This window comes from Variovorax sp. CCNWLW186 (assembly GCF_037203865.1).
Lineage (GTDB): Bacteria > Pseudomonadota > Gammaproteobacteria > Burkholderiales > Burkholderiaceae_C > Variovorax.
In genome coordinates, this window is sequence record NZ_JBBCBO010000016.1 from 57,117 (window position 1) to 113,730 (window position 56,614).

Here is a 56,614-nt window from a genome sequence, read left to right on the forward strand (position 1 = left end):
CTCGGCATCGAGGGCGCTGGTGATCTCGTCGGCAAAAAGCCATGACGGCTTTTTCAGCAGCACGCGGGCAATGGAAAGGCGCTGCTGCTCGCCGCCCGAAAGCTTCTGGCTCCAGGCGTCGCTGTCGTCGAGGCGGTTGACCAGGTCGGGCAGAAGCGCATCGACCAGGGCCTGCCGCAGCTCGGCATCGCTGTAGTTCTCGGCCGGGTTGGGATAGGCCAGTGCATCGCGCAAGGTGCCGTCGGGCACGTAAGGCCGCTGCGGCATGAACACCGCGCCATCGGGCACTTTCACATGGCCATTTGCAAACGGCCAGATGCCGGCGAACGTGCGAAAGAGAGTCGATTTGCCGCTGCCCGAGGGGCCTTGCAGCAGCACGCTGTCGCCCGGTTGCACCGCCAGCGCCGCACCCGCCAGGAGCGACGTGCCGTTGGGCAGTCCGATGGACAGGTCTTCGGTGCCCAGGCTGACCGCGCTGTCGCGTTCGAGTTGCTCGTTGGGCGTTTCCTGCGCACGCATGGCTTCGTCGAAGCTGGTGAGCCGGTCGGCGGTGGCGCGCCAGATTGCAACCCGGTCATAGTTTTCGACAAACCAGGAGAGCGAGTCCTGTACCGTGTTGAAGGCACGGGCGATCTGCATCATTTCTCCGAACTGGATTGCGCCGCTGAAGAAGCGGGGCGCCGCAAGGAAGTACGGAAACACGATGGCCAGCTGCGCGAACGAGGCGGTGAAAGTGACCAGGTTCTTCTGCTGCTTGATGAGCGCAAGATAGTTGCGCAGCACGCTCGAAAAGCGCATGTCGAGTTGGCCGCGCTCCACGCGCTCGCCATGATCAAGGGCAATGGCCTCGCTGTACTCGCGCACACGCACCAGGTGGTGCCGAAAATCTGCTTCGAGGCGCTGTTGCTGGAAGTTGAGCCCGATCAGCGGCCGGCCGATGAAGTGGGTGATGACCGTGCCCACCGTGCAGTAGATCACCGCGACCCACACCATCAGCCCCGGCACGGTGAATTCATGCCCCCCCAGGGTGAACGCAAACTGCCCTGACAGGCTCCAGAGAATGCCGACGAAGGTCACCAGCGTCACGACCGAGTTCAGGATGCCCATCGACAAAGTCACCGTGTAGTCGGTGAACATTTGCATGTCTTCCTGGATGCGCTGGTCCGGGTTGTCGGTATTGGCGGGCTGGTCGTCCGCTGTGCCGGGCTTCTGAGCGTAGCGGGCGAGTTCCAGCCGGTAGAAGGTGCGGTTGGCCATCCACCGGCTGAGATAGTTGCGCGTCATCCATGCGCGCCAGCGCACCTGGAGCAACTGCGTCAGATAAAACTTGAGCACCGCAACGCCGATGCCAGCCATTGCGATGTAGGTGAAGCGCAGCAGCTGGGTCCAGAAGACTGGCTCGTTCTTGTTCTGCAGGGCATCGAAGAAAACCCGGCTCCAGTCGTTCAGCAGCACCGCAACATAGACGGTGCCCAGGTTCAGCGCGATCACGGCCGCGAACATTCCGCGGGCGCGCCACTTCTCCTCAGACTTGAAATAGGGTGCGGACAGGGCCAGGACGCGGCGCAAGACCTGGGCGAACGTGGCGGCACGCGCCTTGACGGATAAAGACATGCAGTTTCCTCACTAGGGCGCAGGCGCGCCCGACATCGTGAGGAACATAGTAGTCAAATGTTCCTTAAACGGGCCTGAAGCCGAGCCCGAAGCCTGGAAAAGTGCTCAATGCAGCATGACCCGCGCCGCAGTCTGCAAAAAGTGCTTGAGCGGCGGCGTCTGCAGTCCGGCCACCTTGGCCTCTTCATCCCAGAGCCGCAGCCGGATCGCATCACCCGACCAGGGGTGGTCGGCAAAGCGCCGGACGGCTTCGGCGCTCATCGGCCCGCCCTGCAGTGCCAGGCTGCGCACCGAATCGGGCGAAAGCCGCGCGAAGTAGTCGGGGCGCGTCGCGCAAAGATAGCGTTTGGCGTCCACATGCAGGCGAATCGGCTCGCGTACCTCCAGTCCGAAGGCGCCGCGCAGCACCGGCATTGCAATGTACTGGTGGCGGTCGTCGATGCCGAGCTCGGTGGGTGAGCGCGAGAGTGTTTGGTGCTCCGCGATCAGCAGGTGGCCAAGGTCATGCAGCAGCGAGGCCGTGACCAGCGCGTCTTCCGCGCCGGCCTGCTCGGCCAGCCACGCGCATTGCAGCGCATGTTCGAGCTGCGACACCGGCTCGCCTGCATAGGCAACCCCGCCCCGTTCGGCGAACAGGCGGGCGATCTCGGCGAGGTCGAGTGTCATGGCTCTGAAACAAAAGGCGGAAAGCGCAGGCGGCAGGGCGCCAGCTTCGTGCATTGCGGTGACAAGGGCATGACGAAGCCCTGCAAGCACCGTGCCGGCGCGCGCCTTCTGACAAATGCCTGTCACACGCCGCTGCCAGCATCGCCGCGTTCATGGCGCTGGCCGTGGGTACTTTCTTCTTCCGCATTCCTTTCCGCTTCGTCTTCTTTTCCGAGGTATTCCCCATGCTGCGTCGTTCTATCCGCTGGGCCGCCGTGCCGGCCGCTCTGCTCTCGCTGGCCTTTGCCGCTTCGGCCCAGGGCCGCACCGAACTGCTGGTGTACACCGCGCTCGAGGCCGACCAGGTGCAGGCCTACAAGGCCGCCTTCGAAAAGGAGAACCCGGCGATCGAACTGAAGTTCGTGCGCGACTCCACCGGCATCGTCACCGCCAAGCTGCTGGCCGAAAAGGCCAACCCGCAGGCCGACGTGGTGTGGGGCCTGGCCGCCACCTCGCTGATGCTGCTCGACAAGGAAGGCATGCTCCAGCCCTATGCGCCCAAGGGCCTCGACGCCATCAAGCCCACCATGCGCGACCCGGCCAATCCCCCCAAGTGGGTGGGCATGGACGTGTGGTCGTCGGCCATCTGCTTCAACACCGCCGAAGCCACGAAGAAGAGCCTGCCCAAGCCCACCAGCTGGGCCGACCTGACCAACCCGGTCTACAAGGGCCAGATCACCATGCCCAACCCCGCGGCTTCGGGCACCGGCTACCTGATGGTGTCGGGCTGGATCCAGATGATGGGCGAAGAAAAAGCGTGGAAGTACATGGACGCGCTGCACCAGAACATCGGCATCTACAGCCAGTCGGGCAGCAAGCCCTGCCGCCAGGCCGGCGCCGGCGAGTTCGCGCTCGGCATGTCGTTCGAATACCGCGCCAACAAGACCAAGCGCGACGGCGCACCCATCGACATCGTGCTGCCCAAGGAAGGCCTGGGCTGGGATATGGAAGCCACCGGCATCCTGAAGACCAGCAAGAAGCAGGAAGCCGCCAAGGCGCTCGCCGACTGGGCCGTGACCAAGCAGGCCAACGAGCTGTACGCGAAGAACTTTGCGGTGCTCGCACTGCCGGGCATCCAGGAAAAGCTGGAGTTCGTGCCGGGCGACGTGGAGAAGCTGCTTGCCAAGAACGACTTCACCTGGGCTGCCGCCAACCGCGATCGCATCCTGACGGAATGGTCGAAGCGCTACGAATCCAAGTCGGAAAAGAAGCCGATGTGATCGGGCTTGAGAACAGCACCAGCTTCAGCCTCAGCAGATGACCAGCTTTCTTTCTCTTCGCGGCATCGGCAAGTCCTTTGGCGCCACGCGGGTGCTCGACGGCATCGACCTGGACATCGAACCGGGCGAGTTCGTGTGCCTGCTCGGGCCCTCGGGCTGCGGCAAGACCACGCTGCTGCGCATCGTGTGCGGCATCGAGCGCGCCGACAGCGGGCAGATCCTGCTCGGCGGGCAGGACATCGCGGGCCTGCCGCCCGCGGCGCGCGGCTTTGGCGTGGTGTTCCAGTCGTATGCGCTGTTCCCCAATCTCACGGCCGCGCAGAACATTGCCTACGGCCTGCATCCCACGGGCGCACTGGCCCGCGAAATGGCCAAGCGCTCGCGCGAGATGCTCGACCTGGTCGGCCTGGCGGCGCATGCCGACAAGTACCCGGTGCAGCTCTCGGGCGGACAGCAGCAGCGCGTGGCACTGGCCCGCGCGCTGGCACCCAACCCGCGCCTTCTGCTCTTGGACGAACCGTTGTCGGCACTCGATGCGCAGGTGCGCGCAAGCTTGCGCAGTGAAATACGCTCGCTGCAAAAGCGCCTGGGCATCGTCACCATCATGGTCACGCACGACCAGGAAGAAGCGCTTTCGATGGCCGACCGCGTGGTGCTGATGCACAACGGCCGGATCGAGCAGGCCGGCACGCCCGACGAGCTCTACCGCCAGCCGCGCACGCGCTTCGTGGCGGGCTTCGTCGGCCGCATGAACATGCTGCCCGCCACGGTGCTGGCCGATGGCAAGGTGCGTGTGCGCGACAGCGAGTTGTTCTGCGCGCCTGGCAGCCTGAGCGTCGGTGCGCAGGCCACAGTGGGCATCCGGCCCGAGCATGTGGTGGTCAAGCGCTTCGGTTCCGAACTCGGCGCCAACAGCTTTGCGGCGCGGCTGTTGGACACGGAATTTTTCGGCAACCGGACCTCGGCACGGCTGGCTTGCGAGCCGCTGGGTATCGAGATCGAAGCCGAGCTGCCGGCCGATGCGCGGGGCGACGGCGGGGAGCCGCTGGTGCCCAGCAGCATGGTGCATATCCAGTTGCCTTTGAATGCGCTGTCTGTTCTGGCGCATTGAATGAGTGCTCGCTTTCTCATTGCGGCGGGTCGTTCGGGGCGCGCACCCGCCGACGGGGAACCTTTCTCCGCGAATGTCCCCCGGCCTGCGGCCTCCTCCTTTATTTCGCTGCGCAAGGCACCCCGCCAGCGGGTGCGTAGCAAAGAGCGGTCGTTGATCAGCGTTGCGTCAGCAGCGTGCCCCAGTGCACAGGGCATCGGGTGCTCCGCGCAGCGAAATAAAGGAGGAGGGCGAAGCCCGGGGGACATTCGCGGAGGGGAGTACCCGGTGGCCTTTGCACCCGCCCCGAACTCAACCACCGCCAATTCGCCAGCGGGGTCCTGCTGACATGAGCAGCTCTCCCGAAGCCATCGCCACCATTCCAACGGTGACGCCACGCAGCAGCGAATTCGACCGCGAACGCTGGCTGACAGGCGCCGCTGTGTGGCTCGTCGTATTGCTGCTGGTGGTGATCGTCGCGCTGCCCGTTGGCGCACTGGTCGGACAGAGCTTTTTCGACCGCACCGGCGTGTTCGTCGGCCTCGCCAATTTTGCGCGTTACCTCGAGAACCCCGCACTGGTGCAGTCGGCTTTCAACAGCCTGGGGCTTGCGGCGATCAGCGCGGTGATCTGCACGGCCGTTGCCTATGTGTACGCCTACGGCCTCACGCTCTCTTGCATGCCGGCCAAGGGTGTTCTGCGCGCCGTGGCACTCATTCCGCTGCTTGCGCCTTCGCTGTTGCCGGCCATCAGCCTGGTCTATCTGTTCGGCAACCAGGGGATCTTCAAGGGGCTGTTGGGCGATGTGTCGATCTATGGCCCGCTGGGCATTGTGCTGGGGTCGGTGTTCTGGACGCTGCCGCATGCGCTGCTGATTCTTACCACCGCCATGGCCACTTCCGATGGTCGTCTCTACGAAGCGGCGCAAACGCTTGGTGCTTCTCGTTGGCGCATCTTCCGCACCGTCACGCTGCCGTCCTCCCGCTACGGTCTCATCGTGGCCTCGATGGTGGTGTTTGTGCTGGTCATCACCGACTTCGGCGTGCCGAAGGTCGTGGGCGGGCAGACCAGCGTGCTCGCCACCGACATCTACAAGCAGGTGGTCGGGCAGCAGAATTTTCAGATGGGCGCGGTGGTCGGCCTGGTGTTGTTGATTCCGGCGGTGCTGTCGTTCTTGGTCGAGCGGCACGTGCGCAGCAAACAGGCTGCAGCGCTCTCGGCGCGCGCTACGCCCTATCGGCCCGAGCCTGTCAAAACGCGCGACCGCGCGCTGCTGGTGTTCTGCACGATCACGGCCTGCGCCATCCTCGTGATGATCGGCATGGCGGTGTTCGCATCGCTTGCTACCTACTGGCCCTACAAGCTCGCGCCGTCGCTCAAGAACTACGACTTCGGCAACATGGACGGCGGCGGCTGGGGCAGCTACTTCAACTCGCTGCGGCTCGCAGTATGTGCGGCGATGGTTGGGGCGTTCATTACCTTCATCTCGGCCTACCTGGTCGAAAAGCCGCGCCACTTCGGCCTGCCGCGCGAGTTGCTCAACCTGCTGGCCAACCTGCCGCTCGCGGTGCCGGGGCTGGTGCTCGGCGTGGGCTACATCTTCTTCTTCATCTCGCCCTCGAACCCGCTGCGCGCCATCTACGGCAGCATGACCATCCTCGTGGTGTGCACGGTGGCGCATTTCTTCTCGGTGGCGCACCTTACTTCGCTCACTGCACTGCGCCAGCTCGACCGTGAATACGAGTTGGTGTCCGAGTCGATGGGTGTTCCCTTCTGGCGCACGCTCTGGCGCGTGCACCTGCCGGTGTCGTTGCCCACCGTGCTCAATGTGGGCGGCTATTTCTTCGTCAACGCGATGACGACCGTATCGGCCGTCGTGTTTCTCTACTCGCCGCAGACCACGCTGGCCGCCATTGCGGTGCTCAACATGGACGATGCCGGCGACGTGGCGCCCGCGGCCGCCATGGCCTCGCTGATCATGCTCACGGCCGCTGTCGGCCGTGGCGTGTTCGCGCTGGCAGGGCACTGGGCGCTTGCGCGAACCCAAACCTGGAGAAACCGGTAATGCCCGGACCTCGAATCGACAGCAGCAACAAGAGCAAAGACAGCTTCGACGTGATCGTCGTCGGTGCCGGCATCGTGGGCATGGCCCATGCCTACACGGCGGCGCAGCGCGGCCTTAAGGTGTGCGTGGTCGAGCGCGATGCGGCCTGCATCGGCGCGTCGATTCGCAACTTCGGCTTCATCACCATCACCGGCCAGGCGCCCGGCGACACCTGGCGCCGCGCGATGCACGCCCGCGAGGTCTGGCAAGAAATCGCGCCGCAGGCCGGTATCGACATCGTGCATCGCAACCTCTGGCTCGCGGCCTACCGGAGCGAAGCGCACGACGTGCTCGAAGCCTTCATGCGAACCCCGATGGGCGAAGCCTGCGAACTGCTCGATGCGGCCGATGCGCAGGCCAAGGCGCCGGCACTGAGCCTGGCCGATGCGCGTTCGGTGCTGTTCAGCCCGCACGAGCTGCGCGTCGAGTCGCGCACCGCCATCGGCCTGCTTGCGAAATGGCTGGCCGAAGCGCACGGCGTGGTGTTCCGCTTCGGAGAGACCGTGCACGAGGTCGAAACGCCGCGTGTGCGCACCTCGCGCGGCACCTTGCGCGGCGAGCGCGTGGTGGTGTGCACCAACACCGACCTGCACGGTCTGTTTGCCGACCGCATTGCCGCACACGCGCTCACGCTGTGCCGCCTGCAGATGTTGCGCGTCAAGCCCGAGGCGGGATTTCGCCTGCCGGGCTCCGTAATGATGGATCTGAGCCTGGTGCGCTACGAGGGCTACAGCACGCTGCCCGAAGCGGCCGCGCTGCGCGCGCGGCTGCAGGAGGAAGAGGCCGCTTCGCTCGCGCATGGCATTCACCTCATCGTGGTTCAGAGCGCAGATGGCTCCCTGGTGGTCGGCGATTCGCACCACTACGGCGAAGCGCCCGAACCGTTTGCAATGGAAGAAGTCGACCAGCTCATCCTTCGCCATCTGCGCAGCACGCTCAATCTCGAAACAGCGCAGGTCACCGAGCGCTGGACCGGTGTGTATCCGTCGTCGAAGACCGCACCCTGCATGATCGATGCGCCCGACGACGCGACCCGCGTGGTGCTGGTCACCAGCGGCACCGGCGCGAGCACCGGCTTCGGTATTGCGCACGACGTATTCAAGACATGGTGAACACCCCTTTATGAACGCCCACAACCACTCCAAGCTTCAGGCCGTCGTCTTCGACTGGGCTGGCACCATCATCGACTTCGGTTCCTGCGCGCCCATGGGCGCTTTCGTGAAGCTGTTCGAACAGTTCGGAGTGGACATCACCATTGCCGAGGCACGCGGGCCCATGGGCATGGCGAAGTGGGACCACATCAAGGCGCTGGGCACGCTGCCGCGCATCGCGTCGCAATGGGAGGCCAGTCAGGGGCATGCCTTCGACGATGCCGATGTCGACCGCCTCTATGAAGTGTTCACGCCGATGAACGCGGCCAGCGTGCGCGACCATGCCGAGTTCATTCCCGGCGCGCTGGAGGCCGTCAACGCCGCGCGAGAACGCGGGCTCAAGATCGGTTCGACCACGGGCTACAACCGCCCGATCATGGAGGTGGTCGTGCCGATCGCCGCGGCCGGCGGCTATGCGCCCGACAACCTTGTGTGCGCCGGCGACCTTGCCGAGGGCCGCCCGTCGCCGCTCATGATGTACCGCTGCTTTGCCGACTTGGGCGTGTGGCCGCCGCACACGGTGGTCAAGGTCGACGACACCGGCGTGGGCCTGCAGGAAGGCCTCAACGCCGGTACCTGGGCCGTGGGCCTTGCGGTGAGCGGCAACGCGACCGGACTCACGCTCGCCGAATGGCAGACGCTCGATGCTGCACAGCAGCAGGAACATCGCGAGCGCGCCACCGCGCAACTGCAGGCCGCGGGCGCGCACTATGTGATCGACAGCGTGGCCGACCTGCCCAATGTGCTCGAAGACATCGAGCGCCGGCTGCATGGCGGCGAGCGGCCGGCGGCCGCCTGACGGTTCGATGATGCCGCGCGGCACGGCGCGGCGTCCGACTTGACTTGCCTTGCAGCGGGCATAGCATCCGCCGCATGAGAAGCACAGCCTTCGTTCTTCTGTTCTGCATCGGCCTGTTGACGGCCGGCTGCAACGACAAGCCCAAGCCGGGTGGGCCGATGCCCAAGGCTTCGGCGATTGTCGTGGTGCCGGCACTGTCCGCAGGCTGATTCGCCGCAACGGGCGCCAGGTGGCCGCGTGCCGCCGGGGATTGCGCGCTCGCGTCCATGCGTCTTCGCATCCGGGGGTATTCTCGGTGCGGAGAAAAAGCAATGAGAACACCAGAGACAACCATCCACCAGGCCGATTCGCGCTATGCCATGCTGCGGCTCGGCATCACCCTGCTGGTCATGACGGTCGGCAGCAGCGGCATGTACGTGGTGTCGGTGATGCTGCCTGCCGTGCAGGCCGAGTTCGGCGTTGCGCGCGCCGATGCTTCGCTGCCATACACCCTGCTGATGCTCGGCTTCGGCGTGGGTGGGGTACTGATGGGGCGGTTGGCCGATCGCTTCGGTGTGATGTGGCCCTTGCTGATCGGCGCATTGAGCCTCGGTGTCGGCTATGTGGCATGCGGCATGGCCAACAGCATCTTCGCCTTCATCGCGGCGCAGGCGGTGCTGGTCGGGCTGCTGGGCAGCGCCGCGGCTTTTGCGCCGCTGGTGGCGGACACGTCGCTGTGGTTCGTCAAGCGGCGCGGCATTGCGGTGGCGGTGTGCGCAAGCGGCAACTACGTGGCCGGCGCCATCTGGCCGCCCATTGCGCAGCATTTCATCGAGACGGTCGGTTGGCGTCAGACCTATATCGGCATGGGCATTTTCTGCGGCCTGGCGATGGCGGCGCTCGCGCTTTTCTTTCGTGCACGGCCGCCGGCATTGGCCGCCGCGCCGATCGGCGCAACATCCGGCGCGGCGCCGGTGCGCAACATGATGCGGCCCTTCGGCCTCAGCACGGGCACGGCCCAGGGCCTGCTGTGCGTGGCAGGCGTGGCCTGTTGCGTGGCCATGGCCATGCCGCAGGTCCACATCGTCGCCTATTGCGGCGACCTCGGCTACGGCGCCGCGCGGGGTGCGCAGATGCTGTCGCTGATGCTGGGCTTCGGCGTGGTGAGCCGGCTGGTGTCGGGCGCCATCTGCGACCGCATCGGCGGGCTGCGAACGCTGCTGCTGGGCGGCGTGCTGCAGTGCGTGGCGCTGCTTCTGTTCCTGCCGTTCGACGGGCTGGTGCCGCTGTATGTGATCTCGGCGCTGTTCGGCCTGTTCCAGGGCGGCCTCGTGCCGTCTTACGCCATCATCGTGCGCGAGCACTTTCCGCCCGCGGAAGCAGGCGCGCGCGTGGGCACGGTGCTGATGTTCACGCTCTTCGGCATGGCGCTGGGCGGCTGGATGTCGGGCAAGATCTTCGACCTGACGGGCAGCTACCACGCGGCGTTCCTGAACGGCATTGGGTGGAACCTGCTGAACGTCAGCATCGCGGCGCTGCTGACGTTCAGGGTTCGCAAGCTGTGGCTTCGCACCGCGGCGGCGTAGCGCGCAACGCCCGCGCCGCCGCGATGCAAGGCTCGTCAGAGATCTGACAGGCCCATCGCCGGATCGCTCACCGTGTGCTTGCCGGTTTCCACACGGCCTGCAAAGCGGCGCAGGTAGCCGGGGTCGGCATCGCAGGTGACCGCGAAGTCGTACCACTGGCCGCTGGTGGCAAGCTCCCAGTGCTGTTCGGCCGTGGCGCCGCCGTCGACGGTCGAAATCCACGGGCCGTCATTGCGGTAAGCCTTGGCGCTCACAGTGAACTTGCAGCTCTTTGTTCCGCCGTTGCGCATGTCGAGATAGACGTTGCCGTTGGCAATGTCGTAGCACACACGCACTTCAGGGATCGCGCCACTGGTGCGCAGCGCGTCCAGGTTGCCCTTGAAGTGGCGGTGAAAGCCGTTGGGGCCGAGCACCCACAGGTCGTAGAAGCCGCTGTTGTCGACGGCCGCATTCCAGGTGTCGTCGAGTGTCTTGCCGGATTCCACCGTGTAGCGCCGCGGCAGGCGACCGAGGTTGAGCTTGTCGTACACGTGGAACACCGCGCCCGCCTTGCCTGTGTTCGAGAACAGCAATTGCACCGTACCGGCAGCCGCGTCGGCGCGCGCGCTGGCATGCAGCTCGTACGGCAGCGCGCGCGAGGGGCGCGTGCCGGTCGGCTGGCGTGGCAGCTGCGGATCGATCGGCAACGGTACCTGGCCCAGCGCCTCCTGGCTCAGCCGGAGCTGGTCGGCCTGGTCGCGAGTGCTGCGGCCCGCCAGCGTGGGCAGAGGCTCGTCGTTCGGGTTGGCAAAGTTGAAGGCGCTGGTGAGGTCGCCGCACACCGTGCGCCGGAACGCGCCGATGTGGGGCTCCTTCACGCCGAAGCGCGCTTCGATGAAGCGGATCACCGACGTGTGGTCGAAGGCCTGCGAGTTGACCCAGCCGCCGCGGCTCCATGGCGAGATCACGTACATCGGCACGCGCGGGCCGGGGCCGTAGACGCGTCCGTCGGGCGCAGGCTGCTTGGTGCTACCGGGCGGCGCCGCCTGGGTGAAGTACTCAGGAGCCAGGTCCGCAGCGGGCAGCGTGGTCTTGCCGGCAAAGGTGCCGTCGCCGACCGGAGATGGCGCCGAAGGAGAGGGCACGTGGTCGAAGTAGCCGTCGTTCTCGTCGAAGTTGACGAGCAGCACGGTCTTGCTCCAGACCTCGGGCACGGCCGTGAGTGCGTCCAGCACCTCTTGCAGGAACCATGCGCCTTGCACCGGGCTCGACGGGCCCGGGTGCTCGCAGTAGATCGACGGCGCATTCATCCAGCACACCTGGGGCAGCTTGCCTTCGCGGATGTCGCGCCTGAAGGCGTCGAGGTAGTCCTCGGGCCGGGTGCCCGGCAGCGTGTTGGCCACGCCCTTGTAGAGCGGGCTCTTCGCGTCGTCGGTGGCGCGGTCGTAGGCGCGGTAGGGCAGTGGCTGGCCGGTGTCGGCATAGGGCGTGTTCGGCTTGCCGCCGCTGGACACCGGAAAGCCCGAGTCGAGGTTGGCCTGGCGGAACTGCCGGAACGCACCCAGCATGTTGTCGCCCCATTCGTCGGGCATGTTCTGGTAGCTGATCCAGCGCACGCCCGCTTCTTCGAGGCGCTCGGCATAGGTCTTCCATGTGTAGCCGGTGTTCACCGACTCGGGGCGCCCGTCGATCCAGTCCCACTCGTTGGTGACGAAGGCGGTGCCGCTAGCGGTTGCACCGTTGGTGCCGGTGAGGTGGAAGGCCCGGTTCGCATCGGTGCCGGTGTGCATGCTGCAGTGGTACGCATCGCAAAGCGTGAAGGCGTTGGCCAGCGCAAACTGGAACGGGATCTCCGCCTCCTTGTGGTAGCCCATGGCCTTGGTAGTCTTGTAGCGCGGCCACTGGTACATGCGCCCGGCGTCCCAGGCGTTCTGGCTGTCGGCCCAGTCGTGGGGCGTTCCGCCGTCGCGCTGCGCGTTGCCCTTGCGGCTGTCCAGGTGATAGGGCAGCACCAGCTTTCCGCTGGCGTCGGTCTGCTGCCACACGTTCAGGCCCTTGGGCAGCGGAATGGTGAACCGGTCGCCAAAACCGCGCACGCCCATGAGCGTGCCGAAGTAGTGGTCGAACGAACGGTTCTCCTGCATCAGGATGACGATGTGCTCGACGTCCTGGATGGTGCCGGTCTTGTTGTTGGCGGGAATGGCCAGCGCGCGCCGGATGCTCGGCGGAAAGGCCGAGACCGCGAGCGCCGCGGCGCCCGTGGTGGCGGCGCCTGTGAGAAATCTGCGGCGTGAGTTCATTGCGCGTGCAGCCTCACAAGTCGGCCAGGCCCATGGCGGGGTCGCTCACCGAGTGCTTGCCGGTTTCGACGCGGCCCGCAAAGCGGCGCACGAAGCTCGTGTCCGCATCGCAGGTCACGGCAAAGTCGTACCACGCGCCGCTGCTTGCCAGGTCCCAATGCAGTTCGGCCTTGGCGCCACCCGCTACCGTTGCGGTCCACGGACCGTCGGTGCGATAGGCCTTGGCGCGCACGGTGAACTTGCAGGCATTCTTGCCGCCGTTGAGCATTTCCAGGTACACGTTGCCGTTGGCAATGTCGTAGCACACGCGCACTTCAGGCGCGGCCGCGTCGCCGCTGCGAAGCGCGTTCAGGTCGCCCTTGAAGTGGCGATGGAAGCCGTTCGGCCCGAGCACCCACAGGTCGTAGAAGCCGCTGTTGTCGCTCAGCGAGTTCCAGGCGTCGTCCAGCGTCTTGCCGGGCTCGACCATGTAGCGGCGCGGCAGGCGGTCGAGGTTGAGCTTGTCGTACACATGGAACACCGCGGCGGCCGTGCCGGTGTTGGCAAACAGCAGCTGGGCTTTTCCGCCGGTGGCGTCGATGCGGGCGCTCGTGTGCAGTTCGTACGGCAACGCGCGCGAAGGGCGTGTGCCTTTGGCTTGAAGCGGCAGTTGCGGCAGCGCCGGAAACGGCACTTGCGAAAGTGCCTGTTGATCCGTGCGCAGCTGGTCGGCCTGCGCCTTGGTCTTTCGGCCTGCGAGTGTGGGCAGCGCTTCGTTGTTGGGCGACACGAAGTTGAAGGCGCTGGTGAGATCGCCGCACACCGCGCGGCGGAAACCGCTGATGTTGGTTTCCTTCACGCCGAAGCGCGCCTCGATGAAGCGGATCACCGAGGTGTGGTCGAAGGCCTGCGAGTTGACCCAGCCGCCACGGCTCCAGGGTGACACCACATACATCGGCACGCGCACGCCGGGGCCGTAGACGCGGCCGTCGGGTGCAGGCTGTTTGGCGGTGCCGGGCGGGCTCGGATGGTTGAAGTATTCGGGCGAGAGCGCTTCGAGCGGCAGCGTGGTCTTGCCTGCCGGCGTTCCGTCGACGTTGATTGACGGTGCGGCCGGTGAAGGCACGTGGTCGAAGTAGCCGTCGTTCTCGTCGAAGTTGATGAACAGCACGGTCTTGCTCCACACCTCGGGCACCGCGGTGAGCGCGTCCAGCACTTCCTGGGTGTACCAGCCGCCCTGCACCGGGCTCGAAGGGCCGGGGTGCTCGGAATAGGCCGCGGGCGCGACGATCCACGACACCTGGGGCAGCTTGCCGTTCTTGATGTCCTGGCGGAACTGTTCGAGAAAGCCGCCGTCGGGCATGGTGTTGGCAATGCCCTTGTAGAGCGGATTGCCGGCGTCGTCGCTGGCCGGGTCGTACGCCGGGGAGATCGCGCTGTTGCTCACCGGCTTGCCCGAGGCTTCGTTCGCCAGCCGATACTGCTTGAAGCCGGCCAGCGAGTTGTCGGTGAAGTTGTCGGGCATGTACTGGTAGACGATCCAGCTGACCTTGGCTTCCTGCAGGCGCTCGGGGTAGGTCTTCCAGCTGTAGCCGTTGGCGGAGCTGCCGATGTCGTCCCACTCGTTGTTGACCGTGGCCACGTTCGCGCCCGTGGGGCCGTTGGTGCCGGTCCAGAGGAACATGCGGTTCGAATTGGTGCCGGTGTGCATGCTGCAGTGGTACGCGTCGCAGAGCGTGAACGCGTTGGCGAGCGCGAACTGAAATGGCAGTTCCGCCTCTTGCAGGTAGCCCATCGACTGGGTGAAAGGCGCCTCGTCCGTTTTCTTGTATTTCACCCATTCATGCATGCGCCCTCCAGCCCATGCATCCTGCCCGTCGCTCCAGCTGTGCGGCGTGCCAGTCATGCGTTGCGCATTGCCCTTCGAGCCGTCGAGGTGGTAGGGCAGCACTTCCTTGCCGGTGTCGTCCAGTTGCTGCCACACGCTGCGGCCATTGGGCAGCGGAATGGTGAAGCGGTCGCCGAACCCTCGCACGCCCATGAGCGTGCCGAAGTACTGGTCGAACGAACGGTTCTCCTGCATCAGGATGACGATGTGCTCGACGTCTTGAATGGTGCCGGTCTTGTTGTTGGCGGGAATGGCGAGCGCGCGGCGGATGCTGGGTGGAAAGGCGGCGAGTGCGAGCGCGGCGGCGCCGGTGGTGGCCGTGCCCTGCAGGAATTTGCGGCGTGAGTTCATGGTCTTCTTGTGTTTGGTCATGAGGAGATGCGGTGGCGTTGCGTGGGTGCGCTCAAGGCGCGCAGCGCATCTCGGGTTTCACGCCCGTGTCGGGTGCGGGCGGGTTCGGATTGGCGGGCACTTCGGGGTTGGTGGGCGTGGTGGGTGCGCCGGTGCCGGGCGGGAAACCGGAGAAGCCGCCGCCTCCATCGCCGCCACCGCAGGCGGAAAGGGCGCAAGCCAGGGCCAGTGCGGAAAAGAGCCGCACGGAGGGGAATGGGAGTCGCATGGTGGGTTCCTTGGTGTTGTCGTGTACGGACGGTTCGGATGCGACAAAAAAAAGGCGCCATGAAGGCACCGCGCACCGGACAGACCGCAAGACTAGGGAAAACCCGTTACACCGCCATGAAGAAGCGATGACAACGCTCAAGCGCTGGGCGCGCCAGGGGAGCGGAGCGCCGCGAAAGCGCCCGCCCAGCGAGAGGCTCAGCCCTCGTTGCTGATGCCGCTGGAGACGTGGCCGGCGGGCACGTGGCGTGCCGCGGCGTCGACGTGGCCGGTCTGGTCGTCGAAGAAGAAGTCGGGCTCGAACTCGCGCAGGAATTCACCCTTGGGCAGGCCGCCGAGGAACATCGCCTCGTCGACGCGGATGTTCCACTTCATCAGCGTGCGGATCGCGCGTTCGTGCGCGGGCGCGCTGCGTGCGGTGACCAGTGCGGTGCGGATGCGCATCTGCGCATTGCCCGCCAGCTGCAGCCGATGCAGCGCGGACAGCAGCGGCTTGAACGGGCCTTCGGGCAGCGGCAGGTCGGCCTTGCTGAGCTCGTGCGCCTGGAAGGCGTCCAGGCCCTCGGCCTGGAACACCCTCTCGGCCTCGTCGGAGAACAGCACCGCGTCGCCGTCGAAGGCAATGCGCACTTCGTTGGGCCAGGCATCGCTGGCCTTGACCGATTCGACCAGCACCCGCGCGGCCGGAAAGCCGGCGTTGAGCGCCTCGCGCACGTCTTGCGCATTGACCGACAGGAACAGATGCGCGCGCAGCGGCCGCAGGTAGCCGAAGGGCGGGCGGCCTTGCGTGAACACGCCGCGCTGCAGCTTGATGTCGGCGGCCGCGCTGGAGCGGAAGATGCGCATGCCAGAGACGGGATCGTTGCGCGAAAGAATGACCACCTCGACACGCTGCACGCCGTCGTCGTTGAAGCGCAGCAGCTTGCGGATCAGCGAATACGCGATGCCGGGTGCGGCCGGCACGTCGATGCGGTCGAGCTGCAGCTTCATGTAGCCCTCGTTGTCGCCGGCCTCGAAGATCTTGTTTTCTTCTTCGAGGTTGAACAGCGCGCGCGACGATATCGCGACCACGAGCTTGTCTTCGAGCGTGACGGGCATGAGGTTTTTCGGGTTCCCTGGCGGGCGTTACTTGACGAACTGGTTCAGCTGGATGATAGGCAGCATCACCGCCAGCACAATGAGCATCACCACGCCGCCCATGGCCACGATCAGCAGCGGCTCTAGGATGGTGGCCAGGTGCATCGCGCGGCGCTGCACTTCGGCGCCGAGTTGGTTGGCCGCACGCTGCAGCATCAGCGGCAGCGTGCCGGTCTGTTCGCCCAGGCGGGCGAACATCGACACCAGCCCCGGAAAGCGCTTTTTCTGCGCCAGCGCCGAGGCGAGCGGCGCGCCTTCGCGCACCAGCACCAGCGCATCGAGCGCATCCGCGCGCATTGCGCGGTTGCCGAGCGTTTCGGAAGCGGCCTGCAGCGCGCGCAGGATGGGTACGCCGGCGGTCGCGAGCATGGCCAGCGTGCTTGCGAAGCGCGCCGCGTTGTAGCCGCGCGCGAGCTTGCCGACCAGCGGCAGCTTGAGCCAGGCGGCATCGAACTTCAGGCGAAACGCTTCTTGCGCCAACGCCAGGCGGGCGGCAATGGCGGCGAACACCACGCCGCCCAGCATCCACCAGCCGTAGTTGCGCACCGCCGCACTCAGCGACAGCATCACCGTGGTGAGAAAAGGCAGCGAGCGCTTGGTGCCCGCGAACACCTGCGCCACCTGCGGCACCACATAGCTCACGAGAAAGATCACGATCACGATGGCGACCAAGGTGACGATAGCGGGGTACAGCGCCGCGCCGACGAGCTTCTGCTGCAGCGCCTGCCGCTCTTCGAGGTCATCGGCGAGCCGGTCGAGCACGAGGCCGAGGTTGCCGCTCTGCTCGCCCGCTCCGATCACGGCCGTATAGATGGCCGAGAACTCGCGCGGATGGGCCGCGAGTGCACGCGCGAAGGGCGAGCCTGCGTTGACTTCGGCGCGCAGCGACGCGACGAGATTGCGCTGCGGCTCGGTCTCGGCTTCATCGGTGAGTGCGGTCAGCGCGCGCTCGAGCGGCAGGCCCGACGACACCAGGCCCGCGAGCTGGCGCGTCCACACCGCGAGGCCGGTGGAGCTGAAGATTCTTGCGCCGCCGCCCAGCCACCGCCGCAGGCCGCCGCTGCCCGTGCCATTGATGTGGCTGCTGCCGACCGGCGTGACCGACAGCGGAATGAGCGCCTGCGCGCGCAGCAGGCTGCGGGCGCTGCGGGCTGTGTCGGCCTCGAGCACGCCTTCGCGGGACTGGCCGCTGGCATCGATGGCTTCGAAGGAGTAGGCGGGCATGGCAGAGCGAAGAGATTATTCGCGCGTGACCCGCAACAGCTCGGCACGCGACGTGATGCCGGCCTGAACCAGCCGCTCGCCGTCCTCGCGCATGGAGCGCAAGCCGCCGCGCGCACCGGCTTCGAAGAGTTGGCTCTCCGCGGCCTTGCCGTGGATGAGCGCCTGTACTTCGTCGTCGGCCACCAGCAGCTCGAAGATGCCGGTGCGGCCCTGGTAGCCGGTCTGGCCGCAGACTTCGCAGCCCGCGCCGCCGCATGCCGTGCACACCTTGCGCACCAGGCGCTGGGCCAGCACGCCCAGCAGCGATGAACTCAGCAGGAAAGGCTCCACGCCCATGTCGGTCAGGCGCGTGACGGCGCTGACCGAGTCGTTGGTGTGCAGCGTGGCGAGCACGAGGTGGCCGGTGAGCGAGGCCTGGATGGCGATCTGCGCGGTTTCGAAATCGCGGATTTCGCCGATCATGATCACGTCCGGGTCCTGCCGCAGGATGGCGCGCAGCGCCTTCGCAAACGTGAGCTCGATCTTGGCGTTGATCTGCGTCTGGCCCACGCCCGGCAGCTCGTACTCGATGGGGTCTTCCACCGTCATGATGTTGCTGCGGCTCGCGTCGAGCCGGGCCAGCGCGGCGTACAGCGTGGTGGTCTTGCCCGAGCCCGTCGGCCCGGTCACCAGGATAATGCCGTGCGGCTGTGCGATGAGGCGCTCGAAGCGCTCCAGCGTGTCGCCCTGCATGCCGACCGATTCGAGCGTGAGCTTCGATTCGGTCTTGTCCAGCAGGCGCAGCACCGCGCGCTCGCCGTGGGCGCTTGGCAGCGTGGAAACGCGCACGTCGACCGCGCGCGTGCCGATGCGAAGGCTGATGCGTCCGTCCTGCGGCAGCCGCTTCTCGGAGATGTCGAGGTCGGCCATGATCTTCAGTCGCGAGATCAGCGCGGCGTGCAGCGCGCGGTTGGGCTGCACCACCTCGCGCAGCGTGCCGTCGATGCGAAAGCGCACGGACGAGGTGCGCTCGTAAGGCTCGATGTGAATGTCGCTTGCGCCGTCGCGTGCGGCCTGCGTGAGCAGCGCGTTGAGCATGCGGATGATGGGCGCATCGCCCGCGCTTTCCAGCAGGTCTTCGACCGCCGGCAGCTCCTGCATCATGCGCGAGAGGTCGGCATCGCTCTGCACCTCGCTCACCACCGCGGCGGCGCTCGATTCGCCTTGCGCATAGGCCGCGCTGATGCGCTGCGCGAGCGGGCCATCGGCCAGCACTTCGAAAGCCTGCACGCCGTATTTGCGCGTGACTTCGCCGAGCGCGCTGCGCGAGGGATGGCTCGACATCCACAGCGTGTAGCGGCCGTCGTCGGCCTCTTCGAGCAGCAGCTGCTGGCTGCGTGCGAACGCATAGGGCAGGGGGTGGCGCATGGGCAGGATCAGCGGTGCGTTTTCGTAAAGGCGGCGGGCCGGGGCTTCAGGGCAGTTCGCGCGAACTGGTCGGGTCGGCCGTGGGCGGCAAGGCACCGCGCAGTGGGCTCGGGCGCAGGCTGCGCGTGTCGGCCGGCGGACGCGGCGGCGGAATGAGCTGCGTGCCCTGGATGCGCTCGCTGCTGTTGCTGCTGCTTGTGCGGTCGGGGCGCGGCGCGGGTGCTTCGGGCAGCACGGGCGCGGAATCGACGCCGCGCAGCATGATGTTGTCGGTGTTCGGCTGCGCGCGCTGCTGCATGCCGCGGATCTCGTCGTAGCGGTCGTACGCAAAAGCCTCGCTCGAGGCGCCGTCGCGCATGACCGCCGGGCGCAGGAACATCATCAGGTTGCTCTTGGTGCGCGAGCGGATCTCGTTCTTGAACAGGTTGCCCAGCACCGGGATGTCGCCGGCCAGCGGCACCTTCTCGATCGTGTTGTTGTAGTCGTCCGAGAGCAAGCCGCCGAGCATGATGAGGCCGCCGTCTTCCACCAGCACGCTCGATTCGATCGAGCGCTTGTTGGTGGTCGGGCCATTGGGGTTGCTGACCGTGTTCTGGTCGACCGTCGAGGTCTCCTGGAAGATGGTCATCTTCACGGTGCCGTTCTCGTTGATGGTCGGTCGCACGCGCAGCGTCAGGCCCACGTCCTTGCGCTCCACCGTGGTGAACGGGTTGATGCCCACCGAACCCGAGGTGCTTGCGTACTGGCCCGTGACGAAGGGCACGTTCTGACCGATGACGATCTTGGCCTCTTCGTTGTCCAGCGTCAGCAGGTTGGGGGTCGAGAGCACATTGGCGTCGCCGTCGCTGGTGAAGAAGTTCGCAATCGCGCCCAGGATGTACTGGCCGCCGATCTTGCCGGCGATGGCGAGGTTCAGCCCCGACGAGGGCCGCACGTTGGCCACGTCGCGCGTGGCCAGGGCCTGCGTCAGCGCCAGGATGTTGGCGCTCGCCAGGCTCGAATTGGTGCCGATGACCGCGTTGTTGCCCAGTGCGCTTTGCCACTGCACGCCGAAGTTGGCGGCCTTCTTGGCGCTGACCTCGACGATCAGCGCCTCGATCATCACTTGCGCGCGCCGGCCGTCGAGCTTGTCGATCACCGCGCGCATCTGCCGGTATTGCGGCTCGGGCGCGGTGATGATCAGCGAGTTGGTCGAGGGGTCGGCCTGGATCTGCCCGCCGGTCGAGGGCTGGTTGGCGTTGTTCAGCGGCGCATTGGCGGCCGCCGAGCCGCCCTGGCCGCTGAGGCTCGTCTGCTGCATGGCCTGCGGAATGTTGGCTTGCGGCTGCGGCTGGCCGCCACCGCCCGCGGCGCCGGGCGAGCCTGGCGTGCCGGGCAGTTGGTTGGCGGCCATGGCGGCGCGCAGCGTGGCCGCAAGGCGCACGGCATCGGCGTTCTTGAGGTACACCACATAGATGTTGCCGGCGGCGCCGTTGCTGCTTTCGGCCGGCGCGCGGTCGAGCTTCTCGACCAGCGTACGCACCAGCGCCGCACGGGCCGGATTGGCCGCGCGCAGGATCAGCGCATTGCTGCGCGGGTCGGCCAAGAGGGTGGTGCGGAACGAAGCGTCGGCCGTGCCCGGCGCGGCGGCGCCCGGTGCGCCCGAGCCGCTGCCGTCGACCAGCCGCGTGATCAGCGGCAGCATGTCGGTGGCGATCGAGTGCTTGAGCGGAATCACCTCGATGTCCGACGCATTGGGCACGTCGAGCGCCGCGATGATGCGGCTGAGCCGCCGCATGTTGTCCGCATAGTCGGTGATCACGAGCGAGTTGTTGCCCGGGTTCACGTTGATGGTGTTGTTGGGCGGAATGAGCGGGCGCAGCACCGGCAGCAGGCTATTGGCGGACTCGTAGTTGAGCCTGAAGATCTGCGTGACGATCTGGTTGCCGGCCACGGAGCCTGCGCTGGGCGTGGCGGTATTGACCGTTTGTGTCTGCAGCTTGGCGTCGGCCTCGGGCACCACCTTGTAGAGCCCTTCGGACTCCACCACGGCGAAGCCCTGCAGGCGCAGCGCGGAAGCGAACTGGTTGAATGCGGCGGCCGGTGCAATGGCGCGGTCCGTCACGAGGTTCATCGTGCCCTTGACGCGCGGGTCGACCACCACGTCGCGGCCGGTGACCACCGCCATGGTGCGGGCCACGGCCTCGATGTCGGCGTTGGCGAAGTTGAGCGTGATGGGTTCGCCCCGGCGCGGCGCATCGGGGTTGGTGGCTTGCGCGAACGCGGGCGGCACGGCCTGCAGGAAGGTGGCGGCGATCAGCATCTGCGCTGCAAGTGCAACGATGCCGAGGCGGCTGCCGTGCGAAGTCAATGGCTTCATCATGATCAACCCAGGGTGATGATCGAACGCGTGTTGTCACGCCGTCCGATGATGTTCAACAAATTGGAAAGTGCGTCTTCGCGGCCGGGTGCGGCACTGGCTTCGCCGTTGAAGCGAAAGGCCGTGCCGTTCCAGCTGCCGCTGCCGTTCAGCTGCAGGCTGCCTTCGCGCGTGCTCAGCAGCAGGCTCGGCCGGTTGCCGCCTTCGAGCGTGAGCCGATAGCTGCCCATCGGCTTCAGCGTCGAAAGGCTCGACGACACATCGGTGGCGTCGAGCGTGGCCTGGCCCGCGATGCGCAGCACGGGCCCGTCCCACTGCATCGACAGGGCCCTGGTGGAAAGATCGAGCGTGCCCTCGAGCTTGAGCGTGTTCCAGGGGGCGCCCAGGCCCGTCAGCAAGGTGGCGGGCCAGCGCGAAGTGCCGTCGCCCCACTGCAGCTGCATGCCGTCCGCGCGCGGACTGGCCTTGAGCTGGAGCGGCCGGGCCGCGCAGCAGGGCAGGTCGAGCACGGCGAACATGCCGCTCCAGGTCGGCCGCATGCGCCAGTTGAGAGAGCCGGGCAGCGACACCGCCTCGGCGCCGCCCGCACCGCTTGCAAGCACCACAGCCGCCGCACCGTTCCAGACCGTGCCGCGCGGGTTGACAAGCAGCAGCCGGCCCTGGCTCCAGTTGGAAAGTGCCGAGGCCAGCCACCGGGCCGGTGCGAACAGAACGAGCGCGAGCAGTGCGCCGATCACGATGCCCAACAAGGCCCAGCGCCAGCCGCGGCGCGGCGTGGGTTCGGAAAGGGAAGAGCGCGTCACCATGCGGCGGTGCTCGTGCTCAACGGGCCGCGGGCAGCGCCATCACCAGCGTGCCCTCCCAGCGCACCTTCGGGGGTTGCGGGTCTTTGCTGCCCGCCGCCGGCGGCGTCGCGGCGGCCCGGGCCAGGTGGGCTTCGCGCGGCACGGCGTGGGCGTTGCCGCGTGCCTGCGAGAGCCACTGGGCCAGTTCGTCCGGCGTGGCGCGCAGCGTGACGGTGGCGGCACCGTCGCCGCTGGTCGTGATGAGCTGGGCATTGGTGCCCAGGCTCTGGCGCACGGAAGTTTCGAGGGCGCGCAGCGCATCGTCCCGGGTCAGGCGGGGCTGGGCCTGCAGCGCCTTTGCGCGATTCTGCAAGGTGGCCATCTGCTGCAGTTGCGCGTCGAGCCGCGCGTGTTCGGCCGGCGCCGCAGCGAGCGTGCGCAACGCGGGGGCGAGCGCAATCCACCACAGCAGGGCGAGCACCACGAGCGTGAGCGCAATGGCCACCATGCGCCGTTCGCGCATCTCGAGCGCAGCCCAGCGGGTACGGAGTTGTTCGCTGAGGTTCATCGCGAAGCCTCGGCTTGCACCAGCAGCAGATCGCCTTCGGAGCGCACGCTGTAGCCGCGCGGGCCCATGGCACCGGAGAGCCGCGTGAGCTCGGAAGGCTGCAGGCCCAATCCGCGCAGGCGCAGCTGGCCAGCGCTGTAATCGACGGCGGTGGGTACGCGGCCCGGCGGGAGATTGGCGGCGAGCGCGCCGATCATCGGTTCGAAGTCGCTGCCGGCCACGTCGCCCACGGCCTGCTGCAGCGCCGCGACTTCGCGGGCCATTTGCACGGGCGCATCGACCACCAGCTTCACGGAGGGAAAGGTCTCGGTCAGCATGGTCTTGACGGCCTGGCGTTTGGCGTCGAGGGCATTGCGTTCCTTCCAGGCCCAGGCGTTGAGGCCGACCAGTTGGGTGAGCAGCAGGGCGATGACGCCCCAGCGCGCGGCGCGCCATTCGGGCGCGAAGCGAAGTGTCTGGACCACCGATGCAAATTTCTTGCCGGCGCGCGCGCGGCCCGTGACGGCGAGGTCGAACTGCGCAAGCTCCCAGGGCGAGCGCGTGGCCTGCAGCCAGCGCTGGGGCGCCTGCACGATGGGCAGGCGGCGCTCGAGCAGTTGCTCGGCAGCTTCGGCGACGGCGGGTTCGGCGGTGATGACCGCGGTGTCGAGCGGCAGGCTGCCGGACAGCGCCAGCCCGGCACCCGCGAGCGGCAGCGAGACCACGCCGTCGGCATCGCACACCGTGAGCTGCGGCGCCTCGGCTTCGCCGGTGATCTGCAAGAGCGGCGGACCGTCGGCCGGCTGGGGTGCGAATTCAGGAACGATGCGCACCACGCGCCGCCCCGCCGACTCGAGCCCCTGCACCACGCTGCGCAGCCAGATGCGGTTGCAGGCCGCCACCCACACCGGCGCGCCGGCCTTGGCATCGGGCTCGAGCGCAAAGTGCAATGCCTCGGGTTCGTCGAGCAGGTGCTCCTCGAGCAGGCCGTCGAGCACGGCGCGCAGCTTGGAAGTGCTGCCCATGCTGCCCTTGGGCAGGGTGACGCGGTGCCATGAGAGCGCGGCGGCGGGAATGCCGAGGGTGACTTCCGCGCTGGCCGGCAGCAGCGCGAGCAGCGCGCGGCCATGGTTGCGCAAAGCGATGCCGTCGTCGCCTGCCTGGGCCCAGTCGTACTCGCCCGCGGCGTCCGCCGGAGGGAGGGGGGCAATGAGCAACAGCGGTGTCATTTCGATTTCGGAAGGGCGGGTGATTGTAGGGGCGCGGTTATTGCGCGGGCGCTACTTTATTTGTAGCGTGTGACGTAGATGCGACGGGCACTGGGCGATGCTTTTGGGGTAAAAAAACTGGTGGAAGAAGCCGCACTCAGGGTTTAGCCGGAGGGGCCGTCATGCCGGCCCCGCGATTGCGCCAGATCGTCTTCACGGTGACTCCGTCGCGCTGCAGCAGCGAGCGCTCTTCGACCCAGGTGCGGTCGAGCCGCAGCCGGCCGTAGACCTCGAAGAACTGGGTGCTCACGCTGTGCTGGGCGGCGTTGAACTGTGCGCCGCCGTTCGGAAGGGCTGTGTTGGCGTCGGCAATCTGCTTGAAGAACGAGCGGGTGCGCTTCTCGACCAGCTGGCGCGCATCGCTGATGGTGAGGGAAGGCAAGCTGGCGCTGATGGCCTCGGCGCTTGCGGTGTTGATGTTCAGGGGGGTGCGAATCGGCAGGATCGTCACGTAGGGCTCGAGGGCGGCCGCGGTCGAGGGCGAAAGGCCGAGCCACACCAGCTGCGACACCTCTTGCGGCATGAGCGGCGCGGTGCCGGCATCCCCGCCGCCGGCCGGGTCGGTACTTGTTGCCAGGGCGCGCACGAGCGAGCTTGTCATCACGCTGAGCTCCGAGGCCGGCAGGCCCAGGATGTTGAACAGCTTGGTGAAGGTGGCAACGCTCGCCGGCACCGGCTTGTTGCCGTCCACCAGCGACAGCACGTTGAGCTTCGATTGCGCATCGACGACGCGGCCCGACAGGAACGCGTCCGGCAGCCCTTCGAGGTTGTCGCTCGCCACGTTTTTCTCGGCCGACAGAAAGCTGGTGAGCCGCGCCTCCGCGAGCGGCACGGCCCAAGGCTCGGCCAGGTGGTCGGGCCCACCGGTGAGGGCGTCTTCGCGCAGGATGAGGCGCGACCAGTCGAGCGCGCCGATCAGCACCCATGCCGCCTGCACGCGCCCGCGCTCGGCGGCTTCGACTTCGGACGAACGCCATTGCTGCCACATCGCCGCGGCGGAGAAGGTTGCGACCAGCATCACGGTGAGCATTGCCGCGAGCAATGCGGCGCCGCGTTGGCGATGCGAGCATCGGCGGCTTGTAAAGAAGGGCGCGGTCATGATCGCGGAGCCCCCACCGTGGGCTTGACCCAGTCGCGCGTGAGCGTGCCAGCCAGCCCTTCGCCGGGAGCGAGGCCCAGCACCAGGCGAATGCCGTCGGGCATGTTCACGATGGCGCCTGTGGGGTTGGACGGGTTCGCCGGATTGGGCGCACCGGTCGGCAACTCGCCAGCGGGCGTCCAGGTGTTTTCGCGAAAGTAGTAGAGCTGCCAGCTGTCGACCGGCATCAGCGCGACGTCTCCGGCGCCGCCTTCCTGCGCCCAAGAGGCGGCCATGTTCCAGGCCTGCTGCCATTCACCGCGCGTGGTGAAGGGCGGCGATTGCCAGCGCCGCCAGCGGGTGCCGTCGGCGCCGGAGCGCAGCGTCCATGCCACCACATGCATGGCGGGCGCCGCCGCATCGCTGCCGCGCCGGGTGAGCCGAAGCACGCGGCCGTTCCAGTCGATGGGGCGGGTTTGCGCGAGCGCGGTCACGGCGTCGAGATCGGCGCTCCATTGCGCCAGCGTGGTCTGTAGCGTCAGCACCGCGTCGGCGCGTTGCTGGTTCTGGGTGGTGGCGCGCGACATGCCGTCGAGCCCACGCCAGCTCACGAGCGCCAGCAGCGCCATCACGGCGATGGCCACCAGCAACTCGATGAGAGTGAAGCCCTGGCGGCTTCGCTGGCCTGCGATGCGGCGCATCAGAAGCGGCCCACCACGGTCGAGATGCGCAGCACCGGCGCGTTGGTTTCATCGCGCACCTGCACGTCCACCCGTCGGAAGTTCGGGTTCAGCGTGGCGATGGTGGAGGTGGTCACGTTGAACGAGACGCCGGCCTGCACACAGATCGAACCCGAATCGCCCACGGCCGGCATTTGCCGCGCGAGCCGCGCCTTGGCGAGTTCGTTTTCCGCGCACAGGTCGGCCAGCAGCAGGTCCGACTGGCGCTGCGCATTTCGCGTGAGCGACATGGTGGCCTGCGAGCCCGCCGCGAGCGCCAGCGCGACGATGCCGAGCGCAATCAGCACTTCGATCAGCGTGAATCCGCCGCATGCCGAACGCTGCCGGATGCTCATGGCGTGGTGACGGTGAAGGGCCGCAAGCCGTCGGTTGCGATGCGCAGCGAACGCGCGGGCGGGCCTTCGGAATACAGCACGATCTGCTGCGCGGCAATGATCGGATCGGGGCCCAGCTGCACGGCGGCGATGGGTGCGCCGTTGGCCAGCGCCGCCTGGGCGCTGATGCCGTTCGCGGCCCATCCACTGGGCAGTGCATCGGGAGGCAATCCGTCGAACACGAAGCTGCCGCCTTCCACGAGGCGCCACCGCACCGCCACGCCGCTTGCGCGCGACTGGGCACGGGCCGATTCGAGCAGCGCGGCCAGCCGGTCGGCCTCGCGGTCGAGCGTGGCGGCGCTGCTGTCGCGCAGCGCAAAGCTCACGCCGGCAGTGGCCATCGCGATGATCGCGATCACCACGATCAGCTCGAGCAGCGTGAAGCCGCGGGTGCGGTGGCTACTGCCAGCTGCCGATGTCGGCATTCTTGCCCTCGCCGCCGGCCTGGCCATCGGCGCCGAGCGAGAGCACGTCGATTTCGCCCTTGATACCCGGATTCATGTATTGGTACGGATGGCCCCACGGATCGTTCGGCAGCTTCTCGACATAGGGCTTCCAGTTGGGGGCGGCCGGGCCGGCGGTCGGACGCGTGAGCAGCGCCTGCAGGCCTTGCTCGGCGGTGGGGTAGCGCTGGTTGTCCAGGCGGTAGAGCTTGAGCGCCTGCATCAGGTTGTTGATGTCGGTCTTGGCGGCGGTCACGCGGGCGTCGTCGGCGCGCTCGATCACGTTCGGCACGATCAGCGCGGCGAGCACGCCGATGATGACCAGCACCACCATCAATTCGATCAGCGTGAAGCCGCGCTGGGCGGTGCGGGCTGCGTCGCGAAGGATTTTTTTCATAGCTTGGATGACATGTTTCGGAAAGCGCGCTGCATGATAATCCGCGGCCATGACAAGTCCCTATTCCGCCGCCCGCTGGCACGCCCCCGTTGCAACCACGGGGCTCTGGGCGCTGGCGGCCGGCGCCGCGGTGTTCTGGGGACTGCGGCTCGCGAGCCCGGCCGAGCCCGTGGCCGCGGCGGCAACAATGCCGCGCGCGGCGGTTTCGGCCGATGCGGAGGCGGTCGCGCGGCTGCTCGGCGCAGTTTCGGCATCGGACGCGGCACCCGCGACGCCCGAGGCGGCCAGCCGCTTTGCGCTCTCGGGCGTGGTGGCGGACCCGTTCAACCAGGGAGCCGCGCTGATTTCGATCGATGGCAAGCCTCCGCGGCCGTTCCGGGTCGGTTCGCGCGTTGGCGACAACTACGTGCTGCAGTCGGTGGGGGTGCGCGCGGCGACGCTCGGCACCAGTGCGCAGGGCCCGGCGGCATTCACGCTGCAGTTGCCGGTGCGGGCGCCGATCAGTGTCGGCAGCCCGGGCTTGCCGACGATGCCGGCTGCGCCTTCCCCGGCGGCCCGGCCCAGCGGACTTTTTCCGGCCACGGTTCCCCCGGTGATGGCGCCGCCGCCCGCCGATCCGGCTGCGCAGCAAATGCAGCAAATGCAGCAACCGCAGCAATCGCAACAGATGCCACCGCCGGCACCTGCGCAACTCGCGCAATAAGCGAGGGCTCGGTCAGGCCTGCAGGAACAGGCGATACGCCGGATTCGCGGTTTCCTCGACGTAGGGATAGCCCAGCGTTTCGAGGAAAGCGTCGAAGGCGGCCGCATCGCTGGCCGGCACCTGCAAGCCCACCAGGATGCGGCCATAGTCCGCGCCCTGGTTGCGGTAGTGGAAGAGGCTGATGTTCCAGTTCGGCCGCATCAGGTTCAAAAACTTGAGCAGCGCGCCCGGCCGTTCAGGGAAAACGAATCGCAGCAGCCGCTCGTCATGTGCCAGGCCCGTACGCCCGCCCACCAGATGCCGCAGATGTTCCTTGGCGAGCTCGTCGTGCGTGAGGTCGAGCGCATCGAAGCCGTGGGCGTTGAAGGTCTGTGCGATCAGGGTCGATTCGCCGCGCGTCGACGTGGTCAGGCCCACGAACACATGCGCCTTGGCCGCGTCGCTGATGCGGTAGTTGAACTCCGTCACGTTGCGCAGCGCACCGCCGGTGGAGCCCGCCTCTTGCGATTCGCTGGCCGGCATTTCGCCGACCAGTTCGCAAAAACGGCGGAAGCTGCCGCGCTCTTCGGGAATGGTCACAGCGAACAGCGCCTCGCGCTCTTCACCGACCTCGGCGCGCTCGGCCACGAAGCGCAGCCGGTCGAAGTTCATGTTGGCGCCGCACAAGATGGCTGCGTAGGTTTCGCCATGGCGGCCGTGCCCGGCCACGTATTGTTTGATGGCGGCCACCGCGAGTGCGCCCGCCGGTTCGACGATGCTGCGGGTGTCGACGAAGACGTCCTTGATGGCTGCGCAGACGGCGTCGGTATCGACCGCGATGTATTCATCGACCAGGTTGCTGGCGATGCGAAATGTCTCCTCGCCCACAAGCTTGACGGCGGTGCCGTCTGAAAACAGCCCGACGTCGGGCAGGCTCACGCGTTGGCGCGCCGCCACCGATTGCATCATTGCGTCGGAATCGTTCATCTGCACGCCGATCACCTTGATCTCCGGACGCACCGCCTTGATGTAGTTGGCCACGCCCGAGATGAGTCCACCGCCGCCGATGGCAACGAAGACTGCATCGAGCCGGCCTTGATGCTGGCGCAGGATTTCCATCGCGATGGTGCCTTGGCCCGCAATCACGTCGGGGTCATCGAACGGATGCACGAAGGTCAGGCCTTGCTGCGCCTGCAACTCGAGTGCATGCAGATAGGCATCGGAATAGCTGTCGCCATGCAGCACGACTTCGCCGCCGAAACCGCGCACCGCATCGATCTTGAGCCGGGGTGTCGTCACCGGCATGACCACCACCGCGCGCGTACCCAGCTTGCGTGCGCCCAGTGCCACGCCTTGCGCGTGATTGCCGGCCGATGCGCAGATGACCCCACTCGCCAGCTGCTCGGGCGTGAGGTGCGCCATCTTGTTGTATGCGCCGCGCAGCTTGAAGCTGAAGACCGGTTGCTGATCTTCGCGCTTGAGCAGCACCGTGTTGCCGAGCCGCTGGCTCAGCGCATTGGCCTTCTCGAGCGCGGATTCGACCGCCACGTCGTAAACGCGGGCGTTCAGAATTTTTCTGAGATAGTCGGCAGGCGTCAGCGCCGGAACAGGGGCATCGCGCACGATTTTTTCCAAGGGAGTTTTCATTTGATAACTGACGATGATAAGAGGCATCGGGATTGCTTGCGGATATGACATGGACACAAATGTCATAAACCTCAGTCAAAGAGCCCCAGCTGCGAACGATTCGGGATTTTTTGCGCGTGCTTATCCCGCGATTCATGCGCCCGCAAATCAGTTAACAAATGAGCAAAATTTGTTATCAGTTTCTGTCAGCGACCTTTCCAAAGGATTGATGCAGGCAGAGGCTGCGCGCGTGCAACGCGGCGAGATTGGACGGCCCACCTGGCAGGTGATGGGCAACCGGTTGCGGGCCCACATCGTTCCGCTGCTGGGTGCCGTGCAGGCGCAGGCATTTGCTACGCCTGACGCGCAACGCCTGATCGACCATCTGGGAGAACAGGGCTTCACCAGCACGACCATTGCGCAGTACCTGGTGCTGCTGCGCAAGGTGATCACGCATGGCGTGAACATCGGTGTGCTTCGCAGCGCACCTGCGTTTCCGAAGGTCAAGGTGCGCAGTCAGCCGCGCGGCAGCTTCAGCGTTGCGGAGTACCGTGCCGTTGTGGCGGCTGCACGCAGGTTGCGCGGGCAACCGCATCCGGTGCTCGATGAGCTCAACTCTGGCGAGCGCTTCTGGATTGCGCGCGAGTTGCTCGTCATGCCGGAGGAGCTTCCCTGGTTGATTCGCTGGATGGTGAACACCTTCGTTCGTCCGAGCGACATCAAGCTCATGAAGCACAAGCACATAGAGACCGTGCGCGGAAAGCACGTCTATTTGCGAATGAATTTGCCCGAAACCAAGCGGCACAGCCAGCCCATCGTGAGCTTGCGTCCGGCTGTGCGGGTTTATGAATGCCTGCTTGCTCATCGTCGCGAGCAAGGCTGTGGCGGTGCGGAAGACTACATCTTCATGCCGCAATTGAAGAATCGTGAACACGCGCTCGCGGTGCTCAACTTTCTTTTCCATTGGGCTCTCGAGGTGACGGCGCTGGAGAAAGGTCCGCTCGGCCAATCGAGAACGCTCTATTGCCTGCGCCACACCGCGATCACGTTGCGGCTGTTGTACGGGCAAGGCATCGACATGCTGACCTTGGCGCGCAACGCGCGCACCAGCGTGAACATGGTCGAACGGTTCTACGCTTCGGTGCTGAACGGAGAAATGAATGTGGGGCTGCTGCAAAGCAGGCGCGGTCGCGTGAGCTGAGCAACGACAACGCCAAAAAGCCGCCCGGCTTGCGCTGGGCGGCTTGACACTGAATCGACTCGAACTGGCTGGAGCCAGCATCGGATCAGACGGTGATCAGAAAGCGTGGCGGATGCCGAAGTCGTAGCCGGTCGAGGTCCTAGGCGCGAAGATCCCATTGCCGATGAACATGGGGCCGCCAACGGTCAGGCCTGCCCCATCCTTGTTGCGGATGCGAGCGACTGTTGCATATAGGGCTGTACGCTTGGAAAGGTTGTGTACATAGCCGAGTGCGAGCTTTGCGGCTCTCGGATCGTCGATAAGTGAGTTTTCAAAGCTCGATTTGTATTTCACACCCGAATACGATGCTCGGATCAAACCGGCGCCCACGGGAACCGTCACGCCGAGCAGCCAACCGTTGAGCTTGGCCGACGTGAAGGACATCGGATTGTTCGAGATGTTGTTGTCAATCTCGGTCTTAAGCTTGGACCGTGAGTATTCGCCGAAGAGCTTCGCGGGGCCGAAGTCATAAGACGCACCAAGATTGAGGATGTCAAGCTTGTCAGTCGTGCCAGCGTAGTAGTCGTCGCCTATAGTTGCGCTGCCATAAGCCAGCGCAACGTCCAAAGGACCGTTGGCATAACCGAAGCGGCCGCCAACGTAGCGCCCAGTGCGCGAGTTGTTTTCCACGTCGGGCGTAGCGATGCCAGGGCTGTACTTAGTTTGCTCGTGGAAGCCGTACTGCAGTTGACCGTAGAAGCCACCCAGATTCGGAGGCAGGAAATAGCCGACAGTGTTGCTAGCCCGGGTGGGGTGGCCGAACGAAGCGGCGGCCGTTTGAACCAAGCTAGTACCAACGCCGTTGGTGCCGAACGGATCGAACACGGTGTTGTTCCAGAACGTTGGAGTGTAGTCGCGGCCAAGGCGAACTTCGCCGAAACCACCCGAAAGGCTCACGGTGGAACGACGGGCGAACGTCGAAACACCGGTGACGCCGTCGTCGTTGGTAATTGGGGCCTCGAGCCAGAAGCTCGCTGCCAGGCCCCCGCCGAGATCTTCGGTGCCGCGGAAGCCAAGTCGACTGGAGTTGTAGCCCGAGTTGGAAAGGCCACGGCTGCTGGTCTTGACCGTGGCGCCGTTGTACATGTCACGCGAGGTGGACGAGTAGCCGCTGATCGACGCGTCGACCACACCGAAAAGCGTGACGGACGACTGAGCCGAGGCAACACCGGCAACAGCCAGGGCAGCCAGAGCAACTGCCCTTTCGGCGCCAAAACTAGAGTGGGTGTCGACGCGCGAAGTAACCGCAAAGAAAAAAGCCCCGAGCTTTGCAGCTCGGGGCTAAATCCACCAATTGGAAGGGTGGAGGAGACAACCGGTGCGCACGGCTTCGTGCGCGATGAAATAAAGTATATCGGTTGTTTGCTGCGTTGCAACAAGCGAGTGACGCTTTTCCCACACACAAATTGATGTCTCAGCGAACTTTTTTCACTGGATGTCTGGATTGGAACTGACAAGATGGAATGCACAGTAAGTTGGACCGGCGATGCCGGCACCCGCTCCGCCATGGGATTCGTGGCCGAGACAGGCAGCGGCCATGTATTGACGATGGATGGCGCGCCGGATGCATCAAAGCCCGAAAACGGTGGGCAAAACCTCGCCCCCAGGCCCATGGAGACCGTGCTCGCGGGCACAGGCGGCTGCACGGCCTACGACGTGGTGCTGATCCTGAAGCGGGGCCGCCACCGCGTGGAGCGCTGCAGCGTCAAGCTGACGAGCGAACGGGCGGAAAAAGATCCGAAGGTCTTCACGAAGATCCACATGCACTTCACAGTCGCGGGCAAGGGCATTCCCGCCGCTGCCGTCGAGCGCGCCATTGCAATGAGCCACGACACCTACTGCTCGGCAAGCATCATGCTTGCAAAGACAGCCGAGATCACCACCAGCTTCGATCTGATCGAAACCTGAGGCGGCAAGCTTCAGATTCGATGTGCCACCGTGGTCATGACGCGGGAGGCGAACCGCATCAGGGTCTTGGCCGGCGCTGGCAGTTCCGCGGCTCCGGCGTCAATGGCTTGAGCGGCGTGGCGGGCTTCATCGACTTTCATCTGCTCGACCACAGCCCGTGAGGCGCTGTCGGCGGGCGGAAGGCGCCCCAGATGGCTCTCCAGATGGGCTTCAACCTGGCGTTCGGTTTCTGCAACGAACCCCAGGCTCAGCGGATCCCCCAGGCGACCGGCCAATAGTCCCAAGCCGAATGCGCCCGCATACCAAAGCGGGTTCAGAACCGAAGGCCGGGCGCCGAGCTCGTCAAGGCGCTGCCGCGTCCACGCCAGATGATCGGTTTCTTCATGGGAGGCTTCAAGCAATCGGGTGCGGAGGACGGGATCGAGTGCCGCCGCGGCCTGGGCGGTGTAAAGCGCCTGTGCGCACACTTCTCCCACGTGGTTCACTCGCATCAGCGCGCCGGCTTCGCGGCGTTCCGAATCAGTCAGTTCACCTGGCACTTGAGCGGGCTGGGGCATGGCCCGGGTGGGGTGAGGCCGGGCAAAAAGAGTACGTAAGGCCGCATCCGCTGCGGCCAGGGCGGGATCGAGCGAAAAGATCATGCGTCTATTTGAACCCAAGCAAAAATGGGCTGGGCGGAACCTTGTTTCATTTCACATTGTGGTTCGGGAGGGCGCTCAAGCCCTTTGTTGCACTACTGCAACGAAACGCATGGGCCACCTGAGTTTTCGGGCGAATTGTTTTGCCCTGCCGCAGCGGCTCTGGTGCAATAGCATCAACTTCCCAAAAGGAGGTTGGCCCGGGGTCCGGTGGGAGCACAAAGTGCCAGTCACGGTGAGCCCTTCGCACCGGAGCCCTATGTTTAACCTTGGAGAAACTTGCAATGAAAAAATCTCTAGTTGCTCTGGCTGCCCTGGCTGTTGCCGGTGTTGCCTCGGCTCAGTCGTCCGTCACGCTGTTCGGTGTGGTCGACGCGTCGATCAGCGGCTACTCGTCCACCTCGCGTGACCAGAACCCGACGGTTTTCCCCAATGCTTTCGGCATTCCGACCTACCTGAACCAAGGCAGCGTCAAGGTCAGCCAACGCGCTCTGGCTAACTCGGGCTACAACTCCAGCCGTCTGGGCTTCCGTGGTACGGAAGACCTCGGTGGTGGCCTGGCAGCCAGCTTCTGGCTCGAAGCCCCGATCAAGAACGACGACGGCTCGGAAGGTGTTGCAACCTTTGCTCGCCGCTCGACCGTGAGCCTGTCGGGTGGTTTCGGTGAAGTCCGCCTCGGCCGCGACTACACCCCGACCTTCTGGAACGACACCGTGTTCGATCCGTTCGGCACCAACGGCGTTGGTACCAACATCATCTCGACGGCCAACAGCGCCTTCGGTGCCTTCGGCTCGCCCACGGCTAGCGTCGGTTCGTTCTCGAACGTCGGTGTTAACAACTACACCCGCGCCAGCAACACCATCGGCTACTTCCTGCCGCCGAACCTGGGTGGTTTCTACGGTCAAGTGCAGTACGGCTTCAGCGAGAAGACCAAGTACAGCCCTGGCCTGGCCACGCCTGATGCAGCGAACAACTCGCGTCAAGGCCGTTACGTTGGTGGCCGCTTCGGCTACGCCAACGGCCCGCTGGACGTCGCAATTGCTTACGGCAGCAGCACGGTTGGCGATCAGTTCTACATCGGCACGACCACCAAGGTCAACACGCTGAACCTCGGCGCTTCGTATGACTTCGGTCCCGTGAAGCTCTTCGGTGAAGTGTCGCGCGCCAAGAACAAGGTTGACTACGAAGTGACCCCGCTGTTCACCGGCGGCCGTCCTGACGTGGACCTGACCGGCTACCTGCTCGGCGTGACCGTGCCGGTTGGCGCTGGCCTGATCCGCGCTTCGTACTCGCGCGTCAAGTACGACTTCAACGAAGTCCAAAGCCCGTTCGAACCGGCAGTGGCTGACCCGAAGGCTAGCAAGCTGGCTCTCGGCTACGTGCACAACCTGTCGAAGCGCACGGCTCTGTACGCTACCGTTGCTCGCATCAGCAACAAGAACGGCGCAGCTCTGACCGTTGGCGGCCCGGCTTTCGTGACCGGTGGCGGTGTCTTCACCCCCCGCAACTCGACCGGCTACGACTTCGGTATCCGTCACGCTTTCTAATTTGAGGCTGGCTTAGGCCAGCTTTGAATCGAAAGAAAAAAGCCACTCGACGAAAGTCGAGTGGCTTTTTTTATTGGGATTTTGCTGGTGCGCTGGCCCACGTAAACGCACCATCGGCGTGCACCCCCGGGGAATCACCGTGCGGGCACGCACCTTGCACTGCTAGCATGCCTGCTCACTCTGTTTGCTGAATGATTGCCTTCGTCTTGCGCCGCCTGATCCAGGCCGTGATCGTCATGATCGCGGTTGCGTTCATTGCCTTTCTTCTCTTTCAATACGTGGGCGACCCCGTCGTCTTTCTGCTGGGCCAGGATGCGAAGCCCGAGCAGATTCGCGAGCTGCGCGCCGCATTGGGGCTCGACCAACCCTTCTTCGTGCAGTTCTGGCACTTTCTCGTCAATGCCGCGCAGGGCGAGTTCGGCCTGAGCCTGCGCCAGGGTGCAAAAGTGTCGCGCCTCATCGGCGAGCGCTTTCCTGCCACGCTCGAGTTGGCGCTTGTTGCTGCCGTCCTGGCGTTGTTCATCGGCATTCCGATGGGCGTGTACACGGCGCTGCGCCGCGGCACTTTCCTGAGCCAGGTCTTCATGACCGTGTCGCTGCTCGGCGTGTCGCTGCCTACCTTCCTGATCGGGATCTTGCTGATCCTCGTCTTTGCCGTCACGCTGGGTTGGTTCCCGAGCTTTGGGCGCGGTGAAACCGTGCAGTTCGGCTGGTGGAGCACCGGCCTCCTGCGTGCCGACGGCTGGCATCACATCGTGCTGCCGGCCGTAACGCTCGCCATCTTCCAGCTCACGCTGATCATGCGGTTGGTCCGCGCCGAAATGCTCGAGGTCTTGCGCACCGACTACATCAAGTTTGCGCGGGCTCGCGGCCTGACGAACCGCGCCATTCACTTCGGCCATGCGCTCAAGAACACGCTGGTGCCGGTCATGACCATCACAGGCCTGCAGCTCGGCGGCCTGATTGCCTTTGCCATCATCACCGAGTCGGTGTTCCAGTGGCCCGGCATGGGGCTGCTGTTCATCCAGGCCGTGACGTTTGCCGACGTCCCGGTGATGGCGGCGTACCTGTGCCTCATTGCGCTGATCTTCGTGGTGATCAACCTGGTGGTCGACCTGCTGTATTTCGTGGTCGATCCGCGGCTGCGCGTTGGCAAGGCGGGAGGACATTGAGATGACGGCTGTCGCAGCACCGCGACTGCAGGCCTCCGGACGGGCGTTTGCGCACATCGCGAGCTTCTATCCGGAGATCACGGCCTTTCGCCGCGATCTGCATGCGCACCCTGAACTCGGCTTCGAAGAGGTCTACACGGCCGGCCGCGTGCGCGAAGCGCTGCGTGCCTGCGGCGTGGACGAGATCCACGAGGGCATCGGCAAGACCGGCGTGGTGGGCGTCATCCGCGGCAAGTCCACGGCCAGCAGGCGAATGATCGGCCTGCGCGCCGACATGGACGCGCTTCCCATGCGCGAAGACAACGACTTCGGCTGGCGCTCGGCCAACGACGGCCTGATGCACGGCTGCGGGCATGACGGGCACACGGCCATGCTGGTCGGCGCGGCGCGCTACCTGGCCGAGACCCGCAACTTCGACGGCACCGCGGTGCTGATCTTCCAGCCCGGCGAAGAGGGCTTTGCGGGCGCGCGCGTGATGATCGAAGACGGCCTGTTCGACCGCTTTCCGGTGCAGTCGGTCTATGCGATGCACAACTGGCCCGGCATGCCGGCCGGCACCGTGGGCATCAACCGCGGCGCCATGATGGCCGCGGCCGACCGCATCACCATCGAGATCAAGGGCAAGGGCGGGCACGGTGCCCATGCGTACCAGACCATCGATCCGGTGGTGGTTGCCGCGCACATCATCACGGCCGCGCAAACCATCGTCTCGCGCAACGTGCGTCCCATCGATGCGGCGGTCGTCAGCATCTGCGCCGTGCAGGCGGGCGACCTGGGCGCGATGAGCGTCATTCCGGGCGAGGCCACGCTCGTCGGCACTGTGCGCACCTTCAGCGCGCGTGTGCAGGCGCAGGTCGAGCAGCGGCTGACCGAGCTCTGCACGGCAGTGGCCGCGGGCTTTGGCGCCACCGCCACCATCAAGTACGAGCGCATCTATCCGGCCACCATCAACACCGCGCCCGAGGCGATGTTTGCCGCCGACGTGGCCGAGTCGCTGGTGGGGGCCTCCAATGTCGACCGCAGCATGGAGCCCAGCATGGGCGCCGAAGACTTCTCTTTCATGCTGCAGAAAAAAGCAGGCGCCTATTTGCGCATTGGCCAGGACGCGAAGAACGGCGCCTTCCTGCACAACAGCCGCTATGACTTCAACGACGAGATCCTGCCGCTCGGCGCCGCATTGCATGCGGGGTTGATCGAGCAGGGCATGCCGCTGGCTGCTACCCGCAGCGGGCAGCCCGTGAAAGACGCCGCTACCGCGACGCCTTGATGTATTTCCGATTCCAACCCGAGGAGTGTTCCCAATGAGTTTCAAGAAGAAAGTGGCCGCGGCCACCGTTCTGTGCGCCCTGGGCGCCATCAGCCTGGTCGCGAGCGCGCAGACCATCCGCATCGCCAATCAGGGCGACGCGCTGTCGCTCGATCCGCACTCGCTCAACGAGTCGCTGCAGTTGAGCGTGACCGCCAACGTCTATGAAACCCTGGTGGGGCGCAACAAGGACCTGAGCCTCGCGCCGCTCCTCGCTACCAGCTGGAAGCAGACCTCGCCGAACATCTGGCGCTTCGAACTGCGCAAGGGTGTGGTGTTCCACGACGGCACGCCGTTCACCGCCGATGACGTGGTGTTCAGCTTTGCGCGTGCGCAGGGCGACGGTTCCGACCTTCGCGCCACGCTGAGCGACATCAAGGCCGTGCGCAAGGTCGGCGATCTCGCGGTCGAAATCGAAACCAACGGCCCGTTTCCCATCTTGCCCGACGTGATCTCGCTCACCATGATCATGAGCAAGAAGTGGTGCGAGGAAAACCAGGCCACCAAGCCTGTCGACCGCCGCAAGGGCATCGAGAACACCGCTTCGTTCAAGGCCAACGGCACAGGCCCGTTCCGCGTGCGCGAGCGCCAGCCCAACGTGCGCACCGTGTTCTCGCGCAACGGCACCTACTGGGGCAAGATCGACGGCAACGCGCAAGAAATCGTCTTCACCCCCATCGCCAACCCGGCCACGCGCGTGGCAGCACTGGTCTCGGGCGAAGTCGACGTGATGGAGCCGGTGCCCGTGCAAGACATTGCGCGCATCAATGCGGCGCCCAACGCACGCGTCATTACCGGCCCTGAACTGCGCACCATCTTCCTGGGCATGGACCAGAAGCGCGACGAGCTGCTGTATTCCAACATCAAGGGCAAGAATCCGTTCAAGGACAAGCGCGTGCGACAGGCCGTCTACCAGGCCATCGACATTGCCGGCATCCAGCGCACCGTGATGCGCGGCGCTTCCCGTCCGACCGGCCTCCTGGTGGGCCCCGGCATCAACGGCTGGACCGCCGAGCAGGACAAACGCCTGCCCTTCGACGTCGAGGCCGCCAAGAAGCTCATGACCGAAGCCGGCTATCCGAACGGCTTTGAAGTGACGATGAACTGCCCGAACGACCGCTACGTGAACGACGGCCAGATCTGCCAGAGCGTGGCCGCCAACCTCGCGAAGATCAACGTCAAGATCAACCTGGCTGCCGAGACCAAGGGCACCTACTTCCCCAAGATCCTGCGCCGCGACACCAGCTTCTACATGCTGGGCTGGACCCCGACCACCTACGACTCGCACAACGCGCTGAGCTCGCTCACCGCCTGTCCGGACGACAAGGGCACGGGCCAGTTCAACCTGGGTGCGTACTGCAATCCCAAGCTCGACGAACTGACGAAGAAGATCCAGTCCGAAAGCGACAAGACCAAGCGCAACGAGCTGATCAAGGAAGCCTTCAAGATCCATGCGGACGATATCGGCACCCTGCCGCTGCACCAGCAGTCGCTGGCGTGGGGCGTGAGCAAGAAGGTCGAGCTGGTGCAGCTGGCCGACAACTTCATGTACTTCAAGTGGATGAGCATCAAGCCGTGATTCCACTGGCCGCCCACTGGGCGGCCTGACCATGGGCCCGCTTCTTGCGGGCCCATTCCTTTTGCTTCACGATGAAAAAAACTCTTGCCCGCTGGCTCGACAGCGACGTCGGCTACAGCTTTCGCACTTCGCCCGTGGCAATCGGTGCGGCACTCATCGCGCTGGCCTGCGTGTTCTGTGCGGTCTTTGCCGGATGGGTCTCTCCGCACAATCCTTTCGACCTCGCGACGCTCGAACTGGGCGATGCGCGCGTGCCGCCGGCGTGGAGCGCCGAAGGCTCTTCCAAATACCTGCTCGGCACCGATGACCAGGGCCGCGACATCCTCTCGGCCGTGATCTACGGCGCGCGCATTTCGTTGATAGTCGGCATTGTGTCGGTGTTGCTTTCGATCACGGTCGGCGTCGTGTTCGGCCTGCTCGCCGGCTTTCTCGGCGGCTGGCTCGATTCCTTCCTGATGCGCGTTTGCGACGTGATGCTGTCGTTCCCGCCGATTCTGGTGGCGCTGCTCATTGCAGGCGTCGGCCGTGCGCTGTTCCCGGGCGCCCATGAGTCACTCGCCTTCGGCGTGCTCATCATCTCCATCTCACTGACCGGCTGGGTGCAGTACGCGCGCACCGTTCGCGGCTCCACGCTGGTGGAGCGCAACAAGGAATACGTGCAGGCCGCCCGCGTGACCGGCGTGGCGCCGCTGCGCATCATGCTGCGCCACGTGCTGCCCAACGTGATGGGACCGGTGATGGTGCTGGCCACCATTCAGGTGGCCACCGCCATCATCACCGAGGCGACCCTGTCGTTCCTCGGCGTCGGCGTGCCGCCGACATCTCCTTCACTCGGAACGTTGATCAGCATCGGCAACCAGTACCTGTTCTCGGGCGAATGGTGGATCACCGTGTTCCCCGGCCTGATGCTGGTGCTGATTGCGCTCAGCGTGAATTTGCTCGGCGACTGGCTGCGGGACGCGCTCAACCCGCGCCTGCGCTGAAACCAAAAAGGACAACGCCATCATGACGCTGCTCCAGGTCAAAAATCTCGTCGTCGAGTTTCCGCACCGCCGCGGCACGCTGCGTGCGCTCGACGGCATTTCTTTCGATATTGCGCCCGGTGAAATCCTGGGCGTGGTGGGTGAGTCGGGTGCCGGCAAGTCGCTCACGGGCGCTGCCATCATCGGGCTGCTCGAGCCGCCGGGCCGCGTGGCCAGCGGTGAAATCGTGCTCGAAGGCCAGCGCATCGACAACCTTGGTTTCGATGCGATGCGTCCCATTCGCGGCCGCAAGATCGGCGCGATCTTCCAGGACCCGCTCACATCGCTCAACCCGCTCTACACCGTGGGCCGCCAGCTGGTGGAAACCATCCGCGCCCATCTGCCGGTGACCGAAGCCGAAGCGCGGCGCCGCGCCATCGGCCTGCTGCAGGACACCGGCATTCCGGCCGCCGAGCAACGCATCGATCATTTTCCGCACCAGTTCTCGGGCGGCATGCGCCAGCGCGTGGTGATTGCACTCGCGCTTGCGGCCGAGCCCAAGCTCATCGTGGCCGACGAGCCGACCACCGCGCTCGACGTGTCGATCCAGGCGCAGATCATCCAGTTGCTCAAGCGCGTCTGCAAGGAACGCGGCGCCGCCGTGATGCTGATCACGCACGACATGGGCGTGATCGCCGAAACCTGCGACCGCGTGGCCGTGATGTACGCGGGCCGCGTCGCCGAGATCGGCCCGGTGCACGAAGTGATCCACCAGCCGGCGCACCCCTACACCTCCGGCCTGATGGCCTCGATTCCCGACATGGCCAGCGACCGCGAGCGGTTGAACCAGATCGACGGCGCCATGCCCCGGCTCAACGCCATTCCGAAGGGCTGCGCCTACAACCCGCGGTGCCCGCGCACATTTGCACGCTGCCTGACGGAGCGGCCCGAGCTCATGCACGCGGGCGCCACGCGCGCCGCCTGCTGGCTGCACGATGCTGCCGATCCGCACAAGGGCCAGGCCGAACTTGCGGCCCGGCACCACGATGCGCAGCTTGCCGGCGAGCGCGCCGTCCCCGATGCGGCCGCGCCGATTGAAGAGGTCACCCGATGAGCGCAGTACTCGAACCTCGCAGCACGCAAGGCGGCGAGCCGCTGGTCGTCGCCCATGACCTGGCCCGCACTTTCGACGTGTCGCCGCCCTGGCTCAACCGCGTGCTCGAACGCAAGCCGCGCGTGCTGCTGCATGCGGTCGACGGCGTGAGCTTTTCCATCGAACGCGGCAAGACGCTGGCGCTGGTCGGCGAATCGGGCTGCGGCAAGAGCACCGTGGCCCGCCTGCTGGTCGGCTTGTATGCACCGACCCGCGGCGGCTTGCAGTTCGACGGCCAGGATGCGCACGCCGCGTTCAAGACGCCCGAAGGCCGCAAGCTGCGCCGCCGCATCCAGATGATCTTCCAGGACCCGTACGCGAGCCTGAACCCGCGCTGGATCGTCGAAGACATCATCGGCGAGCCGCTGCGTGAGCACGGCATCCTGAGCGGCAAGGCCGAGCTGCGCGAACGCGTGGGCGAACTGCTCAAGTCCGTCGGCCTCTCGCCGCTGGACATGAGCAAGTACCCGCACCAGTTCTCGGGCGGCCAGCGCCAACGCATCTCGATTGCGCGCGCGCTCGCCACGCAGCCCGAGTTCCTGGTGTGCGACGAGCCCACCTCGGCGCTCGACGTGAGCGTGCAGGCGCAGGTGCTCAACATCATGAAGGACCTGCAGCGCCAGCAGGGGCTCACCTATCTCTTCATCTCGCACAACCTTGCGGTGGTGCGGCATGTGGCCGACCAGGTCGGGGTGATGTACCTGGGCCGGCTGGTCGAGGTGGCCGACAAGCAGAAGCTCTTCGCCGAGCCGCAGCATCCGTACACGCGCATGCTGCTCGATGCGATTCCGCAGATGAAGCACACCGGCCGCGCACGCACGCCGGTCAGGGGCGAAGTGCCGAACCCGCTCAATCCGCCGGCGGGCTGTGCGTTTCATCCGCGCTGCCCGCATGCGAATGAGCGTTGCTCGGCCGAGCGGCCGAAGCTCTTGAGCATCAAGGGCGTGCAGGTGGCTTGCCATGCGGCGGAAGAGGGTCGCATCTAGGCAAGGGTGTGCGTAAACGCACTGACCTGTCCGGCAATCCGGCGCAGAGTGCGGCCATGACAATGATGAAGAAGCACCCGAGCGAAGACAGCAGCCCAGCAATGCAAACGGAGCTCGGCCGCCGCGGCTTTCTCATGAGCTCCGCGCTCGGTGCGACAGCGACGCTCGCATCCCTTTGTTCGCTGTCACATGCCGCAGCAGGTGCGCCCGGGCGCCGCCTGCCGGTCATCTTCATCGGCCACGGTTCGCCCATGAACGCGCTGGCCGACAACGCCTTCACGCGCCGCCTGGCCGCATGGGGCAAGGAGCTCCCGCGGCCTTCGGCCATTCTGAGCGTTTCGGCCCACTGGCTGAGCCGCGGCGCTACCGGTGTCGGAATGCAGGAGCGGCCAAAGACGATTCACGACTTCGGCGGCTTTCCCCAAGCGCTGTTCGACATCGACTACCCGGCGCCGGGCCACCCGGCGCTGGCACGCGAAGCCATCGGCGCAGTCAGGCAAACCCCGGTGGTGGGCACCCAGCAATGGGGTCTGGACCACGGAACGTGGACGGTGCTGAAGCACCTGTACCCCAAGGCCGACATTCCTGTGTTCCAGCTCAGCATCGACTACGACAAGCCGGCGGCGTTTCACCACGCCGTCGGCCGCGACCTTGCGGCCCTTCGCGACAAGGGCGTGCTCGTGATGGGAAGCGGCAACGTGGTGCACAACCTGCGCGCCACCGACCGCGGCACGCCCGACGGTCCCGTGGCCAGCCGGCCGTGGGCGCAAGGCTTCGACGACGCGGTGAAGGCCGCGCTGGCAGGGCGGGACGACCGCGCATTGGTCGCCTACGAAAAGCTGGAGGGCGCCGCGACCGCTGTCGCAACGCCGGACCACTACTTTCCTTTTCTCTACGCCCTCGGCGCCGCAGGCTCTAACGAGCGCGCGAAGACGATCTACGAAGGGTTCCAGTCAGGCACGCTGAGCATGCGCTGCATCCAGTTCGGCTGACTGCGGTCTACTGTTCCTCGCCCCACGAGAAGCCGTCGCGCGCAATCATCGCGCTCGAGGCGCTCGGGCCCCAGGTGCCGGCCGCGTACGGGCGAGGTCCGCCGTCCGATGCCCAACTGTCGATCAGCGGCTCGACCCAGCGCCATGCTTCTTCCTGCTCGTCGCTGCGCACGAACAGGTTCAGGCGCCCGTCGATCACGTCGAGCAGCAGCCGTTCGTAGGCACCCACCCGCTCGGCGCCAAAGCGCTTGTCGAAGTCCAGGTCGAGCTGCACCGGTGCCAGCTGCGCGGCGCTCTGGTGGCCGTTGCTGCGGCGGTTGTCCTGCGCCTGCGCAAGCATGTGCAGTTCCAGGCCGTCCTTGGGCTGCAGGTTGATCACCAGCTTGTTGACGGCGCCCGAAGGCGCGCGGTAGATCGCGTGCGGCGTCGGCCTGAAGTTGACCTCGATGCGCGCATCGCGCGAGGCCAGCCGCTTGCCGGTGCGAATGTAGAGCGGCACGCCGGCCCAGCGCCAGTTGGCGATTTCGGTGCGCAGCGCCACGAAGGTCTCGGTGCGGCTGTCGGGATCGACGCCGGGTTCTTCCCGGTAGCCCGGCACGCGTTCGCCGTAGGCCGTGCCGGCGGTGTACTGGCCCCGAATGGCATGCAGGCCCAGCGTTTCGGGCGTCCAGGGCTTGAGCGCGCGCAGCACTTTGAGCTTTTCGTCGCGGATCGCATCGGCATGCGAGTTGATGGGCGGCTCCATGCCAATCGCGCAGACCAGCTGCAGCGCGTGGTTCTGCACCATGTCGCGCAAGGCGCCGGTCTGGTCGTAGAAGGCGCCGCGCTTCTCGACGCCCAGGTCTTCGGCAATGGTGATCTGGATGTTGGCAATGTGCTCGCGACGCCAGATCGGCTCGAACAGCGCATTGCCGAAGCGCATGGCAAACAGGTTCTGCACCGAAGGCTTGCCCAGGTAGTGGTCGATGCGGAAGACCTGCTTCTCCTCGAATACCTTGCACACCGCGGCATTGATCGCGCGATTCGATGCCAGGTCATGGCCCAGCGGTTTTTCGAGCACGATGCGCGTCGTCGGCCCGTTCAGGCCCGCCGCGGCGACCTGTTCCACCACCTGCGTGAAGAGCGCCGGTGCCGTCGCCACGTACATCACCACGGTGTCGGCATTGCGCTGCTTCAGCAGCTCGGCAAGCCGCGTGTAGTCGGCCGGCTTCGACAAGTCCATGCGCAGGTAGTGCAGCAGCGAGGCGAACTTCTCGAACTCTTCGGCCGAGGGGCGCTTGGCGCCTTCGACGGCATTGAAGCGCGACTGGATCAGCTCGCGGTACTGGTCGTCCGAGAGGTCGTCCCGCGCCACGCCGACGATGCGTCCGTCTTTCGGCAGGCTGCCGTGCCTGAAGGCCTGGAACAGCGCCGGCATCAGCTTGCGCCATGCAAGATCGCCAGTACCGCCGAACAGAACGAGATCGAAGCTCATGTGTCGAATTTCCTTTTGTCTTGGTGCCGAGTGGGCTGTTTCAACCGAATGGTACTTGTACCAATTCATGAAACCTGTACGAAAGCTACGCTCAACCCCGGCCGGGAGGCCTATTTTTGTTTTCGAGGCGGGGTTTTCACATGAAGAAGCTTTTTACTGCAGCGGCCTTGGTGGGTTTGTCGGCCGCCGCGTCGGCGCAGGGCACGGTCAACGTGATCTGCTCGGTCCAGGCGGAATGGTGCAACGTGATTGCCACCGTGTACGCACGCACCACCGGTACCCGCATCAACATGTCGCTCAAGGGCTCGGGCGAGGCGCTGGCCCAGCTCATCGCCGAGAAGGACAACCCCAAGACCGACGTATGGTTCGGCGGCACCGGTGACCCGCACCTGCAGGCGGCCGAACAGGGCCTCACGCTCGAATACAAGTCGCCCACGCTGGCGCAGCTTCACCCCTGGGCGCAGCAGCAGGCCAAACAGTCGGGCTACAAGACGGTCGGCATCTATTCGGGCCCGCTGGGCTTCGGCTACAACCCCGAGCTGCTGGCCAAGAAGAAGCTGCCCGTGCCCAAGACCTGGGCCGACCTGCTCAAGCCCGAGTACAAGGGCGACATCCAGGTGGCCAACCCGGCCTCGAGCGGCACGGCCTACACCATGATCGCCACGCTGGTGCAGCTCATGGGCGAAGACAAGGCCTTCGATTACCTCAAGGCGCTGCACAAGAACGTGGGCCAGTACACCCGTTCCGGCACCGGCCCCATCAAGGCCGTGGCGCGCGGCGAAACGGCGGTGTCCATCAGCTTCGTGCATGACGGCCCGGGTGAGAAGATGCAGGGCTTCCCGGTCGAGACCATCACGCCCAGCGACGGCACGGGCGCCGAGATCGGCTCCATGAGCATCATCAAGGGCGCGCGCAACCTCGAGGCCGCGAAGAAGTTCTACGAGTGGGCGCTGACGCCCAGTGCGCAGGAGCTCGGCGCCGCCAACAAGCAGTTCCAGCTGCCGAGCAACAGCGCTGCCAAGCTCGACCCGCGCATTCCGGACTTCAAGAAGATCAAGTTCATCAACTACGACTACGCGAAGTACGGCGCCAGCGCCGAGCGCCGGCGCCTGATTGCGCGCTGGGAAAAAGACGTCAATTCGCTGCCGCGCTAAGTGGGCACCGTCGCCGCCGGCGCCGCGCCGGTCAATCCGGCGGCCGCCGCTTCGGCCCGGCGCTCGCAGCGCTGGATCTGGGCCTGGGTGGCACTGGGCCTTGCGGCTTACCTCGTTCTGCCCTGGTATGCGATTCAGGACTCGACCTGGTACGAGGCCGTTCCGCAGGTGTTCGGCCAGGCCGAGGGTGCCAACGGCCTGATGCAGGCCGTCACGCAAGGCCGCAGCTGGCTTTTTATCGGGATCTTCGGACTGGCGATGTGCGCCATAGGTGCCTGGCTGCCGGCCGGACGGGCGCAGGGGCGCTGGCTGCTGGCGGGCGGCGCCATCGGCGCCCTGGGTCTTGCCATTGCAGGCTTCACCATCGGTGCGCGCGGCTGGAGCATTGCGGCGCTCAATACTCAGTTCGGCGAACTGGCAGTCAATCAGTTTGGCATTGGCGCGGGCGGCTTCGTGGCGCTCACCGCGCTCACGCTGCTGGCGGCGTTCGGCATTGCGCGGCTGGGGCTTTTCAAGGGCGACCTGTTCGTCGCGGCGGCAGTCATCGGCTGCGGTGTGCTGATGGCGCTGTTCATTGCCTATCCGGTCAGCAAGGCGCTGGCCGGTGCGTTCTTCAATGAAGAGGGGCAGTGGTCGATCACCGCGTTCATCGCGCGCGTGTTCACCGAACGCATCTGGGGATTGGGCTGCGTAGCAGGCGGCGTGCGCTGCGGCGTCGCCTGGAACACCCTGGTGTTGGCCCTGCTCACTGCTGCCGGAACCACTTTTCTCGGTACATTGATGGCGCTTATGGCCGAGCGCGGCAGCAAGCGTGGGCAGGGTGCGCTTCGGGTGCTGGCCCTGCTGCCGATCATCACGCCGCCCTTCGTGGTGGGTCTGGGGCTCATCCTGCTCTTCGGCCGCGCGGGCATCGTCAACCAGCTGCTTGAAAACGTCTTCGGCATCGAGCCGACGCGCTGGTTCTACGGCATGCCGGGCGTTCTGGTGGCGCAGCTCTTCGCCTTCACGCCCATCGCCTTCATGATCATGCGCGGCGTGGTGCAGGGTATTGCGCCCAGCCTGGAAGAGGCCGCGCAGATGCTGCGCGCCGACCGGCGCCGCACCTTCTTCACCATCACGCTGCCGCTGTTGAAGCCCGGGCTGGCCAACGCCTTCCTGGTCGGCTTCATTGAAAGCATTGCGGACTTCGGCAACCCGGTCGTCGTGGGCGGTCAGTTCTCGGTGCTCTCGACCGACATCTTCTTTGCCATTGTCGGCGCGCAGTACGACCAGGGCCGCGCGGCCTCGCTCGCCTGGGTGCTCACGCTCTTCGCATTGGGCGTGTTCGCGCTGCAGCGCGGCCTGCTCGGCAAGCAGAACTACACCACCGTGAGCGGCAAAGGCGATGCGGGCATTGCCATGGCGTTGCCCGACGGCGTTCGTCGCACCATCTACTGCATCGCGCTGCCGTGGATCGCGTTTACGGCCGTGGTCTACCTGTTCGCCTTTGCGGGCGGCTTCGTGCAGACCTGGGGCCGTGACTACAGCTTCACGCTCAATCACTTCAGGAGTGCGTTCGCGCTCGAATGGGGCCAATTTGGCTTGGTCTGGGCCGGCACGGCATGGAACTCGCTGATCACCACGCTCAAGCTCGCGGGCATCTCGGCACCCATTACTGCGGCACTGGGTTTGCTGATTGCGTGGCTGCTCGCGCGCAACGAGTTCAAGGGGCAGGGCGTGTTCGAGTTCGGCGCGCTGCTGGCCTTTGCCATTCCGGGCACGGTGCTCGGCGTGAGCTACATCCTGGCCTTCAACGTGCCGCCGTTCGAGCTCACGGGCACGGGGCTCATCATTGTGCTGTGCTTCATGTTCCGGAACCTGCCGGTTGGGGTGCGAGCGGGAACGGCGGCCTTCAAGCAGCTGGACCGCTCGCTCGACGAGGCTTCGCTGATGTTGCGCGCCTCCACTTCGCAGACGCTCTTCAAGGTGGTGCTGCCGCTACTCAAGCCAGCGCTCGTAGCCGCGCTGGTCTACAGCTTCGTGCGCGCCATGACGACCGTGAGCGCGGTGATCTTCCTGGTCACGGCCGAGAACGAGCTTGCCACCACCTACATCATCGGCCGCGTGGGCAACGGCGACTACGGCATTGCGCTGGCCTACTGCACGGTGCTCATGGTGCTGATGTCTCTGGCCATTGCACTGGTGCAGTGGGTGGTTGGAGAGCGCAAGCTGGGGCGCCGCAAGGCAGGCGTGCCGATAGTGGCCGCCCCTGTGGTGCATTGACGGGGAGAAGAACACATGAGCAACGGCATCGAATTTCGCAACGTCACCAAGCGCTACGGCACTGACAAAGACGGCCCGCTCGCGGTCAAGGGCATCAGCTTCGAGGTGCCGGTCGGCACGCTCACCACCATCCTCGGCCCTTCCGGCTGCGGCAAGACGACCACGCTGCGCATGATCGCGGGGCTCGAATCGCCGACTTCGGGCTCGATCCTGATGGGCGGGCGCGACGTCACCACGCTCGGCCCGGCCGAGCGCAACGTGAGCATGATGTTCCAGAGCTACGCGCTGTTCCCGCACATGAACGTGATCGAGAACGTGGGCTACGGCCTGCGCATGAGCGGCGTGAAGAAGGAAGAGGCCACCTCGCGGGCACGCGATGCGCTCAAGGGCGTGGGGCTGGTCGGCTTCGACGAGCGCCTGCCCAGCGAACTCTCGGGCGGCCAGCAGCAGCGCGTGGCCCTGGCACGCGCCCTGGTGCTGGAGCCCGCGGTGCTGCTGTTCGACGAACCGCTGTCCAACCTCGACGCCCGCCTGCGGCGCGAAATGCGCGAGGAAATCCGCGCACTGCAGCAGCGCCTCAAGCTCACGGTGGCCTATGTGACGCACGACCAGAGCGAGGCGCTGGCCGTGAGCGACCAGATCATCGTGATGGACCACGGCCTCATCGCCCAGCGCGGCACGCCCGAGCAGCTCTATGGCCGGCCCGAGAGCGAATTTGTCGCGGGCTTCATGGGCGAGGCGATGGTTTTTCCGGCCATGGCGCAAGCCGACGGCAGCGTCACCTTCGGCCCGCTGCGCCTGCAGCCGCGCCATGCGGTGGCGCCCGGCGCCGTGAAGGTCGCGGTGCGCCCCGAGGCCTGGAACATCGGCGGCGCCGAGGCGGGCCAGGGGCTGCCTGCCACATTACGAAAGGCGGCCTACCTGGGCAGCTTCTACGAATACGGCTTCGACACCCCGATTGGGCCCGTCTTCGTGGTGTCGACCGATCTTTCGCGCCCCCTGGCCGCGGGCGCGCAGGCCACGCTGTCGCTGGCGGCGCACGGCGTCAGCGTGGTGCCCGGCGCATGAAACAATGGCGCCATGAACGTGGTTTTCGATCTTGGCGCCGTGCTGCTGGCATGGGAGCCCACCCGGCTGGTGCAAACCCATCTTCCCGAACACGCCTCCACTGAGCTTGCCGCCGCGGCGCTCGGCCGGGCGCTGTTCCACCATGACGACTGGCTGTGCTTCGACTGCGGCACGCGCTCGCTCGAAGACGCCATTGCGCGCATGGCCCAGCGCCTGTCGCTTCCCGCCGCACGGCTCGACGAGATGCTCGGCACGCTGGGCGAGCGCCTGGAGCCGACCCCGGTCACGGTCGAGCTGCTCGAAGGGCTGTTCGCTCGCCGCGACGCCGGCGAGGCACTGCGCCTTTACTACCTCTCGAACATGCCTGCGCCCTATGCGCGCGCCATTGAGCGCCGGCACGGCTTCATCCGGCGTTTCGACGGCGGGGTCTTTTCTGGCGACGTGAAGTTCATCAAGCCGAATCGCGAAATCTACGAGCTGCTGGCGGTGCGCCACGGGCTCGATCCGCAGCAGACGGTGTTCATCGACGATTCGGCCGCCAATGTGGAAGCGGCGCGCGCCTTCGGCTGGCACGCCATTCACTGCACCCACCCCGCCGCGCTGGCGGCGCAGCTCGGGCGCTACCTGCCGTCCGCCTCGACTACCGGGCGGTAAGCACCACCTTGGTGGTGTCGAAGCCCAGGCTGGCAGCGTAGTCCAGCTCGGCCTGCAACGCGTCGTCTTCCAGCCGGGGAGCGCGCGACAGCACCCAGAGGTACTCGCGGTCGGGTGTACCCACTAGCGCCACCTGGTAGTCGCGGTCCAGCTTCAGGATCCAGTAGTCGCCCCACACCATCGGCAGCCAGCTCAGCCAGGAAGGTGCAAAGCGCACTTCGAGCCGGCCCGCGCCGGGCTGGCCCGCCACCGGCACCACGCGCGCCGTGCCCACCGCCTCGTCGAAATTGCCGTCGGGCCGTACGCAGCGGTTGATGACCTGCAGCGTTCCGTCGGGCTGGGGTGTGTACTCGGCGGTCACCGGGCCGGCGCACTGCTTCTGGAAGCGGTTCGGCAGTCGGGCCTGTTCGTGCCAGACGCCGGCATAGCGCTGGATATCGACCGGCGCCACCACCTGCAGTGGAGCGCGCATGAGTGGTGCGCCGTCGGCGGGGCCGGGCACTTGCGCCCGCGCGGTGCGGCCGGCGCCAAGGGCGAGCCAGGTGGCCACGCCGCCCACCACGAAGGCGGTGGCCAGGGTGCCGATGGCCGAACTGGTGCGGCGGTCGTCGAAAGGAGCGCGGTTCGCCGCTGCGGAAGCTGCGGTGCGATGGCGGAAGGACATGGGGGGCACTCCTCTGTAGTCGAAAGCATCAAGGCGGGAAGCCGCAGGCTAGCCCCTGAACGCACCCGCTGCCGTCAGCGGCGGACCACAGCCCATGTAGGGCAGGGCAGCCGGCGTACAACCCTGTCGGCCGAAGGCCGATGCGGCGCGGTGAAAAGCCGTGCTACGGTGCGCATGAAAACATCGGCCCCAGCGCAATAGCGTGCAGGACTTGTCATCACCCGCACAGGATAATCTTCGACATGAATCAACTCGATGCTCTCCGTCAATGGACCACCGTGGTCGCCGACACCGGCGACTTCAAGCAACTCAGCATTTCCAAGCCGCAGGACGCGACCACCAATCCGTCGCTCATCCTCAAGGCGGTGCAAAAGCCCGAGTACCGGCCGCTGCTCGACGAAGCCGTCAAGAGCCACGCAGGCAAGCCGCTCGACGAAGTGATCGACCGCCTGCTGGTGCGCTTCGGCGCCGAGATTCTCTCGATCATTCCCGGACGCGTATCGACTGAAGTCGACGCCCGCCTGTCGTTCGATACGGCCGCCACCATTGCGCGCGGCGAGCGCATCGTGGCGCTCTACAAGGCCGAAGGCATCGACACCGAGAAGCGCCTGCTGATCAAGGTGGCCTCCACGTGGGAGGGCATCCAGGCGGCGCGCGCGCTCGAGCAGAAGGGCATTCGAACCAACCTCACACTGCTGTTCTCGTTCGCGCAGGCCGTGGCCTGCGCAGAGGCCGGCGTGCAGCTCATTTCGCCGTTTGTGGGCCGCATCTACGACTGGTACAAGAAGTCGGCAGGCGCCAAATGGGATGAGGCGGCGAGCGCGGGAGCCAACGATCCGGGCGTCAAGTCGGTGCGCGAAATCTACAACTACTACAAGCAGCACGGCATCAAGACCGAGGTGATGGGTGCGAGCTTTCGCAATGTGGGGCAGATCCAGGCCCTGGCCGGCTGCGACCTGCTGACCATCAGCCCTGAGCTGCTGGCCGAGTTGGCCGCCAGCAACGAGCCGCTCGAGCACGCGCTCGACGCCAAGAAGGCGGCCGCAACGGCCAGCGTGGAGAAGCTGAGCTACGACGAGCCGAGCTTCCGCTTTGCGTTGAACGAAGACGCCATGGCCACCGAGAAGCTCGCCGAGGGCATCCGCGCCTTTGCGGCCGACGCCGTGAAGCTGGAGAAACTCATGCAGGAAAGCGGCAAGTAAACATGGCCATGACCCTTCGCTGCGACCGCGCGCCCGCCTGGGCGCAACTGCAAAGCTACTTCGAGACCGCGGGCCGCCAGTTCGACGTGCGCCACGCCTTCGTCGACGACGCGGGCCGCTTCGAGCGCTTCAGCCAGGAAGCGCCTTACGTTTTTGCCGACCTGTCGAAGAACCTGATCGACGCGCGCATCGAGGAGATGCTGCTTTCGCTGGCCCGCGAATGCGGCCTCGAGGCGCATCGCGATGCGATGTTTGCCGGCGAGCACATCAACAACACCGAAGACCGCGCGGTGCTGCACACGCTGTTGCGCGCGCCGGCCAATGCCGCGGTGGGCAACAAGACCGCGGCCGAACTGCGCGAAGTGCACGCCACGCTGGACGCGATGCTGGCCTATGCCGAGAAGGTGCGCGGCGACCACACGATCACCGACGTGGTCAACATCGGCATTGGCGGCTCCGACCTCGGCCCGCAAATGGCAGTGCTGGCGCTCGCCGAATTCGCTGCGCCGGGCAAGCGCTTTCATTTCGTTTCGAACGTCGATGGCCACGAGCTCGACGGCGTGCTGCGCGACCTGGCACCCGAACACACGCTGTTCCTGATTGCGTCCAAGACCTTCACCACGACCGAGACGATGACCAACGCGCTCTCGGCCAAGCGCTGGTACGAGCAGTCGGGCGGTACGGACATCGCCGGCCACTTTGCCGCGCTCACCACCAACGTGGAGGCCGCGAAGCAATTCGGCATCGACATCACCTTCGGCTTCTGGGACTGGGTAGGCGGCCGCTATTCGCTGTGGTCGGCCATCGGGCTGCCGATTGCATTGGCCATCGGCGCCGACGGATTCCGCCGGCTGCTGGCGGGCGCGCATGCAATGGACGAGCACTTCCGCACCGCGCCGCTCGAAAAGAACCTGCCGGTGCGCCTGGGCCTGCTCGACGTCTGGTACCGCAACTTCCACAAGTTCACGAGCCGCGGCATCGCGCCGTATCACAGCGCCCTGAAGCGCTTGCCGGCCTACCTGCAGCAGCTCGAGATGGAAAGCAACGGAAAGCAGGTCGATGCAAGCGGCGAGCCGCTGCCGAATGGCTTGGGCACTTCGCCCGTGCTCTGGGGCGAGCCCGGCACCAATGGCCAGCATGCCTACTTCCAGATGCTGCACCAGGGCACGGATGTGATTCCACTCGAATTCGTGGCGGTGCGCGACGCAGCGCACACGCTCGAAGGCCACCACGCCAAGTTGCTGGCCAATGCGCTCGCGCAGGCGCAGGCATTGATGGTCGGAAAGCTCGACGCCGGTGGCCACAAGAACTTTCCAGGCAACCGGCCGAGCACCTTCTTCGTGTTCGAGAAGCTCACGCCCGAATCGCTGGGTGCGTTCCTTGCGCTGTACGAACACCGCGTGTTCACCAGCGGTGCGCTGTGGGGCATCAACAGCTTCGACCAGTGGGGTGTGGAGCTCGGCAAGGTGCTTGCGAAGGACATCGAGCCGCGTCTTGCCTCGGGCGACATCATGGGGCTTGATGCCTCGACGGCTGGATTGTTGAAGCGGCTCGGGTCCTGAGCTTCTTTGGTCTTTCGAAGGCTGGGTAGGGTACGTTCAGGGCGGCGCACCCGCCGACGGGGTACCTTTCTCCGCGAATGTCCCCCGGCCTGCGGCCTCCTCCTTTATTTCGCTGCGCAAGGCACCCCATCGACGGGAGCGTTGTTCAGAGCGGTGGTTGATCGCACGGAACAAGCGCAGCGCCCGGTGTGCACAGGGCATCGGGTGCTCCCCGCAGCGAAATAAAGGAGGAGCCGAAGGCGGGGGACATTCGCGGAGGAGTACCCGGTGACCTTTGCACGCGCCCTGAACAGCGGTGCCTCGGACAACAGCGCCGCCAAGCACCCCCTCAAACCGTAGCCGCCTCCAAAGGCGCCCGCACCGGCCCACCACTGGCCATCCGAACACACAAGTCGAAGGCCTGCTGCAGCCCTTCGATCTGCGCAACGCCCTTGCCCGCAATGTCGAAAGCGCTGCCGCTCGCAGAGGTGGCCACCGGCACAGGCAAGCCACCGTGCAGCGTCACACCTTGCTCGAAGCCCATAAGCTTCATCGCGATCTGCCCCTGGTCGTGATACATCGACACCACCGCATCCACATCGCCCCGACGTGCACCGATGAACACCGTGTCGGGCGAGAACGGGCCGCGGGCGTCGAAGCCCTCGGCGCGCAGCTGTTCGATGGCCGGCGCGATGATCTCGATTTCTTCCATGCCGATGGAGCCACCGTCCCCCGCGTGCGGGTTGAGCCCCGTCACCGCAATACGAGGTTGCGCCACACCTGCGCGGCGCAGGGCCGATGCAATGATCTTCACCGCATCGCTCACACCCTCCATCGTGATGTGGGCCGCCACGTCCTTCAGCGGAATGTGCGAGGTCACGCGTGAGGTCCACAACGAACCCGTGAGGTTGAACTCGCAGACGAAGCCCTTCACGGCAAAGCGCTCCTGCATGTAGCGCAGCTCGTCTTCATGCACCAGGCCGCCCAGGCGAAGCGAATGCTTGTTGAGCGGCGCAAAGAGAATGCCATCCGCTTGCCCGCGCCGCACCGCCGCGGTGGCGAGTTCCAGTGCCTCGAAGGATGCGCGGCCCGAGGCCTCGTTCGATTCGCCGAGCACCGGCTCCCGGCCCTCCATCCAGTCGCGCAGGAGCAGGGTGGGGCGGCCATCCTCGAAGCGCAAGTCGTCCAACCGGTCGATCTGCAGTGGGTCGAGCTTCACGCCCGCCACGCGCTCGCCCGCGGCCAGCACCACGGGGTCGGCGATCAGCAGCACGCGCGCGGCCTCCAGGTTGCGCTGGCGCGCGAGCAGCTTCACGGCCATCTCGGGGCCGATGCCGCTCGGGTCGCCGAGCAGCACGGCGATGCGGGGCTTCGCGGAAATGACGGTCGGGGTCTTCGATGGGGTGGACATGGAATCAGGAATGAAATGGAGAAGAAGAAGGAAAGAAGGAAGGCCTCATTCGGCCTTGATGTTGGCGTCCCGCACGAGCTGGCCGTAGTGGTCGAACTCCTGCTTGTTCATTGCCGCGAAAGCTTCGCCGGTGATCACGCCGGGCTCGCCACCCAGGCCCTTGATGCGCGCCTGCACATCGGGCAGCTTCAGCGTGCGCGTGAGCTCCGTGCCGAGCCGCTCCACCACGGGCCGCGGTGTGCCAGCCGTCACATAGAGCCCGTACCAGGTGGACACGTCCGCGCCCTTGATGCCCTGCTCGGCCAGCGTGGGCACATCGGGCAGTTCGGGCGAGCGCTGCGGTGCGCTCACGGCCAGCGCGCGGAACTTGCCGGCCTTGATCTGGCCCATGGCGGAAGAGGTGCTGTCGAACATCATGTCGACCTCGCCGCCGATGATGTCGATGTGCGCCTGCGAGCTGCCCTTGTAGGGCACATGGATCGACTTCATGCCCGTGGCCAGGTTGAAGGCCTCGCCGCCCACGTGCTGCGTGCTGCCGATGCCGGACGACGCGTATTTCAAGCCGCCTGGCTTGGCCGTCATGGCCGCCACCAGGTCTTTCACCGACTTGTAGGGTGAACTGGCCGAAACCACCAGCACGTTGGGCATCACCGCCACCAGGCCGATCGGCTGCAGGTCTTTCAGCGGGTCGTACTTGAGCTTGAGGATGTGAGGCGCCACCGCCTGCGCGGTGTTGGTGGCCAGCAGCAGCGTAGTGCCGTCGGCCGCGGCGCGCGCGGTGAGTTCGCCGGCGATGGTGTTGGATGCGCCGGGCCGGTTCTCCACCGTCACGGGCTGCTTGAGCACCGGCGCGAACTTGTCGGCCAGCACGCGCGCGAGGATGTCGGTACCGCCGCCGGGTGAGGCGCCGACCATGATGCGCAGCGGCTTGTCGGGGTACGCCGGCTGCGCACCGGCCATGGCGGTTGCCAGCGCCAGCGTGGCCGCGCTCGCCGTGCGGGCAAGAAAAGAAAGCTTCATCGGGTGTATCTCCTGCTTGTTTGGCACCAGCTTAGGGAGCTTCGTGTTGCCAATCCAATCGAAAAAGCCCGAAGCTCCATATACTTTTGTGCATGACTTCTGGTTCAGGCCTGACCGACGCATCGCTGATGCTTCATGTGCGGCCGCGCCAGTTGCTGCTGCTGGCACGGCTCGATGCCCACCGCCATCTGGGCCGCGCAGCCGAGGCCATGAACATCAGCCAGCCGGCTGCCACCAAGCTGCTGCAGCAGCTGGAAGATTCGCTGGGCGAGAAGCTCTTCGAGCGCCTTGCGCGGGGCATGGAGCCCACGCCTTACGGCGAGATCCTGATCCGCTATGCCCGCCGCGTGCTCAGCGACTTCGGCAGCGCCCGCGAGGAAATGCTCGCGCTGCGCTCGGGCCTGAGCGGTTCGCTGCGCGTGGGCAGCGTGCCGGGCGCGGTGCCCGAGCTGCTGGCGCCGGCGCTGGTCGAGTACCACCGGCGTCATCCGCAGGTGGCGGTGTCGGTAATCGTCGAGACCAGCGATGTGATGCAGGCGCAGCTCGAGCAGGGCGACGTCGACCTGGTGCTGGGCCGGCTCACGGACAGCCACGACGAGGCCAAGTACGCGAGCGTGCCGCTGCTGGGCGAGTCGCAGGTGGTCGTGGTGCGCGCCGCGCACCCTGTCTTCGAGCAGCCCACCGTCACGCTGGCCGAAATGGCGAACCGGTCATGGGTGTTGCAGCCCCCGGGCTCGCCGCAGCGCGGGCGCTTCGAGGCGGCGATGCGGGAGGCGGGTATCCAGGCGCGGCTCGACATCATCGAAACGGCATCGCCCATTGCCATTACCGCCTTGCTCGAGAACTCCGACATGGCCGCCGTGATGCCGGCTTCGCAGGCCGGCCACTACGCGCGGCTGGGCGTGCTGCGCACCGTGCCGGTGGAGCTGCCGGTGCGCGTGCCGCCGATCTGCCTCATCACCCGGCAGGACCGCCCGCTTTCACCGGCCGCGGCGCAGTTCCGGCGCCAACTGCTGGGCGGTGCCTGAGGTCTTTGGATTGAGCTTTTCCATGCTGTATTGCGTTGACTAGGGAATCTCCTAGCTGATTGGTGCATGAAAGTACCAGCAAGGACGGATGAAGTACCAAACCCGCAAGCGCGTTTCTCCAGAATCCCGCCACGGCGACCCGAACACAGGGCGTCGCTCACCTCTAGGAGACAACATGAAGCGTTTTCTGAAAGCGGGCCTCGTCCTCGCACTCGCCGGCACGGGGCTCGCCTCCCAAGCCGCCACCGAACTCGTGATTGCCACCGTCAACAACGGCCACATGATCGAGATGCAGAAGCTCACGCCCTTCTTCGAAAAAGCCAACCCCGACATCAAGCTCAAGTGGGTCACGCTCGAAGAAGGCACGCTGCGCCAGCGCGTGACCACCGACATTGCCACCAAGGGCGGCCAGTTCGACGTGATGACCATCGGCCTGTACGAAGCGCCGATCTGGTCGAAGAAGGGTTGGCTCCAGCCCATTGCCACCGACGCCGCCTACGACGCCGATGACCTGCTGCCCGCGATTCGCGCCGGCCTGTCGTACGACGGCAAACTCTACGCCGCGCCGTTCTAC

50 protein-coding genes (2 of these 50 only partly in view) are annotated in these 56,614 nt (G+C 66.0%); 26 read left to right on the top strand and 24 right to left on the bottom strand.

Annotated features, from left to right (window positions below; all coding sequences use genetic code 11):
• Together V9K97_RS18805 and V9K97_RS18810 are read right to left on the bottom strand one after the other, a co-directional pair.
• Nucleotides 1–1,614, bottom strand: partial view of an ABC transporter ATP-binding protein/permease gene (locus tag V9K97_RS18805; protein WP_337319943.1) — the 5' portion only. The gene continues 192 nt to the left of window position 1, outside the view; only the first 1,614 of its 1,806 coding nucleotides appear in the window; the start codon lies at nt 1,612–1,614; its stop codon lies beyond the left edge, outside the window.
• A gap of 105 nt (nt 1,615–1,719) precedes the next feature.
• A complete protein-coding gene (locus V9K97_RS18810; RefSeq protein ID WP_337319945.1) occupies nt 1,720–2,280 on the bottom strand; it encodes a phosphonate degradation HD-domain oxygenase in 561 nt (186 codons plus the stop codon).
• Between the two features lie 224 nt (nt 2,281–2,504).
• Between V9K97_RS18810 and V9K97_RS18815 the strand changes: the two genes are divergently transcribed.
• From V9K97_RS18815 to V9K97_RS18845, 7 genes are all read left to right on the top strand, one after another.
• Nucleotides 2,505–3,539, top strand: a complete 1,035-nt coding sequence (locus tag V9K97_RS18815) for a putative 2-aminoethylphosphonate ABC transporter substrate-binding protein (RefSeq protein WP_337319947.1) — start codon at nt 2,505–2,507, stop codon at nt 3,537–3,539.
• 37 nt (nt 3,540–3,576) lie between these two features.
• Nucleotides 3,577–4,650, top strand: a complete 1,074-nt coding sequence (locus tag V9K97_RS18820) for an ABC transporter ATP-binding protein (RefSeq protein WP_337298086.1) — start codon at nt 3,577–3,579, stop codon at nt 4,648–4,650.
• 328 nt (nt 4,651–4,978) lie between these two features.
• Entirely contained in the window at nt 4,979–6,694 is a 1,716-nt protein-coding gene (locus V9K97_RS18825; protein ID WP_337319949.1) for a putative 2-aminoethylphosphonate ABC transporter permease subunit, read from the top strand.
• Nucleotides 6,694–7,845, top strand: coding sequence for a TIGR03364 family FAD-dependent oxidoreductase (locus V9K97_RS18830; protein WP_337319950.1), 1,152 nt, complete (start codon nt 6,694–6,696; stop codon nt 7,843–7,845). Before V9K97_RS18825 ends, V9K97_RS18830 begins: the two co-directional genes overlap by 1 nt.
• Nucleotides 7,846–7,855: 10 nt before the next feature.
• The gene (phnX, locus tag V9K97_RS18835; protein WP_337298089.1) at nt 7,856–8,683 is read left to right on the top strand and encodes a phosphonoacetaldehyde hydrolase; all 828 of its coding nucleotides are present in this window, start codon (nt 7,856–7,858) and stop codon (nt 8,681–8,683) included.
• 74 nt (nt 8,684–8,757) lie between these two features.
• Nucleotides 8,758–8,892, top strand: coding sequence for a hypothetical protein (locus V9K97_RS18840; protein ID WP_258504300.1), 135 nt, complete (start codon nt 8,758–8,760; stop codon nt 8,890–8,892).
• A 102-nt stretch (nt 8,893–8,994) separates the two neighbouring features.
• On the top strand, nt 8,995–10,248 hold the full coding sequence (locus V9K97_RS18845; RefSeq protein WP_337298090.1) for an MFS transporter: 1,254 nt from the start codon (nt 8,995–8,997) through the stop codon (nt 10,246–10,248).
• 35 nt (nt 10,249–10,283) lie between these two features.
• Here V9K97_RS18845 and V9K97_RS18850 read toward each other — a convergent pair whose 3' ends face one another.
• The 15 genes from V9K97_RS18850 to gspG all read right to left on the bottom strand — a co-directional run bounded on the left by V9K97_RS18850 (nt 10,284) and on the right by gspG (nt 26,771).
• Nucleotides 10,284–12,527, bottom strand: coding sequence for a phosphocholine-specific phospholipase C (locus V9K97_RS18850; RefSeq protein WP_337319952.1), 2,244 nt, complete (start codon nt 12,525–12,527; stop codon nt 10,284–10,286).
• Nucleotides 12,528–12,540: 13 nt separating this feature from the next.
• Nucleotides 12,541–14,745, bottom strand: a complete 2,205-nt coding sequence (locus tag V9K97_RS18855; protein WP_337319999.1) for a phosphocholine-specific phospholipase C — start codon at nt 14,743–14,745, stop codon at nt 12,541–12,543.
• A 52-nt stretch (nt 14,746–14,797) separates the two neighbouring features.
• On the bottom strand, nt 14,798–15,013 hold the full coding sequence (locus V9K97_RS18860; protein ID WP_337298092.1) for a hypothetical protein: 216 nt from the start codon (nt 15,011–15,013) through the stop codon (nt 14,798–14,800).
• Between the two features lie 197 nt (nt 15,014–15,210).
• Nucleotides 15,211–16,110, bottom strand: a complete 900-nt coding sequence (locus V9K97_RS18865) for a 5'-nucleotidase (RefSeq protein WP_337298093.1) — start codon at nt 16,108–16,110, stop codon at nt 15,211–15,213.
• A 27-nt stretch (nt 16,111–16,137) separates the two neighbouring features.
• Nucleotides 16,138–17,373, bottom strand: a complete 1,236-nt coding sequence (gene gspF / locus V9K97_RS18870; protein ID WP_337298094.1) for a type II secretion system inner membrane protein GspF — start codon at nt 17,371–17,373, stop codon at nt 16,138–16,140.
• 15 nt (nt 17,374–17,388) lie between these two features.
• A complete protein-coding gene (locus tag V9K97_RS18875) occupies nt 17,389–18,780 on the bottom strand; it encodes a GspE/PulE family protein (protein WP_337319954.1) in 1,392 nt (463 codons plus the stop codon).
• A gap of 46 nt (nt 18,781–18,826) precedes the next feature.
• A complete protein-coding gene (gene gspD, locus V9K97_RS18880; RefSeq protein WP_337319955.1) occupies nt 18,827–21,142 on the bottom strand; it encodes a type II secretion system secretin GspD in 2,316 nt (771 codons plus the stop codon).
• Nucleotides 21,143–21,144: 2 nt separating this feature from the next.
• Nucleotides 21,145–21,945, bottom strand: a complete 801-nt coding sequence (gene gspN / locus V9K97_RS18885; protein WP_337319957.1) for a type II secretion system protein N — start codon at nt 21,943–21,945, stop codon at nt 21,145–21,147.
• Nucleotides 21,946–21,961: 16 nt separating this feature from the next.
• The gene (gene gspM / locus V9K97_RS18890) at nt 21,962–22,492 is read right to left on the bottom strand and encodes a type II secretion system protein GspM (RefSeq protein ID WP_337298098.1); all 531 of its coding nucleotides are present in this window, start codon (nt 22,490–22,492) and stop codon (nt 21,962–21,964) included.
• Nucleotides 22,489–23,700 (bottom strand): type II secretion system protein GspL, encoded by a 1,212-nt coding sequence (gene gspL, locus V9K97_RS18895; RefSeq protein WP_337319958.1) that lies wholly within the window; start codon nt 23,698–23,700, stop codon nt 22,489–22,491. The genes gspM and gspL overlap by 4 nt, the downstream gene beginning before the upstream one ends.
• 136 nt (nt 23,701–23,836) lie before the next feature.
• Nucleotides 23,837–24,838, bottom strand: a complete 1,002-nt coding sequence (gene gspK / locus V9K97_RS18900) for a type II secretion system minor pseudopilin GspK (RefSeq protein WP_337319960.1) — start codon at nt 24,836–24,838, stop codon at nt 23,837–23,839.
• Nucleotides 24,835–25,518, bottom strand: a complete 684-nt coding sequence (locus V9K97_RS18905; protein WP_337319961.1) for a PulJ/GspJ family protein — start codon at nt 25,516–25,518, stop codon at nt 24,835–24,837. Before V9K97_RS18905 ends, gspK begins: the two co-directional genes overlap by 4 nt.
• Nucleotides 25,518–25,892 carry a type II secretion system minor pseudopilin GspI gene (gene gspI / locus V9K97_RS18910; protein WP_258504313.1) on the bottom strand — a complete coding sequence of 125 codons (375 nt, stop codon included), beginning with the start codon at nt 25,890–25,892 and terminating at the stop codon, nt 25,518–25,520. Before gspI ends, V9K97_RS18905 begins: the two co-directional genes overlap by 1 nt.
• Nucleotides 25,889–26,356, bottom strand: a complete 468-nt coding sequence (locus V9K97_RS18915; RefSeq protein WP_337319963.1) for a GspH/FimT family pseudopilin — start codon at nt 26,354–26,356, stop codon at nt 25,889–25,891. Before V9K97_RS18915 ends, gspI begins: the two co-directional genes overlap by 4 nt.
• Entirely contained in the window at nt 26,331–26,771 is a 441-nt protein-coding gene (gene gspG, locus V9K97_RS18920; protein ID WP_258504315.1) for a type II secretion system major pseudopilin GspG, read from the bottom strand. Before gspG ends, V9K97_RS18915 begins: the two co-directional genes overlap by 26 nt.
• A 49-nt stretch (nt 26,772–26,820) precedes the next feature.
• On the opposite strand from gspG, the gene V9K97_RS18925 reads away from it, so the two are divergent.
• Entirely contained in the window at nt 26,821–27,474 is a 654-nt protein-coding gene (locus tag V9K97_RS18925; protein WP_337319964.1) for a type II secretion system protein N, read from the top strand.
• Between the two features lie 12 nt (nt 27,475–27,486).
• On the opposite strand, the gene ilvA is transcribed toward V9K97_RS18925, so the two are convergent.
• Entirely contained in the window at nt 27,487–29,100 is a 1,614-nt protein-coding gene (gene ilvA, locus V9K97_RS18930) for a threonine ammonia-lyase, biosynthetic (RefSeq protein ID WP_337319966.1), read from the bottom strand.
• A gap of 49 nt (nt 29,101–29,149) precedes the next feature.
• Between ilvA and V9K97_RS18935 the strand changes: the two genes are divergently transcribed.
• The gene (locus V9K97_RS18935; RefSeq protein ID WP_337319967.1) at nt 29,150–30,280 is read left to right on the top strand and encodes a hypothetical protein; all 1,131 of its coding nucleotides are present in this window, start codon (nt 29,150–29,152) and stop codon (nt 30,278–30,280) included.
• Between the two features lie 96 nt (nt 30,281–30,376).
• Here the strand turns inward: V9K97_RS18935 and V9K97_RS18940 are convergent, their stop codons facing one another.
• The gene (locus V9K97_RS18940) at nt 30,377–31,510 is read right to left on the bottom strand and encodes a porin (protein ID WP_337320001.1); all 1,134 of its coding nucleotides are present in this window, start codon (nt 31,508–31,510) and stop codon (nt 30,377–30,379) included.
• Nucleotides 31,511–31,777: 267 nt separating this feature from the next.
• Here V9K97_RS18940 and V9K97_RS18945 point away from each other — a divergent pair, with 267 nt between their 5' ends.
• Nucleotides 31,778–32,227 carry an OsmC family protein gene (locus tag V9K97_RS18945; RefSeq protein WP_337298106.1) on the top strand — a complete coding sequence of 150 codons (450 nt, stop codon included), beginning with the start codon at nt 31,778–31,780 and terminating at the stop codon, nt 32,225–32,227.
• 11 nt (nt 32,228–32,238) lie between these two features.
• On the opposite strand, the gene coq7 is transcribed toward V9K97_RS18945, so the two are convergent.
• The gene (gene coq7, locus V9K97_RS18950; protein ID WP_337319969.1) at nt 32,239–32,868 is read right to left on the bottom strand and encodes a 2-polyprenyl-3-methyl-6-methoxy-1,4-benzoquinone monooxygenase; all 630 of its coding nucleotides are present in this window, start codon (nt 32,866–32,868) and stop codon (nt 32,239–32,241) included.
• 281 nt (nt 32,869–33,149) lie between these two features.
• On the opposite strand from coq7, the gene V9K97_RS18955 reads away from it, so the two are divergent.
• The 8 genes from V9K97_RS18955 to ygiD all read left to right on the top strand — a co-directional run bounded on the left by V9K97_RS18955 (nt 33,150) and on the right by ygiD (nt 42,562).
• Entirely contained in the window at nt 33,150–34,412 is a 1,263-nt protein-coding gene (locus V9K97_RS18955) for a porin (protein WP_258504320.1), read from the top strand.
• 191 nt (nt 34,413–34,603) lie between these two features.
• A complete protein-coding gene (locus tag V9K97_RS18960) occupies nt 34,604–35,584 on the top strand; it encodes an ABC transporter permease (RefSeq protein WP_126745470.1) in 981 nt (326 codons plus the stop codon).
• 1 nt (nt 35,585) lies between these two features.
• Nucleotides 35,586–36,851, top strand: coding sequence for a M20 aminoacylase family protein (locus V9K97_RS18965; RefSeq protein WP_337298110.1), 1,266 nt, complete (start codon nt 35,586–35,588; stop codon nt 36,849–36,851).
• A gap of 34 nt (nt 36,852–36,885) precedes the next feature.
• A complete protein-coding gene (locus tag V9K97_RS18970; protein ID WP_258504322.1) occupies nt 36,886–38,469 on the top strand; it encodes an ABC transporter substrate-binding protein in 1,584 nt (527 codons plus the stop codon).
• A 71-nt stretch (nt 38,470–38,540) separates the two neighbouring features.
• Nucleotides 38,541–39,452 carry an ABC transporter permease gene (locus V9K97_RS18975; protein WP_337319971.1) on the top strand — a complete coding sequence of 304 codons (912 nt, stop codon included), beginning with the start codon at nt 38,541–38,543 and terminating at the stop codon, nt 39,450–39,452.
• A 22-nt stretch (nt 39,453–39,474) separates the two neighbouring features.
• Nucleotides 39,475–40,545 carry an ABC transporter ATP-binding protein gene (locus V9K97_RS18980; RefSeq protein ID WP_337319973.1) on the top strand — a complete coding sequence of 357 codons (1,071 nt, stop codon included), beginning with the start codon at nt 39,475–39,477 and terminating at the stop codon, nt 40,543–40,545.
• A complete protein-coding gene (locus V9K97_RS18985; RefSeq protein WP_258504325.1) occupies nt 40,542–41,570 on the top strand; it encodes an ABC transporter ATP-binding protein in 1,029 nt (342 codons plus the stop codon). Before V9K97_RS18980 ends, V9K97_RS18985 begins: the two co-directional genes overlap by 4 nt.
• Before the next feature lie 56 nt (nt 41,571–41,626).
• On the top strand, nt 41,627–42,562 hold the full coding sequence (gene ygiD / locus V9K97_RS18990) for a 4,5-DOPA dioxygenase extradiol (protein WP_337319975.1): 936 nt from the start codon (nt 41,627–41,629) through the stop codon (nt 42,560–42,562).
• A 7-nt stretch (nt 42,563–42,569) separates the two neighbouring features.
• On the opposite strand, the gene zwf is transcribed toward ygiD, so the two are convergent.
• Complete coding sequence (gene zwf / locus V9K97_RS18995) at nt 42,570–44,036, bottom strand: glucose-6-phosphate dehydrogenase (RefSeq protein ID WP_337319976.1); 1,467 nt, start codon at nt 44,034–44,036, stop codon at nt 42,570–42,572.
• Nucleotides 44,037–44,176: 140 nt separating this feature from the next.
• On the opposite strand from zwf, the gene V9K97_RS19000 reads away from it, so the two are divergent.
• Genes V9K97_RS19000 through V9K97_RS19015 form a run of 4 tightly spaced genes read left to right on the top strand, consistent with a single transcriptional unit; the run spans nt 44,177 to nt 49,174 of the window.
• Nucleotides 44,177–45,190 carry an ABC transporter substrate-binding protein gene (locus tag V9K97_RS19000; protein WP_337319978.1) on the top strand — a complete coding sequence of 338 codons (1,014 nt, stop codon included), beginning with the start codon at nt 44,177–44,179 and terminating at the stop codon, nt 45,188–45,190.
• Nucleotides 45,191–47,452 (top strand): ABC transporter permease, encoded by a 2,262-nt coding sequence (locus V9K97_RS19005; RefSeq protein ID WP_337319980.1) that lies wholly within the window; start codon nt 45,191–45,193, stop codon nt 47,450–47,452.
• Nucleotides 47,453–47,467: 15 nt separating this feature from the next.
• Nucleotides 47,468–48,520 (top strand): ABC transporter ATP-binding protein, encoded by a 1,053-nt coding sequence (locus V9K97_RS19010; protein ID WP_258504328.1) that lies wholly within the window; start codon nt 47,468–47,470, stop codon nt 48,518–48,520.
• Between the two features lie 12 nt (nt 48,521–48,532).
• On the top strand, nt 48,533–49,174 hold the full coding sequence (locus V9K97_RS19015; RefSeq protein WP_337319982.1) for an HAD family hydrolase: 642 nt from the start codon (nt 48,533–48,535) through the stop codon (nt 49,172–49,174).
• On the opposite strand, the gene V9K97_RS19020 is transcribed toward V9K97_RS19015, so the two are convergent.
• Complete coding sequence (locus V9K97_RS19020) at nt 49,161–49,838, bottom strand: lipocalin family protein (RefSeq protein WP_337319983.1); 678 nt, start codon at nt 49,836–49,838, stop codon at nt 49,161–49,163. The two genes, V9K97_RS19015 and V9K97_RS19020, sit on opposite strands and share 14 nt — an antisense overlap.
• Nucleotides 49,839–50,080: 242 nt before the next feature.
• Between V9K97_RS19020 and tal the strand changes: the two genes are divergently transcribed.
• Nucleotides 50,081–51,040: a transaldolase gene (gene tal / locus V9K97_RS19025; RefSeq protein WP_258504332.1), complete on the top strand. Its 960-nt coding sequence runs from the start codon at nt 50,081–50,083 to the stop codon at nt 51,038–51,040.
• 2 nt (nt 51,041–51,042) lie between these two features.
• Nucleotides 51,043–52,602 carry a glucose-6-phosphate isomerase gene (gene pgi, locus V9K97_RS19030; RefSeq protein WP_337319985.1) on the top strand — a complete coding sequence of 520 codons (1,560 nt, stop codon included), beginning with the start codon at nt 51,043–51,045 and terminating at the stop codon, nt 52,600–52,602.
• Between the two features lie 328 nt (nt 52,603–52,930).
• Here the strand turns inward: pgi and V9K97_RS19035 are convergent, their stop codons facing one another.
• Together V9K97_RS19035 and V9K97_RS19040 are read right to left on the bottom strand one after the other, a co-directional pair.
• Nucleotides 52,931–53,992: a 4-hydroxythreonine-4-phosphate dehydrogenase PdxA gene (locus V9K97_RS19035; RefSeq protein ID WP_337319986.1), complete on the bottom strand. Its 1,062-nt coding sequence runs from the start codon at nt 53,990–53,992 to the stop codon at nt 52,931–52,933.
• A 45-nt stretch (nt 53,993–54,037) separates the two neighbouring features.
• Nucleotides 54,038–55,012, bottom strand: coding sequence for a Bug family tripartite tricarboxylate transporter substrate binding protein (locus V9K97_RS19040; RefSeq protein WP_337319988.1), 975 nt, complete (start codon nt 55,010–55,012; stop codon nt 54,038–54,040).
• 92 nt (nt 55,013–55,104) lie between these two features.
• Here V9K97_RS19040 and V9K97_RS19045 point away from each other — a divergent pair, with 92 nt between their 5' ends.
• Together V9K97_RS19045 and V9K97_RS19050 are read left to right on the top strand one after the other, a co-directional pair.
• A complete protein-coding gene (locus tag V9K97_RS19045; RefSeq protein ID WP_337319989.1) occupies nt 55,105–56,040 on the top strand; it encodes a LysR family transcriptional regulator in 936 nt (311 codons plus the stop codon).
• 175 nt (nt 56,041–56,215) lie between these two features.
• On the top strand, nt 56,216–56,614 hold the 5' end (the start) of the coding sequence (locus tag V9K97_RS19050) for an ABC transporter substrate-binding protein (RefSeq protein WP_337319991.1). It continues 912 nt past the right edge of the window; 399 of the gene's 1,311 nt are visible here — the first part of the coding sequence; its start codon is at nt 56,216–56,218; the stop codon falls past the right edge of the window.

Excerpts from the sequence above, each read along its gene's own strand:
- V9K97_RS18810 (WP_337319945.1), bottom strand. The coding sequence starts at position 2,280 with ATGACACTCGACCTCGCCGAGATCGCCCGCCTGTTCGCCGAACGGGGC.
- V9K97_RS18815 (WP_337319947.1), top strand. The coding sequence starts at position 2,505 with ATGCTGCGTCGTTCTATCCGCTGGGCCGCCGTGCCGGCCGCTCTGCTC.
- V9K97_RS18820 (WP_337298086.1), top strand. The coding sequence starts at position 3,577 with ATGACCAGCTTTCTTTCTCTTCGCGGCATCGGCAAGTCCTTTGGCGCC.
- V9K97_RS18825 (WP_337319949.1), top strand. The coding sequence starts at position 4,979 with ATGAGCAGCTCTCCCGAAGCCATCGCCACCATTCCAACGGTGACGCCA.
- V9K97_RS18830 (WP_337319950.1), top strand. The coding sequence starts at position 6,694 with ATGCCCGGACCTCGAATCGACAGCAGCAACAAGAGCAAAGACAGCTTC.
- phnX (WP_337298089.1), top strand. The coding sequence starts at position 7,856 with ATGAACGCCCACAACCACTCCAAGCTTCAGGCCGTCGTCTTCGACTGG.
- V9K97_RS18840 (WP_258504300.1), top strand. The coding sequence starts at position 8,758 with ATGAGAAGCACAGCCTTCGTTCTTCTGTTCTGCATCGGCCTGTTGACG.
- V9K97_RS18845 (WP_337298090.1), top strand. The coding sequence starts at position 8,995 with ATGAGAACACCAGAGACAACCATCCACCAGGCCGATTCGCGCTATGCC.
- V9K97_RS18850 (WP_337319952.1), bottom strand. The coding sequence starts at position 12,527 with ATGAACTCACGCCGCAGATTTCTCACAGGCGCCGCCACCACGGGCGCC.
- V9K97_RS18855 (WP_337319999.1), bottom strand. The coding sequence starts at position 14,745 with ATGAACTCACGCCGCAAATTCCTGCAGGGCACGGCCACCACCGGCGCC.
- V9K97_RS18860 (WP_337298092.1), bottom strand. The coding sequence starts at position 15,013 with ATGCGACTCCCATTCCCCTCCGTGCGGCTCTTTTCCGCACTGGCCCTG.
- V9K97_RS18865 (WP_337298093.1), bottom strand. The coding sequence starts at position 16,110 with ATGCCCGTCACGCTCGAAGACAAGCTCGTGGTCGCGATATCGTCGCGC.
- gspF (WP_337298094.1), bottom strand. The coding sequence starts at position 17,373 with ATGCCCGCCTACTCCTTCGAAGCCATCGATGCCAGCGGCCAGTCCCGC.
- V9K97_RS18875 (WP_337319954.1), bottom strand. The coding sequence starts at position 18,780 with ATGCGCCACCCCCTGCCCTATGCGTTCGCACGCAGCCAGCAGCTGCTG.
- gspD (WP_337319955.1), bottom strand. The coding sequence starts at position 21,142 with ATGATGAAGCCATTGACTTCGCACGGCAGCCGCCTCGGCATCGTTGCA.
- gspN (WP_337319957.1), bottom strand. The coding sequence starts at position 21,945 with ATGGTGACGCGCTCTTCCCTTTCCGAACCCACGCCGCGCCGCGGCTGG.
- gspM (WP_337298098.1), bottom strand. The coding sequence starts at position 22,492 with ATGAACCTCAGCGAACAACTCCGTACCCGCTGGGCTGCGCTCGAGATG.
- gspL (WP_337319958.1), bottom strand. The coding sequence starts at position 23,700 with ATGACACCGCTGTTGCTCATTGCCCCCCTCCCTCCGGCGGACGCCGCG.
- gspK (WP_337319960.1), bottom strand. The coding sequence starts at position 24,838 with ATGACCGCGCCCTTCTTTACAAGCCGCCGATGCTCGCATCGCCAACGC.
- V9K97_RS18905 (WP_337319961.1), bottom strand. The coding sequence starts at position 25,518 with ATGCGCCGCATCGCAGGCCAGCGAAGCCGCCAGGGCTTCACTCTCATC.
- gspI (WP_258504313.1), bottom strand. The coding sequence starts at position 25,892 with ATGAGCATCCGGCAGCGTTCGGCATGCGGCGGATTCACGCTGATCGAA.
- V9K97_RS18915 (WP_337319963.1), bottom strand. The coding sequence starts at position 26,356 with ATGCCGACATCGGCAGCTGGCAGTAGCCACCGCACCCGCGGCTTCACG.
- gspG (WP_258504315.1), bottom strand. The coding sequence starts at position 26,771 with ATGAAAAAAATCCTTCGCGACGCAGCCCGCACCGCCCAGCGCGGCTTC.
- V9K97_RS18925 (WP_337319964.1), top strand. The coding sequence starts at position 26,821 with ATGACAAGTCCCTATTCCGCCGCCCGCTGGCACGCCCCCGTTGCAACC.
- ilvA (WP_337319966.1), bottom strand. The coding sequence starts at position 29,100 with ATGAAAACTCCCTTGGAAAAAATCGTGCGCGATGCCCCTGTTCCGGCG.
- V9K97_RS18935 (WP_337319967.1), top strand. The coding sequence starts at position 29,150 with ATGGACACAAATGTCATAAACCTCAGTCAAAGAGCCCCAGCTGCGAAC.
- V9K97_RS18945 (WP_337298106.1), top strand. The coding sequence starts at position 31,778 with ATGGAATGCACAGTAAGTTGGACCGGCGATGCCGGCACCCGCTCCGCC.
- coq7 (WP_337319969.1), bottom strand. The coding sequence starts at position 32,868 with ATGATCTTTTCGCTCGATCCCGCCCTGGCCGCAGCGGATGCGGCCTTA.
- V9K97_RS18955 (WP_258504320.1), top strand. The coding sequence starts at position 33,150 with ATGAAAAAATCTCTAGTTGCTCTGGCTGCCCTGGCTGTTGCCGGTGTT.
- V9K97_RS18960 (WP_126745470.1), top strand. The coding sequence starts at position 34,604 with ATGATTGCCTTCGTCTTGCGCCGCCTGATCCAGGCCGTGATCGTCATG.
- V9K97_RS18965 (WP_337298110.1), top strand. The coding sequence starts at position 35,586 with ATGACGGCTGTCGCAGCACCGCGACTGCAGGCCTCCGGACGGGCGTTT.
- V9K97_RS18970 (WP_258504322.1), top strand. The coding sequence starts at position 36,886 with ATGAGTTTCAAGAAGAAAGTGGCCGCGGCCACCGTTCTGTGCGCCCTG.
- V9K97_RS18975 (WP_337319971.1), top strand. The coding sequence starts at position 38,541 with ATGAAAAAAACTCTTGCCCGCTGGCTCGACAGCGACGTCGGCTACAGC.
- V9K97_RS18980 (WP_337319973.1), top strand. The coding sequence starts at position 39,475 with ATGACGCTGCTCCAGGTCAAAAATCTCGTCGTCGAGTTTCCGCACCGC.
- V9K97_RS18985 (WP_258504325.1), top strand. The coding sequence starts at position 40,542 with ATGAGCGCAGTACTCGAACCTCGCAGCACGCAAGGCGGCGAGCCGCTG.
- ygiD (WP_337319975.1), top strand. The coding sequence starts at position 41,627 with ATGACAATGATGAAGAAGCACCCGAGCGAAGACAGCAGCCCAGCAATG.
- zwf (WP_337319976.1), bottom strand. The coding sequence starts at position 44,036 with ATGAGCTTCGATCTCGTTCTGTTCGGCGGTACTGGCGATCTTGCATGG.
- V9K97_RS19000 (WP_337319978.1), top strand. The coding sequence starts at position 44,177 with ATGAAGAAGCTTTTTACTGCAGCGGCCTTGGTGGGTTTGTCGGCCGCC.
- V9K97_RS19010 (WP_258504328.1), top strand. The coding sequence starts at position 47,468 with ATGAGCAACGGCATCGAATTTCGCAACGTCACCAAGCGCTACGGCACT.
- V9K97_RS19015 (WP_337319982.1), top strand. The coding sequence starts at position 48,533 with ATGAACGTGGTTTTCGATCTTGGCGCCGTGCTGCTGGCATGGGAGCCC.
- V9K97_RS19020 (WP_337319983.1), bottom strand. The coding sequence starts at position 49,838 with ATGTCCTTCCGCCATCGCACCGCAGCTTCCGCAGCGGCGAACCGCGCT.
- tal (WP_258504332.1), top strand. The coding sequence starts at position 50,081 with ATGAATCAACTCGATGCTCTCCGTCAATGGACCACCGTGGTCGCCGAC.
- pgi (WP_337319985.1), top strand. The coding sequence starts at position 51,043 with ATGGCCATGACCCTTCGCTGCGACCGCGCGCCCGCCTGGGCGCAACTG.
- V9K97_RS19035 (WP_337319986.1), bottom strand. The coding sequence starts at position 53,992 with ATGTCCACCCCATCGAAGACCCCGACCGTCATTTCCGCGAAGCCCCGC.
- V9K97_RS19040 (WP_337319988.1), bottom strand. The coding sequence starts at position 55,012 with ATGAAGCTTTCTTTTCTTGCCCGCACGGCGAGCGCGGCCACGCTGGCG.
- V9K97_RS19045 (WP_337319989.1), top strand. The coding sequence starts at position 55,105 with ATGACTTCTGGTTCAGGCCTGACCGACGCATCGCTGATGCTTCATGTG.